The sequence below is a fragment of the Bacillus timonensis genome, assembly GCF_000285535.1.
Lineage (GTDB): Bacteria > Bacillota > Bacilli > Bacillales > Bacillaceae_L > Ferdinandcohnia > Ferdinandcohnia timonensis.
Genome location: NZ_HE610986.1, coordinates 137,204 through 194,874 on the forward strand (window position 1 = coordinate 137,204; position 57,671 = coordinate 194,874).

General features: G+C 37.3%; 57 protein-coding genes (1 of these 57 cut by a window edge). 20 read left to right on the forward strand and 37 right to left on the reverse strand.

Features of this window, described 5'->3' with window-relative positions:
* Window positions 1–308: 308 nt before the first annotated feature.
* Window positions 309–1,226, reverse strand: a complete 918-nt coding sequence (locus BTHG_RS09210; RefSeq protein WP_010676467.1) for a proline dehydrogenase family protein — start codon at window positions 1,224–1,226, stop codon at window positions 309–311.
* Between the two features lie 207 nt (window positions 1,227–1,433).
* On the opposite strand from BTHG_RS09210, the gene BTHG_RS09215 reads away from it, so the two are divergent.
* Both BTHG_RS09215 and BTHG_RS09220 read left to right on the forward strand, forming a co-directional pair.
* On the forward strand, window positions 1,434–1,757 hold the full coding sequence (locus BTHG_RS09215; protein ID WP_010676468.1) for a hypothetical protein: 324 nt from the start codon (window positions 1,434–1,436) through the stop codon (window positions 1,755–1,757).
* Between the two features lie 35 nt (window positions 1,758–1,792).
* Window positions 1,793–2,128, forward strand: a complete 336-nt coding sequence (locus BTHG_RS09220) for a spore coat protein (RefSeq protein WP_010676469.1) — start codon at window positions 1,793–1,795, stop codon at window positions 2,126–2,128.
* Window positions 2,129–2,167: 39 nt separating this feature from the next.
* Here the strand turns inward: BTHG_RS09220 and BTHG_RS09225 are convergent, their stop codons facing one another.
* Genes BTHG_RS09225 through BTHG_RS09245 form a run of 5 tightly spaced genes read right to left on the reverse strand, consistent with a single transcriptional unit; the run spans window position 2,168 to window position 6,093 of the window.
* Window positions 2,168–2,416, reverse strand: coding sequence for a YusU family protein (locus BTHG_RS09225; RefSeq protein ID WP_010676470.1), 249 nt, complete (start codon window positions 2,414–2,416; stop codon window positions 2,168–2,170).
* Window positions 2,413–3,192 (reverse strand): IucA/IucC family C-terminal-domain containing protein, encoded by a 780-nt coding sequence (locus tag BTHG_RS24590; RefSeq protein WP_010676471.1) that lies wholly within the window; start codon window positions 3,190–3,192, stop codon window positions 2,413–2,415. The genes BTHG_RS09225 and BTHG_RS24590 overlap by 4 nt, the downstream gene beginning before the upstream one ends.
* 2 nt (window positions 3,193–3,194) lie before the next feature.
* On the reverse strand, window positions 3,195–4,004 hold the full coding sequence (locus BTHG_RS09235; protein WP_010676472.1) for an ABC transporter ATP-binding protein: 810 nt from the start codon (window positions 4,002–4,004) through the stop codon (window positions 3,195–3,197).
* A 29-nt stretch (window positions 4,005–4,033) separates the two neighbouring features.
* Window positions 4,034–5,092, reverse strand: coding sequence for a FecCD family ABC transporter permease (locus tag BTHG_RS09240; RefSeq protein ID WP_010676473.1), 1,059 nt, complete (start codon window positions 5,090–5,092; stop codon window positions 4,034–4,036).
* Between the two features lie 2 nt (window positions 5,093–5,094).
* Window positions 5,095–6,093, reverse strand: a complete 999-nt coding sequence (locus BTHG_RS09245; protein ID WP_010676474.1) for a FecCD family ABC transporter permease — start codon at window positions 6,091–6,093, stop codon at window positions 5,095–5,097.
* Window positions 6,094–6,377: 284 nt separating this feature from the next.
* Here BTHG_RS09245 and BTHG_RS09250 point away from each other — a divergent pair, with 284 nt between their 5' ends.
* The gene (locus tag BTHG_RS09250) at window positions 6,378–7,358 is read left to right on the forward strand and encodes an ABC transporter substrate-binding protein (protein ID WP_010676475.1); all 981 of its coding nucleotides are present in this window, start codon (window positions 6,378–6,380) and stop codon (window positions 7,356–7,358) included.
* Between the two features lie 62 nt (window positions 7,359–7,420).
* Here the strand turns inward: BTHG_RS09250 and BTHG_RS09255 are convergent, their stop codons facing one another.
* From BTHG_RS09255 to BTHG_RS09275, 5 genes are all read right to left on the reverse strand, one after another.
* Window positions 7,421–8,371: a Gfo/Idh/MocA family protein gene (locus tag BTHG_RS09255; protein WP_010676476.1), complete on the reverse strand. Its 951-nt coding sequence runs from the start codon at window positions 8,369–8,371 to the stop codon at window positions 7,421–7,423.
* A 100-nt stretch (window positions 8,372–8,471) separates the two neighbouring features.
* The gene (locus tag BTHG_RS09260) at window positions 8,472–9,227 is read right to left on the reverse strand and encodes a (S)-benzoin forming benzil reductase (protein WP_010676477.1); all 756 of its coding nucleotides are present in this window, start codon (window positions 9,225–9,227) and stop codon (window positions 8,472–8,474) included.
* A gap of 118 nt (window positions 9,228–9,345) precedes the next feature.
* On the reverse strand, window positions 9,346–10,428 hold the full coding sequence (locus BTHG_RS09265; protein ID WP_010676478.1) for a Ger(x)C family spore germination protein: 1,083 nt from the start codon (window positions 10,426–10,428) through the stop codon (window positions 9,346–9,348).
* Window positions 10,425–11,513, reverse strand: a complete 1,089-nt coding sequence (locus BTHG_RS09270) for a GerAB/ArcD/ProY family transporter (RefSeq protein ID WP_010676479.1) — start codon at window positions 11,511–11,513, stop codon at window positions 10,425–10,427. The genes BTHG_RS09265 and BTHG_RS09270 overlap by 4 nt, the downstream gene beginning before the upstream one ends.
* A 17-nt stretch (window positions 11,514–11,530) precedes the next feature.
* Window positions 11,531–13,015, reverse strand: a complete 1,485-nt coding sequence (locus BTHG_RS09275) for a spore germination protein (RefSeq protein ID WP_010676480.1) — start codon at window positions 13,013–13,015, stop codon at window positions 11,531–11,533.
* Window positions 13,016–13,211: 196 nt separating this feature from the next.
* Here BTHG_RS09275 and BTHG_RS09280 point away from each other — a divergent pair, with 196 nt between their 5' ends.
* The 4 genes from BTHG_RS09280 to BTHG_RS09300 all read left to right on the forward strand — a co-directional run bounded on the left by BTHG_RS09280 (window position 13,212) and on the right by BTHG_RS09300 (window position 17,873).
* Complete coding sequence (locus tag BTHG_RS09280; protein WP_010676481.1) at window positions 13,212–14,582, forward strand: S8 family peptidase; 1,371 nt, start codon at window positions 13,212–13,214, stop codon at window positions 14,580–14,582.
* A gap of 114 nt (window positions 14,583–14,696) precedes the next feature.
* On the forward strand, window positions 14,697–16,391 hold the full coding sequence (locus BTHG_RS09290; RefSeq protein WP_010676482.1) for a DUF6044 family protein: 1,695 nt from the start codon (window positions 14,697–14,699) through the stop codon (window positions 16,389–16,391).
* A gap of 83 nt (window positions 16,392–16,474) precedes the next feature.
* Window positions 16,475–17,506 carry a glycosyltransferase family 2 protein gene (locus BTHG_RS09295; protein WP_010676483.1) on the forward strand — a complete coding sequence of 344 codons (1,032 nt, stop codon included), beginning with the start codon at window positions 16,475–16,477 and terminating at the stop codon, window positions 17,504–17,506.
* 31 nt (window positions 17,507–17,537) lie between these two features.
* A complete protein-coding gene (locus BTHG_RS09300; protein WP_232284445.1) occupies window positions 17,538–17,873 on the forward strand; it encodes a GtrA family protein in 336 nt (111 codons plus the stop codon).
* 380 nt (window positions 17,874–18,253) lie between these two features.
* Here the strand turns inward: BTHG_RS09300 and BTHG_RS25750 are convergent, their stop codons facing one another.
* The 3 genes from BTHG_RS25750 to BTHG_RS09315 form a co-directional block, all read right to left on the reverse strand.
* Window positions 18,254–18,481, reverse strand: a complete 228-nt coding sequence (locus BTHG_RS25750; RefSeq protein WP_010676485.1) for a hypothetical protein — start codon at window positions 18,479–18,481, stop codon at window positions 18,254–18,256.
* 2 nt (window positions 18,482–18,483) lie between these two features.
* Entirely contained in the window at window positions 18,484–19,428 is a 945-nt protein-coding gene (locus tag BTHG_RS24595) for a D-alanyl-D-alanine carboxypeptidase family protein (protein ID WP_148361189.1), read from the reverse strand.
* Window positions 19,429–19,621: 193 nt separating this feature from the next.
* Window positions 19,622–20,335 (reverse strand): ASCH domain-containing protein, encoded by a 714-nt coding sequence (locus BTHG_RS09315; protein WP_010676487.1) that lies wholly within the window; start codon window positions 20,333–20,335, stop codon window positions 19,622–19,624.
* A gap of 284 nt (window positions 20,336–20,619) precedes the next feature.
* Here BTHG_RS09315 and BTHG_RS25755 point away from each other — a divergent pair, with 284 nt between their 5' ends.
* The 3 genes from BTHG_RS25755 to BTHG_RS09330 all read left to right on the forward strand — a co-directional run bounded on the left by BTHG_RS25755 (window position 20,620) and on the right by BTHG_RS09330 (window position 22,356).
* Window positions 20,620–20,967, forward strand: coding sequence for a gamma-type small acid-soluble spore protein (locus tag BTHG_RS25755; protein ID WP_010676488.1), 348 nt, complete (start codon window positions 20,620–20,622; stop codon window positions 20,965–20,967).
* Between the two features lie 162 nt (window positions 20,968–21,129).
* Entirely contained in the window at window positions 21,130–21,279 is a 150-nt protein-coding gene (locus BTHG_RS27060) for a hypothetical protein (RefSeq protein WP_165439141.1), read from the forward strand.
* Between the two features lie 111 nt (window positions 21,280–21,390).
* Window positions 21,391–22,356 carry a ring-cleaving dioxygenase gene (locus BTHG_RS09330; protein ID WP_010676489.1) on the forward strand — a complete coding sequence of 322 codons (966 nt, stop codon included), beginning with the start codon at window positions 21,391–21,393 and terminating at the stop codon, window positions 22,354–22,356.
* Between the two features lie 202 nt (window positions 22,357–22,558).
* Here the strand turns inward: BTHG_RS09330 and BTHG_RS09335 are convergent, their stop codons facing one another.
* Window positions 22,559–23,167 carry an alpha/beta hydrolase gene (locus tag BTHG_RS09335; RefSeq protein ID WP_010676490.1) on the reverse strand — a complete coding sequence of 203 codons (609 nt, stop codon included), beginning with the start codon at window positions 23,165–23,167 and terminating at the stop codon, window positions 22,559–22,561.
* A 158-nt stretch (window positions 23,168–23,325) separates the two neighbouring features.
* Here BTHG_RS09335 and BTHG_RS09340 point away from each other — a divergent pair, with 158 nt between their 5' ends.
* Together BTHG_RS09340 and BTHG_RS09345 are read left to right on the forward strand one after the other, a co-directional pair.
* Entirely contained in the window at window positions 23,326–23,814 is a 489-nt protein-coding gene (locus tag BTHG_RS09340; RefSeq protein ID WP_010676491.1) for a hypothetical protein, read from the forward strand.
* A gap of 83 nt (window positions 23,815–23,897) precedes the next feature.
* Window positions 23,898–24,902: a DUF3231 family protein gene (locus BTHG_RS09345; protein WP_010676492.1), complete on the forward strand. Its 1,005-nt coding sequence runs from the start codon at window positions 23,898–23,900 to the stop codon at window positions 24,900–24,902.
* A 30-nt stretch (window positions 24,903–24,932) separates the two neighbouring features.
* Here BTHG_RS09345 and BTHG_RS09350 read toward each other — a convergent pair whose 3' ends face one another.
* The 4 genes from BTHG_RS09350 to BTHG_RS09365 form a co-directional block, all read right to left on the reverse strand.
* Entirely contained in the window at window positions 24,933–25,757 is an 825-nt protein-coding gene (locus tag BTHG_RS09350) for a MurR/RpiR family transcriptional regulator (RefSeq protein ID WP_232284446.1), read from the reverse strand.
* Window positions 25,758–25,785: 28 nt separating this feature from the next.
* Window positions 25,786–27,165, reverse strand: coding sequence for an aspartate aminotransferase family protein (locus BTHG_RS09355; RefSeq protein ID WP_042341788.1), 1,380 nt, complete (start codon window positions 27,163–27,165; stop codon window positions 25,786–25,788).
* Window positions 27,166–27,327: 162 nt separating this feature from the next.
* Window positions 27,328–29,334, reverse strand: a complete 2,007-nt coding sequence (locus tag BTHG_RS09360) for a TRAP transporter permease (protein ID WP_010676495.1) — start codon at window positions 29,332–29,334, stop codon at window positions 27,328–27,330.
* 164 nt (window positions 29,335–29,498) lie between these two features.
* Window positions 29,499–30,509 carry a TAXI family TRAP transporter solute-binding subunit gene (locus BTHG_RS09365; RefSeq protein WP_010676496.1) on the reverse strand — a complete coding sequence of 337 codons (1,011 nt, stop codon included), beginning with the start codon at window positions 30,507–30,509 and terminating at the stop codon, window positions 29,499–29,501.
* A gap of 376 nt (window positions 30,510–30,885) precedes the next feature.
* Between BTHG_RS09365 and BTHG_RS09370 the strand changes: the two genes are divergently transcribed.
* Window positions 30,886–31,314: a DUF4064 domain-containing protein gene (locus BTHG_RS09370; protein WP_010676497.1), complete on the forward strand. Its 429-nt coding sequence runs from the start codon at window positions 30,886–30,888 to the stop codon at window positions 31,312–31,314.
* Window positions 31,315–31,384: 70 nt separating this feature from the next.
* Here the strand turns inward: BTHG_RS09370 and def are convergent, their stop codons facing one another.
* A complete protein-coding gene (gene def, locus BTHG_RS09375) occupies window positions 31,385–31,966 on the reverse strand; it encodes a peptide deformylase (RefSeq protein ID WP_026021757.1) in 582 nt (193 codons plus the stop codon).
* Between the two features lie 140 nt (window positions 31,967–32,106).
* The gene (locus tag BTHG_RS09380) at window positions 32,107–32,784 is read right to left on the reverse strand and encodes an SGNH/GDSL hydrolase family protein (RefSeq protein ID WP_010676499.1); all 678 of its coding nucleotides are present in this window, start codon (window positions 32,782–32,784) and stop codon (window positions 32,107–32,109) included.
* Window positions 32,785–32,943: 159 nt separating this feature from the next.
* On the opposite strand from BTHG_RS09380, the gene BTHG_RS24605 reads away from it, so the two are divergent.
* The gene (locus BTHG_RS24605) at window positions 32,944–33,555 is read left to right on the forward strand and encodes a DUF1836 domain-containing protein (protein WP_010676500.1); all 612 of its coding nucleotides are present in this window, start codon (window positions 32,944–32,946) and stop codon (window positions 33,553–33,555) included.
* 590 nt (window positions 33,556–34,145) lie between these two features.
* On the opposite strand, the gene BTHG_RS27335 is transcribed toward BTHG_RS24605, so the two are convergent.
* The gene (locus BTHG_RS27335; RefSeq protein ID WP_010676501.1) at window positions 34,146–35,204 is read right to left on the reverse strand and encodes a peroxiredoxin family protein; all 1,059 of its coding nucleotides are present in this window, start codon (window positions 35,202–35,204) and stop codon (window positions 34,146–34,148) included.
* A 133-nt stretch (window positions 35,205–35,337) separates the two neighbouring features.
* Here BTHG_RS27335 and BTHG_RS09400 point away from each other — a divergent pair, with 133 nt between their 5' ends.
* Window positions 35,338–35,673: a thioredoxin family protein gene (locus tag BTHG_RS09400; RefSeq protein WP_010676502.1), complete on the forward strand. Its 336-nt coding sequence runs from the start codon at window positions 35,338–35,340 to the stop codon at window positions 35,671–35,673.
* A gap of 43 nt (window positions 35,674–35,716) precedes the next feature.
* Here BTHG_RS09400 and BTHG_RS09405 read toward each other — a convergent pair whose 3' ends face one another.
* Window positions 35,717–38,857 carry an MMPL family transporter gene (locus tag BTHG_RS09405; RefSeq protein WP_010676503.1) on the reverse strand — a complete coding sequence of 1,047 codons (3,141 nt, stop codon included), beginning with the start codon at window positions 38,855–38,857 and terminating at the stop codon, window positions 35,717–35,719.
* On the reverse strand, window positions 38,858–39,319 hold the full coding sequence (locus BTHG_RS09410) for a MarR family winged helix-turn-helix transcriptional regulator (RefSeq protein ID WP_010676504.1): 462 nt from the start codon (window positions 39,317–39,319) through the stop codon (window positions 38,858–38,860).
* A gap of 237 nt (window positions 39,320–39,556) precedes the next feature.
* On the opposite strand from BTHG_RS09410, the gene BTHG_RS09415 reads away from it, so the two are divergent.
* Window positions 39,557–40,573, forward strand: a complete 1,017-nt coding sequence (locus BTHG_RS09415) for a DUF1646 family protein (RefSeq protein ID WP_010676505.1) — start codon at window positions 39,557–39,559, stop codon at window positions 40,571–40,573.
* 79 nt (window positions 40,574–40,652) lie between these two features.
* Here the strand turns inward: BTHG_RS09415 and BTHG_RS09420 are convergent, their stop codons facing one another.
* Entirely contained in the window at window positions 40,653–41,069 is a 417-nt protein-coding gene (locus tag BTHG_RS09420) for a DUF1284 domain-containing protein (RefSeq protein ID WP_010676506.1), read from the reverse strand.
* A gap of 186 nt (window positions 41,070–41,255) precedes the next feature.
* On the opposite strand from BTHG_RS09420, the gene BTHG_RS09425 reads away from it, so the two are divergent.
* Window positions 41,256–42,278, forward strand: coding sequence for a serine hydrolase domain-containing protein (locus BTHG_RS09425; RefSeq protein ID WP_010676507.1), 1,023 nt, complete (start codon window positions 41,256–41,258; stop codon window positions 42,276–42,278).
* Between the two features lie 677 nt (window positions 42,279–42,955).
* On the opposite strand, the gene BTHG_RS09430 is transcribed toward BTHG_RS09425, so the two are convergent.
* From BTHG_RS09430 to BTHG_RS09450, 5 genes are all read right to left on the reverse strand, one after another.
* Entirely contained in the window at window positions 42,956–43,480 is a 525-nt protein-coding gene (locus tag BTHG_RS09430; protein WP_010676508.1) for a PepSY domain-containing protein, read from the reverse strand.
* Between the two features lie 108 nt (window positions 43,481–43,588).
* Window positions 43,589–44,311: a PepSY domain-containing protein gene (locus BTHG_RS25760; RefSeq protein WP_010676509.1), complete on the reverse strand. Its 723-nt coding sequence runs from the start codon at window positions 44,309–44,311 to the stop codon at window positions 43,589–43,591.
* A gap of 53 nt (window positions 44,312–44,364) precedes the next feature.
* The gene (locus BTHG_RS09440; protein ID WP_010676510.1) at window positions 44,365–45,723 is read right to left on the reverse strand and encodes a sensor histidine kinase; all 1,359 of its coding nucleotides are present in this window, start codon (window positions 45,721–45,723) and stop codon (window positions 44,365–44,367) included.
* On the reverse strand, window positions 45,720–46,424 hold the full coding sequence (locus tag BTHG_RS09445) for a response regulator transcription factor (protein WP_010676511.1): 705 nt from the start codon (window positions 46,422–46,424) through the stop codon (window positions 45,720–45,722). The genes BTHG_RS09440 and BTHG_RS09445 overlap by 4 nt, the downstream gene beginning before the upstream one ends.
* A 39-nt stretch (window positions 46,425–46,463) precedes the next feature.
* The gene (locus tag BTHG_RS09450; protein ID WP_010676512.1) at window positions 46,464–47,021 is read right to left on the reverse strand and encodes a TVP38/TMEM64 family protein; all 558 of its coding nucleotides are present in this window, start codon (window positions 47,019–47,021) and stop codon (window positions 46,464–46,466) included.
* Window positions 47,022–47,396: 375 nt separating this feature from the next.
* Between BTHG_RS09450 and BTHG_RS09460 the strand changes: the two genes are divergently transcribed.
* Window positions 47,397–47,609: a hypothetical protein gene (locus BTHG_RS09460; RefSeq protein ID WP_010676513.1), complete on the forward strand. Its 213-nt coding sequence runs from the start codon at window positions 47,397–47,399 to the stop codon at window positions 47,607–47,609.
* A 56-nt stretch (window positions 47,610–47,665) separates the two neighbouring features.
* Here BTHG_RS09460 and BTHG_RS09465 read toward each other — a convergent pair whose 3' ends face one another.
* The 7 genes from BTHG_RS09465 to BTHG_RS09495 form a co-directional block, all read right to left on the reverse strand.
* The gene (locus BTHG_RS09465; RefSeq protein WP_010676514.1) at window positions 47,666–48,892 is read right to left on the reverse strand and encodes a DUF438 domain-containing protein; all 1,227 of its coding nucleotides are present in this window, start codon (window positions 48,890–48,892) and stop codon (window positions 47,666–47,668) included.
* Between the two features lie 332 nt (window positions 48,893–49,224).
* The gene (locus BTHG_RS09470; protein WP_010676515.1) at window positions 49,225–49,521 is read right to left on the reverse strand and encodes a HesB/YadR/YfhF family protein; all 297 of its coding nucleotides are present in this window, start codon (window positions 49,519–49,521) and stop codon (window positions 49,225–49,227) included.
* A gap of 174 nt (window positions 49,522–49,695) precedes the next feature.
* The gene (locus tag BTHG_RS27065) at window positions 49,696–49,845 is read right to left on the reverse strand and encodes a hypothetical protein (protein WP_187370772.1); all 150 of its coding nucleotides are present in this window, start codon (window positions 49,843–49,845) and stop codon (window positions 49,696–49,698) included.
* Window positions 49,845–51,296: a carbon starvation CstA family protein gene (locus tag BTHG_RS09480; protein WP_010676516.1), complete on the reverse strand. Its 1,452-nt coding sequence runs from the start codon at window positions 51,294–51,296 to the stop codon at window positions 49,845–49,847. The genes BTHG_RS27065 and BTHG_RS09480 overlap by 1 nt, the downstream gene beginning before the upstream one ends.
* 161 nt (window positions 51,297–51,457) lie before the next feature.
* Window positions 51,458–52,189 (reverse strand): LytR/AlgR family response regulator transcription factor, encoded by a 732-nt coding sequence (locus BTHG_RS09485; RefSeq protein ID WP_010676517.1) that lies wholly within the window; start codon window positions 52,187–52,189, stop codon window positions 51,458–51,460.
* Between the two features lies 1 nt (window position 52,190).
* Window positions 52,191–53,927: a sensor histidine kinase gene (locus tag BTHG_RS09490; RefSeq protein ID WP_010676518.1), complete on the reverse strand. Its 1,737-nt coding sequence runs from the start codon at window positions 53,925–53,927 to the stop codon at window positions 52,191–52,193.
* Window positions 53,928–54,157: 230 nt separating this feature from the next.
* The gene (locus BTHG_RS09495) at window positions 54,158–56,449 is read right to left on the reverse strand and encodes a beta-glucosidase (protein WP_010676519.1); all 2,292 of its coding nucleotides are present in this window, start codon (window positions 56,447–56,449) and stop codon (window positions 54,158–54,160) included.
* Window positions 56,450–56,580: 131 nt separating this feature from the next.
* Between BTHG_RS09495 and BTHG_RS25765 the strand changes: the two genes are divergently transcribed.
* Window positions 56,581–57,303, forward strand: coding sequence for a hypothetical protein (locus BTHG_RS25765; RefSeq protein ID WP_148361191.1), 723 nt, complete (start codon window positions 56,581–56,583; stop codon window positions 57,301–57,303).
* 104 nt (window positions 57,304–57,407) lie between these two features.
* A protein-coding gene (locus BTHG_RS25770; protein ID WP_052307771.1) for a helix-turn-helix domain-containing protein crosses the window boundary here: on the forward strand, window positions 57,408–57,671 show its 5' portion. Its footprint extends 150 nt past the window's final position; the window shows 264 of its 414 coding nt (coding positions 1–264); it begins with the start codon at window positions 57,408–57,410; its stop codon lies off the right edge, out of view.

The window sequence follows — 57,671 nt, forward strand, 5'->3', positions numbered from 1 at the left end:
CTCATGAAAGGGACTTCGTCGATTTCATTCATGGCGAATCCCCTTCATAGCTCTCATGAAGGGGATTTTGTAACTTTCACTCGGGCGGAGTCCTCTTCATTACTACCATGAAGGACTTTCCGCAGCAAATTCTTGGCTGAAAGTGACTTCATAACCACTATGAAGGACTTTCACAGGCAATGTCTTGGCCGGAAGTGACTTCATCATCTAAAAGATGTTCCACTTTCAAATCAAAATAAAAAGCAGCGCGAGTAAAACATTTTGTTTTGCTCGCACTGCTTTACAACTTTTACACCTTTTCAAACAATCTACTTCCCAAATACCCCTTTTAGAACAAATGCAACATTTGCTGGGCGTTCAGCGAGACGTCTCATAAAATAACCATACCAGTCGGTTCCGTATGGCACATACACTCGCATCGTATAGCCTTCTTTTACAAGTTCCTCCTGGCGCTCTGTCCGAATCCCGTATAGCATTTGGAACTCAAATTGATTGTGGCTGATATTATGCTCTTTCACTAATTCTTTCGTATATTGAATGATTGCCTCATCATGTGAAGCAACTGCTGTATAGTTACCATTTAACATATGCATCTTTATGATTTTCTTAAAGTTCTCATCCACATCTTTTTTCTCGGGGAATGCCACTTCTGGCGATTCCTTATAGGCACCTTTTACTAGGCGAAGATTTGGATGATATTCATCTAAGTCCTCTATATCCTTTACAGTCCGATAGAGATAGGCCTGAATAACCGTTCCTACATTATCAAATTCTTTTCGCAGTTCTTTAAAAATCTCAATGGTCTTCCCACATCTTGAGTAGTCCTCCATGTCAATTGTAACGAAGACATTGTTTTCTTTTGCAACATCAAGAATTCTGCGCATATTATTCATAACAACCTCATCTGAGATATCCAACCCCATTGAAGTCATTTTTAAAGAAAGCTGTGCATTTAATTTTTCTCTACCAATTGCTTTAATTGCATCGATTGACCCATCTGCCATAAGATTTGCTTCTTCTATACTATCGACGAATTCCCCTAAATAATCGATGGTGACAGCAAGGCCTTTCGCATTAAGCTCTTTAATTTTTTTTACAGCTAAATTTATTGTTTCACCCGCGACAAATCTGGCTGCGCCAAAGCGTAAACCATATTTCCGCGCTAGTTTTGTAAACGCTTTATTTTTCGATAAAAATAAAAAGAAGTTACGTAAAATTTGTTCCATGTCGTGTTCCCCCTCGTAACGCACTCTTTCTAGAATTTCTTTTAATCTACTAAATTCTATCACGTTTAAAACGCTTTGAATATATCCCAAGAAATTTTTGTCGAACGCTTACATGTGGAATCCTGCCATGTTTTATTCTATGCACTGCATACAAAAACGTTTTCTTGGAAACCTAATATCGAATAGATAGGATAAGGAGGCTTTTATATGCAACAACAGCAATCACAACAGCAGCAACAGCAACCTTTTTATACACCAAAGGGGGAACAGCTGTCAGAAGCACCTGCAGTTATTACATCAAAGGACTTGTTATATTTAACCGATATGATGTCCTGGAACCTTTTAGCAGTGAAGAAAGCACATTTCTTTGCAAGTCAATGTCAAATGCCTGAAATCTCCCAAGCGCTTGAGAAAGCGTGTCAAATGCATCAGCGCCATTATCAACAAATTTTAGACCACATGCAAAAGCATACAGGTCAACAACCACAGCAGCCAAGTCAAGGCCAAATACAAGGCCAGCAAATGCAATAAAAGGGGGCTACATAATGAATCAAATGAATCAGCAAATGAATCAAAATCAAGTAAAAAATCCAAAAACGAGTGTTCCAAAAACACCACAAATGAATGATCGTGATTTCATAAATGACATGTTGGCAACTGAAAAGTATATGACAGCTGCCTACAGTACAGCCTTAAATGAAATGAGTCATGATGCATTATATCAAGATATTCGCTCCATCTTCAATGAAACACAGGATTGTCAAAGAGAGCTCTATAATCTTATGTTTAAAAATGGTTGGTATAAACTTGAGGAAGAGGAAACCCAAAAGGTTCAACAAAAGTTACAACAGTTTTATAACTATACAACCACACAGTTTCCAAACCATAACACCATGCAATAAAATAAAAGAGATGAAGCACTCTTCATTGTGCCTCATCTCTTACTTGTTGTTTGACCGATGCTCTTCATTTAATTTCTTAATCTCTGCAATAACCTCTTTGATGCCTTCCTTTGCATCAGGGTATGTTTCGTTCCAATGCTTAGCAAGTGGTGGCATTGATTTTGAAATATGCATGTAAAGGGACCAAAGCTTTACTTTTTCTTTTAATTCTGGTGAACTTTCACCAAGTAAAAGCTCTGTGTACTTTTCTAGCAATCCATCAACTTGTTCCTCAATTTTTTTATTCATTTTTTATCTCCTAGTTTACAATTTAGCGGACATGTTTTGCAGCGTTCTTTCGTACTCGTCGTTTTATAATAAAGACAACATGTTTTCCTAGTTCGGATGTTTTGGTCATATTCTGGACGGTATACCTTTACACCAAAATAACGAGCTAAAGGATTCCATGTAATCGGACCAAATAGTTCCCCTTCCGCTTTCTTTATCAGGTATTCAAAGTCATCCAGTATCCTCTCTCGTTGTCCATCAAACTTTGGTTTTGCCAATACTGATTCATAAAGCCAATACACATAAATCGAGATGTTTTCCCACAGAACTTTTTTTGATAGGCCAGAGTTTGTAGAAAGAGTTTGTAAAACTTCATTGATATTCTCACGAAAAATAGTCCGTACTGTATCATCACGCCATTTTTCTCGAAACTGTGATGGAGCAGGCACCGTTTGAAGGTCTGCAAAATAGAATTTCGGATTCCAATACCACAGTTCTTCTGAATCATTCGTTTCTAATGAGATATTTGACAATGAAACATTTAATCTTTTATTTAGTATCGTCATCGCATACAAATTGAGAACCGCGAAAAATCCATAACGTTTCATGAACATCGACGCCGCTACTCGTTTATCAGGTGCTGAAATTTTCTGCTGAATTTTTTCCAAATACAGGTTTATATTTTCATCCTTAAAAAGCGTAGAAATAGGACTTGATAAACTTGAACGAAATTGCCTGTCACTCAGACGAAATTCCTTTAATTGCTCGATTTCCGTATTCAAAAGAAGGTTTGACATTTTTATACTCCTACCTTGTTTAGTATACGTCTTCCCTTGCCGTGAGGAATGCATAATGGTGTACCAAACAGTGGATCGACGGTTACTTCACAATCCATGCCAAACACATCTTTTACTAAACTACAATTGACAACAGATTCCGGTTTACCCTGGCCATATATTTGTTTGTTTTTAATCGCAACAATATGATGTGCGTAGCGACAAGCTAAATTTAAGTCATGTAAAACCATGATGATTGTACGTTTTTCTGTTTCGTTCAATTCAAATAAAAGGTCTAAAATTTCGATTTGGTGTGTCATATCAAGATAGGTTGTTGGTTCATCAAGTAAAATAATGTCGGTTTGCTGGGCAAGTGTCATTGCAATCCAAGCACGTTGGCGCTGACCACCTGAAAGGGAATCAACAGTCCGTTCAGCGAAGTCTGTCATATTGGTAGCCTCTAATGCATGGATTACCATTTTCTCATCCTCTTCTGACCATTGCTTTAGCCAGTTTTGGTAAGGGTAACGGCCTTGTTTGACTAACTGGAGAACAGTTAAACCTTCTGGAGCAGTTGGTCCTTGAGGAAGAATGGCAAGCTTTCTCGCAACTTCTTTAGTCGGAAGCTTTGCAATTTTTTCCCCTTCAAGAAGGATTGAACCTTGTTTTGGTTTAAGTAGTCTTGCTAATGAACGCAACAAAGTTGATTTTCCACATCCGTTTCCTCCAATGAAAACAGTGATTTCACCCTTTGGTATTTCAAGTTGGAGGTCTTCTATAATAATGGAGTCCCCGTACGATAATGTTAAACCTTCTGTTTCCAATGCATTCATTCAAGTACTCCCCCTTATATTACACGGTCTTAGCTATTTCTACTCTTATAAAGCAAGTAGATAAAATAAGGCGCTCCAATTGCAGCGGTGAATACGCCAGCTGGAACCTCGGTTGGTGAGAAGACAATTCTACCTATTAAATCTGCTACCATTACAAGGATACCTCCTAGTAACGCAGCTGTTGGTAGCAGCGCTCCAAATGCGGAACCCACTAATCTCCGTGCCATATGTGGCGCCATTAAGCCAACAAATCCAATTCCACCAGCAAAAGCAACTGCACTACCAGTTAATGCTGTACTTATTAATAGTAATAAAAATCTTTGTTTCTGTACGGAACTTCCGACCCCAGTTGCTAACTCTTCTCCAAGTTCTTGAATGTTTAAGTTTCTTGCGAGCATAAAGCAAAGGATTAATAAGATGATGACAACAGGACTGAGTATTTGTACATTTGCCCAAGTTGACCCATTTACCGTTCCAGTTATCCAAATATTTGCCTGGCTTGCTTGATAAATTGGTCCCATTACCATAAATGTTGTTGTCAACGCTTGTGTGAGGGCAGAAACACCAATTCCTATTAACACAAGCCGAATTGGTGAAACTCCATTTTTCCAAGCTAAAATATATACTAAAAACGCAACAACCGTAGCGCCGATAAATGCAGCAACAGGTAGCCATTTTATACTAACAGTCAAAGCATTACTAGAATTCGAAAAAGTGGCTAAAAATGCAACAACTGCAACAGACGCACCACCTGTAATTCCTAGAATATCTGGAGATGCAAGAGGATTACGAATAATTCCTTGTAAGATACTACCCGCAGCAGCCAATGCCATGCCTACTAAAAAGGCTATAAGTATTCTTGGTAAACGAAAAGATGTGACAACCAATTGCTCCATCCGTGAACCATAGCCAAACAATGTTTTTACAACCGTAACAGGGTCTATTTTCATTTCTCCCAACCCTGTACTTACTAAAAACAAAACTATAGCTACTGCTACTAGAGTAAAAAACGTAACAAGTGCTTTTTTATCAATTAAAAAGGATATAGTTCCCTTTTTCCCCATTCGAAATGCTCGATATTTATTCATGCTTAACGAAACCCCTTTCTCGCCACATAAATAAAGAAAGGTGTTCCGATTAATGCTGTCATTACACCTACTGGTACCTCTTCTGGCATGACAATATATCTTGCTGCAATATCGGCAACTAGAAGTAACACGCCACCAAGAATCCCACTAAACGGAAGAATCCAACGATGATCAATTCCAACCAATGCCCTAGCAAGGTGAGGAATTACGATTCCGATAAACCCAATTGGCCCAGCAACTGCAACTGCACTACCCGCTAACAGTATAATTGTAATAGCGGTTATAAGTTTAACTGTCCCCGTTCTCTGTCCTAGCCCTTTTGCAACATCTTCTCCCATAGTTAGAATATTAATTTTATTAGCTAAGAGAAGGGATGCTACCCAGGCAACGACTAAATATGGAAGAACACTTGTTAGCATCTCAAGCTTTCTTCCTTGGATTGATCCTGCAAGCCAGAATAGTACTTGGTCTAATGCCATTTCATCAATGACAAGTAATCCTTGTGTGAAGGAGGAGAACATTGCAGCAATTGCCGCTCCTGCCAATGTCAATTTCATCGGTGTGAGGCCTTCGCGCCCAAGTGATCCAATAAAATATACAATACATGCAGCAATAGCTGCACCTGCAAAGGCAACCCAGGTAAAGGCTTGTAACGAATTAATCGAGAAAATGGAGACAGCAGCCACAATAAAAAAACCCGCTCCAGCGTTGACACCAAAGATTCCAGGTGATGCTAATGGATTTTTCGTTAAAGCTTGCATGAGTGCTCCCGCAATTCCTAAACTCGCTCCAACAGCTGTAGCAATTAAAGAGCGCGGCAAGCGAATTGTTTCAATAATGATATGTTCGTTAGAACCATTAAAAGCAGTGAATGTTTGATAAGCCATTTTCCAGGATGTATCTGTGTATCCATAAACAATGCTTGCACACATTGAAAACAGTAACAATAAAATCCCGATAATTAGTCCGGTAAATTTAGCTTGAGTTGATTTCAAAACCATTATAATAGAGCCCCTCGGTAATAAGAAAGAAATGTATGACTTTGGATAAACATGTTTATGTTAATATTAGGTGTTTTTTGTTATGTTATACATTTTCCCAGTCTCCCTATTTCATTGTAGAAAGACAAAGAAAATTAGTATTTTATTTCTCTTTTAGTCTATTTGAAATGAGAATGATTGTCAATGAAATGAAAATCATTCTCAATTTAGTATTGACTAAAGATTTAAATCACTTTATCATTTTAAATAAATGAAAATCATTATCAATTAGAGGAGGATACAAGATGAACTTTAAAAAGAAAGTATATCTCGGATTTCTGACGCTGGCTATATGTTCATTACTATTAGCTGCTTGTGGAGCTGCAGATAATACCGACAAAGGCAACAATGCAGCAAAAACTGAAGGAGAAAATACATACACGGTTGATCATGCAATGGGTTCAACCAAAATCAGTAAAAATCCAGAAAGAATTGTCGTTTTAACAAATGAGGGAACGGAAGCCTTATTAGCAATGGGAGTTACCCCAGTAGGTGCAGTTCGTTCTTGGATTGGCGATCCATGGTATGAACATATTGAGAAACAAATGGAAGGTGTAGAAGTTGTTGGTGAAGAAAGCAATGTTAATATTGAAGCAATAGCTGCGCTTGAACCTGATTTAATTATCGGAAATAAAATGCGACAAGAAAAAATTTATGAGCAATTAAAAGCGATTGCTCCAACTGTTTTTGCCGAGGATTTACGAGGAGATTGGCAAAAGAACTTTACTCTTTATTCAAAAGCAATCAACAAAGAAGAAGAAGGAAAAAAAGTTCTTGATGAATTTAAAGACCATTTAAATAAAGTAAAAGAGAATATCAATACTGATACAGAAGTGTCCGTTGTCCGTTTTATGGAAGGACGCACTCGGATTTATTATACTGATTCCTTTTCAGGGGTTATTTTCGAACAATTGGGCTTGAAGCGTCCACAGCAGCAGGTTGATTTATTTGCACAGGATCAAAATGATCAATTTACTCGAGAAGTTGACCAAGAAAAGATTCCATTAATGGATGGAGACGTTATTTTCTACTTCACCTATGAAACAGGAAATGGTGAAGCAACTAAAGTTGAAAAAGAATGGATAAATAATCCGTTATGGAAAGGGTTAAATGCGGTTAATGCAGGAAATGCTTACAAAGTAAGTGATCCAATTTGGAACACCGCGGGTGGCGTTCTAGCAGCTAACCTCATGCTAGATGATATTGAAGAATACTTAGCAAAGTAAGTCGAAATGCTAAAAACTTAACATTAAATTAGCTCCCACATTTTTTCGTGGGAGCTTTTTGTTTATTTTGCTCGTAGCTTTTCTAAAATGACCTGTGCCTCATACCCATCTTTAAATGTATATAACTGACTTTCTTTTCCTGCTATGGCTGCAACAAGATTATCAATAAGGGTAACTGATTCTTCCGTTTCAACTTCAATCGGCTTAATTTCCTCACCTAATTTGCCACCTTCAAGTCTTCCCCAATCGACAAGGGATAGTGTCCCTTCTGTTCCATAAGCCGTATAAGTGATTCGTTCCGCACCAGCAATTTGGCTGATTCCATTTAGTAAAAATGGTGTACCATCCTCTAACTCTAATGAAGCAATAACCCCCGTTTCGCATTTAGACTGATCCTCAGGAAGTTCCAACTGGCTATGTTGATATGTGATGGATCCAAAAATCCGTTGTGTTAATTGAATAAAATGGACCCCAACTTCCAACACAAAGCCACCTTGTTCTCGACCAGCAACCCATTCATTCTGTTGCCATAAACGTGGCCAGTTTGGGAAATTCAATGAAAGTTCTAGTTTACGTAGCTTTCCTATGTATCCTTCTTTCATCAACCGCTCAAAGGTATTGGCTGGGCTACTGTAGTTAAGCGGAAAATTCATAGCATGAATGATAGCTTTGTTTTCTACTTTTTCATACATTTCCTTAGCCTCTTCAAGTGAGTTTGCTAGAGGTTTTTCGCATAAAACATGGATTCCTTTTTCAATAACATCCATTGTAACAACATGGTGATATTTTGGTGGAACCGCTACATAAACAAGGTCCAACTTTTCTTCTGCAAGCATATCCTTGTGGTTATCATACCAATTGATTCCCCCAAGCTTTTCCGCCATATTTGTAGCACGCTCTATATTCGTATCAACGACTGCTGTAACTTTAGTATGGCTATTTGCGTTAAAACCTTGGATTAACCTCTCCCCAATTGCCCCAAGACCAATTACTCCTACCTTTATATATTCCATATTCATCTCTCCTCCCCATTCCCCCATTATAATTCCAGCTCTTAAAATCGTCTATCAATAAAAAAATACCCCTCCTACTATGATTAGGGAGGGGATTGTCCTACAAAAATGATTTTATATCATATACATGACCATTGATTAATTCTTTGTTAAAGATAAGGTCGAGGATGACACCTGCAACGAAGTCAGGCGATCTAAGCATTCCTTTGTCATTGAATTCAATGAATTGCTCAACTTCTGTGAAATCTTCTTTCTTTGTTTTTCTGATTACCTCTTGCATTTCCGTGTCCATTACACCAGGAGAAAATGAAATTATAGTTACTGGATGTTCAGCTGTTTCCTGCTCAAATCCCACTGATTTTGTAAACATATCGATTCCTGCTTTAGACGTAGAGTATGCTGTCCATCCGTATCTGGCACGGTTTGCAGCACCTGATGAAATGTTCACAATTACTTTTTTCGTTGCAAACGATGCCGTATGGCGAATGAAATAGGAACTTAACAGCATTGGAGCTAAGAGATTAACATGGATACTCTCCGTTAGTTCTCTTGGACTTGCCTTTCCAATCGGCTTAATCGGATCAATTAATCCAGCATTGTTCACTAAATAAATTCCTTCTGCATTTGAAAAGTCGATGGAGGAAAAAATGCGTTCCATTACTTTTTCAATTTCCTCTGTCTTTTGGAGATCACAAGAAAAATAATAAAGATTAATTCCCTTTTCAAACGCAATTTCTTTTAACTCATTATTCTGCTTTCTTGATATACAAAATAAAGTATGATTTTTGTCCATAATTTGTTTTACGATGGACTCTCCTAATCCCCTAGATGTTCCAGTAATAATAAAATATTTCAAATAAGACACTCCTATTATGCTTTTATCTTTTCCACCATTTTCAATAAGTATATCATACCCTATTGAACACTGATTGATAGGATAAAAGCAAGCAAATTGTCCTTTTTTATTGTAAATATTATTCGATAATTCCTGTCTCGGTCAGCTCCACCTTTGCATGAACCGCTATTTCGATATTAGGATACTCAAGCTTCCATTTTTCAAAATCTAAACCACGAGTTGAATGTCTGGCCATGTATCCAATTCCAACCGGATCAATATTTTTTTCTTGAAAATCTTTTAACATTTCTTCGGATTTTTCCTCAATAGCGCTCTCGAGTTCGTTGATGATCTTTTGAACAACTTTTGGAGTTGTTTTTTGTCCAGTAAACTCACTTAATATCCCTTGAAACTTAATTGTAATGTTTACCTTCGGCTTCCCATTTACTTGCTCGACTTTTATTTTCCTATTCGTTTTGATACGCATAATCGACGCAAACTCATCGGAACCTTTTAATGGTATTGTGTAGGCACCTTCACCATAATTTTGCACCATTGCTTTAAAGAAGAATAAATCTTTTTCATCAATTTTATACACTAATTTCCCTTCTTGAAAAACCCCAAGCCCTGTAATTTCCATTTTATCAGAAAGCAATTTTAACATAGGCAAATAGGGATCCATCCCCTCCATATAAAATCTATACATAAATGTATGAAGGTCGGACTTTGGCATGTCACGATGTTTAATATTATGTTGTAGCATGATTGACAAGTACTCCCCAGTACCCCTGTTGCCTAACGTTTTTTCTAATACGTCTCTTGTTTTTCCTTCAATAACAGCTAAATTTATTTTAGATCCTATACTTGCATCACGTTGAAGTGCATCAATATAGCGAATAATTCCATCTTTCGCTAACTCATCCTCGTACAGAACAACGCGAACAGCACCTGTCACTAACGGGTCTGCTGATTTTTTTTGTAAAACGGTAATAATCTCCTTAGCTAATAAAGATTCGCCAGTGAAGCTTGCATTGTCAATACTTTTATCCGCATGAAAAACGGGGATGACGGCTGTTCCTTTAATCTTTTGACCCTCTGCTTTGTCGATTCCAATTGCAGCCACCATATTAATTTCATCGATAATCTCTTCTGATATCCTTCCATAAATAATGGTTACTATAATAATGACACAAAGCGCTATTACGATTAGAAACTTTTTCATTTTTTCTCCCTCAGTTTTCGAATGACTAATGTGATTACAAAGAGGATAGGAATAAAAACAAAAATATAATAAAATCCAAATTTTGATAAGTAGTTACTAACCATATCTATATTTTGACGTGTTTTTATAAAAACGCTTGCTATCAAAACCATTGGTAAAATAAATAGTAACGCTTTTCGTTGTTGAATTGAAAACATTCTTTTCATTCCTCTACTGGCTCCCCAGAGTGCAATACAAATATTAGGAAGAATCACAAGGAACCATGATGCGATTCCAACATATTCAAAGCGTTCTACAAATGGCATGTTGATACTTTTAAACATTGTTAAAGTTGCCCAAATGATCTTATCCATTTGATCCGCACTAAAATACATAATCGCAGTAACTGCGGCAACTAGATATAAACCAGTAGTTGCTAAGACTCCTAGGTGGGCCCATTTTTGAGACTTTTCTGGATTCTTAATAAATGGATAAAAGAGCAAAAGTGTCTCAAATCCCATAATACTTAAGGTCATGTCCTTTGTGCCTTGTGCAATCTCAGTTAGTGAATGATTCATGATTGGTACCAGATTTCGCACATGTGCATAATCCAATGGAAAAAATACCAAAAGAATAATATATCCAGGTAGGACAATGCTAAAAAAACTAATGCCTGTTACTGCTCGAAAACCACCTGAAATAATATAATAAGTTAGTATCATTGTATAAAAACCAAAAACCCAACCATTAAATTCGGGAAACATCCAAACCTGAACAACCTCAATATAGGTCCGCAAAACGGTTACCGCTAAAGCCATAAGATAAACAATAAATAAGAGGCTAAAAAAACCCCCTATCCACTTTCCAAAAACCTCTTTATGAACTTCAATAATGTCCCCTTTTGAATGATTAAGTATTTTATACATCATCCACACAATGATATGGACTGCTATTCCAGATAAAATCACGGAAATCCAACTGTCATACCCCGCTGATTTTGCAATGATTCGCTGGAATCCTAGCATTCCCACCCCCACTTGCATGGAATGTATTAAAAAAAATACAAAAAAAGGAGAAACTAAAAATGATTCCTTGATCCTTTCCATAGCTGCAACTCCTCGGATTACTCGTCAATATCTTTTTTCGCCTCCGCTTTTTTGCGATTAAAACGGTTTGTGTCTTCAGGACGAACATATACCGGACGCTTTGCTAGTTGAGAATATGGTAATCGAACAAAAGCATCCCTTAAATCTCTTACACGGATTGGATAAATCGGTTCTAGAAATGGCCGACCTAAGGATGTTAAGCGAATTAAATGGGTCATTAAAAAACAAAAACATAAAACAATTCCTAATAATCCCCATAGCTGCGCAAAAAGTAGAAAAGGAAACCGAATGATACGGATTGTGTTACCCATTGTATAAACAGGTGTTGTAAATGATGCGAGTGCAGCAAGTGCAATCATAATCAATAAAACATTACTCGTTAGTCCTGCTTCAACGGATGCCGTTCCAATTACGATACCACCCACGATACCGATTGTTTGTCCAACCTTGGCAGGCAATCTTGCCCCAGCCTCCCGTAGTAACTCAATGGTTATTTCCAAAAACAAAGCCTCTAAAATCGGGGGTAATGGAACCTCACGTCTTGAGATTACTAAGGTTGCCAATAAATCCCGCGGAATTAATTCATGATGATAGGTAAGAACCGCTACATAGATTGGTGTAATCAATATCGAAAAGATAACTGAAAAAAGTCGAAGCATCCGAACAAATGAAGCAATGTACCAATTCATGAAATAGTCTTCAAACGATGAGAAAAATTCAACAAGGGTTGTTGGTGATATAACAGCTTGTGGTGAACCCTCAGATAGAATGGCAATTTTCCCCTCTACTAATACAGATGCAACACGGTCAGGTCTTTCCGTTTCTAGCATTTGTGGAAACGGTGAGTACGTATTATCAATAATCATTTGTGAAATAAAGGAGCTATCACTAATTGAATCAAATTCAACATCACTAATCCTTTGTAAAACCGTTTGTACATTTTCCTTTTCAACAATATCTTCTATATAAAGTACTGCTACTTTTGTCTTTGAAAGCTTACCTACAGTTAGTTCCTTCACACGTAATTCAGGAACTGGCAATCGTTTTCGAATGAGGTTTAAATTCGTATCAAGGGACTCAACGAATGCCTCTTTTGGACCATTCACACTGAATTCCACTTCAGGCGAGTTGACAGATCTTTTTTCAAATTTCACAGCGTCTATTAAGGCACATTCACTATCATTTTTATGAAATTGAATCATGATACTACCTTGTAATAGCTTATTCTCGATTTCTCCCGTCTTTTTCGTAATGATTATCTCTTTATTTGGGATAATTCCTTGAAGTTCTCGAATGGAATAGATTTTAGCATAGAGCAAATAAGGCAAAATTTGTTCATTAAGGGTTTTGGTATCAATGATATTGCGCTGATAACAAATCCAGTATGGGCGAATCGCTTGGCTATTGAATTGACAAATAAAGTCTTCTGATTTTCGAAAGGTTTGATAGGTTTCTTCAGTTAATCGAGGTTTTTTATGTTCTTTTTTAAACCAATTCGCCATTTTTATCTCCTTTTTCCTTACTTGTGGATATTCAAAAGGCCATTTTTTCCACTTCTTCCTCTTGTTAGTTATTCCTTGAAATGTATGGAATTTATGCATGCAATTTCTATTTAAATGCAAAATTGGAATAAAGGTGAGGCATGAAATGAAGTGTAAGGCAAGATACTAAAAGAAAAGTGTGATTGAGGTGATATTAATGTGGAATAAAAAGAGGATTGCGATTGTCGCATTAGCCATTACAATTGGACTAACCCTATTTGTTTCTTTTTCACTATTCGATAATGGGGCTCAAGATAAATCAAAAATGTCTTCTACTCCTAATGCTCCCATCCAATTAGGAAACGAAACGATTGATACCTCTCCCCAAATTATGAATGTGGACTCGATTCACTTATATAATAAAGTCCAAAAGCAATTAGATACTCATGAAGAAATCGACGTTATTGACCATAATGGAAAGGACAAAAGCCATTACCATCACCATCAGGTCATCGTTGATTTTAAAAAACATTTAACACAAGCGGAAATAAACCAAATTGAAAAAGATATAGATGGAAAACTTTTACGTAAGCTTGATTCAACTTACATTTTTGAATCAGATAACATGAAGACACCTGAGATGATTTCGTATTTCGATAAAAGGAAGGATGTTGAGTTTGCAGAACCAAATTACATTTTAATGCAAAATCAACAACACCCGAATGACCTTCTATACAATGACTTTCAGTGGAATTTACGTATGATTGACTCAGAAAATGGCTGGGGAATAACTCAAGGTTCTGATAAGGTAAAAATTGCGATTGTTGATACTGGAGTAGACCTTGATCATCCTGACCTTGTTAATCGAATTTCAGGTGGATATAACATTCTAAAGGATAATAATGTCCCGGATGATGACAACGGACATGGTACACATGTGGCAGGGATTATTGCTTCGCAAACGAACAATCATCAAGGGACTGCAGGACTCACATGGTTTAATCCCATTATGCCAGTTAAAGTAATGGGTGCTGATGGTTATGGGTCAACCTTTGACATTGCTCGAGGCATCATTTGGGCAACTGATCATGGTGCCGATGTCATAAACCTAAGTCTTGGCAACTACCAAGGCTCAAAATTATTAAAACAAGCCGTTGATTATGCATACAGACATGACGTTGTTATGGTCGCTGCATCTGGCAATGACAATTCAAGCCAACCAAGTTACCCGTCGGCATATCCACAAGTATTAAGTGTTGCCGCCGTTGACTTAAATGGAGAAAAAGCTGATTTTTCGAATTATGGCGACTATATCGACATAGCGGCACCTGGTGTGACGATACCAAGTACCTATATTGATGAGCAATATGCAGCATTATCAGGGACTTCAATGGCAGCACCACATGTTGCCGCTCTTGCAGCCTTAATGCGTTCCATCAACCCAAACCTTTCAAATAAAGAAATTATGGATATTATCAAAGGAACAAGCCTTGACCTTGGAAAGGCTGGTAAAGATATTTATTTTGGAGAAGGGTTAATTGATATTGTTCAAGCCCTCCAACAAGCAAAACAAGGGAAGGCTTCTTGATTAAAAAGTGGGGATTCTCCCACTTTTTTCTTTTTCCATTCATATTACATACGTTAATGGATACGATAAAAAATGGAATTCCAAAAATGGAAGTTTGTTATTGGAGGGAGGACATTGTCTCAAACTAGAACTCTACATCGAAGCGAGTATCGTCTTATCGTAGCAGCCCTCCTACTCATTATCATTTTTGTATCTCCCTACTTTATTCTAGGAGAAGATGCTCATATACGAGTTCATGACAACTTGGATTCAAATCTCGCATGGTATCGGGTTCTTGCACAAAGTAATCAAATGCTTGGTTCAGTCGATGCAACCATCCCCCAAATTATGAATGGCAATCTCCAAAGAGGTGCGTTTGGTACAGAATTTAGTCTGATTGTATGGTTACATGTCTTTTTTCCACCGATGATTGCCTATGGTATAAGCCAATTTCTTACAAGAATCTTTGCATTCCTTGGCATGTTTTTATTGTTAAAAAAGCATTTACTTACACGAAATGAATGGGCTTGGATTCGTGTCGGAGTTTCGTTGGCATTTGCACTTACACCATTCTGGCCATCGGGAATGCTAAGTACGCTTGGAATGCCATTAGCACTTTGGGCACTTCTCAACATTCGTGCTGGTGAAAGGTCATGGTGGAATTGGATTACACTGACCTTACTCCCACTCTATGCTAGCATTGTCCTTGGTTTTTTCTTTTTTATCAGTGCAATGGGTATTGTATGGATCATTGATTGTCTACGTGGCAAGGGGTGGAACCTTCGCTTTTTATGGGCACTCATCTATTTCACATTTATTTTTATGGCCGTTGAATACAGACTTGTTTACTCCTTTCTCTTCATGGATGAACCGAATAGTCGTGATGAATATTTTCATGCACGATTATCTTTTCTACGTGCACTGCGACTATCCTTAAAAAATTATGTTCTCGGCCATACCCATGTAATGAGTGTACATGGCTTAATTATTTTGCCTGTCAGCCTACTAGCCCTGAACATTGTAATTTTCCACAAACAATGGAGACAAGAAAAGGTCTTTCTTTTTTTACATTTATTAAATGCTGGTTTATCGATTTGGTATGCATTTTGGTTTTATAAGGGATGGGCACCTTTAACCGAGCGGTTCCACTTTCTAAATACCTTTAATTTTGCAAGATACCACTTTCTTAGGCCGATGGTCATTTACGCATTATTTGCTCTATCCTTAAAAATCCTATGGGAATACAAACCTGGTTGGAAGCGGGCAAGCTTAATTTTCCTGGTAGCACAATTAGTCATGGTCGCCTCCTTTAATGAGGAAATTGTGTATAAAAAGAAACCCTCTTTCCAACAGTTTTTTGCAGAAAAACAATTCGCGGAAATCAAAACGTACATTGGTTTGCCCCAAGAGGATTATCGTGTTGCTAGTATTGGCCTACATCCGGCTATTGCTCAGTTTAATGGGTTCTATACACTCGATACGTATAATAATTTTTATCCACTTTCCTATAAACATCAGTTTCGTGAAATTATCACCAAGGAATTGAAAAAGGATAAAAAACTCAGAGAATATTTTGATGAATGGGGCGGCAGATGCTACATCTTTTTAGATGAACTTGGAAAGCATTATATGTTTAAAAAGACCTCGAAAAAAGAAATTAAGAATATGGAACTAAATATGCAGGCATTTTACGAAATGGGAGGAAGATATATTATTTCATCTGTGCCTATTAAAAATGCCGCAAAGAATGACCTTGTACTAGAAGACACTTTTGATTCACCGGAATCCGCATGGAGGATTTATCTTTATCGGGTATCTTTTGAGCATTAAAAATGTGAGCAAGCTATAAACTGTTACATTACTCATTCGAGTTTCCTTACTTTCATTAAAAAATCTTTCTAGGGGGATTCATCATGAATGCACCATTACTTACCATAGTTGTCCCTTGCTACAATGAAGAAGAAGTTCTTCCTGAAACGATGAAGCAATTAAGTATTCTTCTGGATGAACTTGTCTCGAACAATCTCATTTCTGAAAAAAGTAAACTCTTATTTGTCGATGATGGAAGCAAGGACCAAACATGGTCGATTATTTATAAACAAAGCCTTAAAGACAGTAAAATCAAAGGGCTTAAACTCGCCAGAAATGTAGGTCACCAAAATGCCTTGCTTGCTGGTTTGTTTACAGCAAAAGATCAATCAGACTGTCTCGTCTCGATTGATGCCGATTTACAGGACGATATTGAAGTAATCCGTGAATTTTTAATCCGTTATTCTGAAGGTTATGAAGTTGTATATGGAGTACGAAGAGAAAGAAAGACCGATACTTTTTTTAAGAAGCATACTGCACAAGCATTTTACAGGTTAATGAAAATCATGGGGGTAAACCTTGTTTATAATCATGCTGATTTCCGCTTAATGAGTAGACGTGCCGTTGAAGCTCTTGAGCAATTTGATGAAAGCAATTTGTTTTTAAGAGGGGTTGTTCCTCTTGTTGGGTTTCACTCAACATCCGTTTTTTATGACAGAAAGGAACGGATGGCAGGAGTCACGAAATACCCATTACGGAAAATGCTTTCGTTTGCCCTTGACGGGATTACATCCTTTAGTGTCACACCGATTCGCCTAATCTCGTTGATGGGCTTTCTCTCCTTTTTTGTCAGTCTTCTGTTTGGTGGGTACTTTTTTTATTTGAAGTTTAGTGGACAAACCCAGACAGGCTGGACGTCTATGATTACATCGATTTGGTTAATCGGTGGCCTTCAGTTGATTGCTTTAGGATTTATCGGTGAATACATTGGGAAAATTTATAAGGAAACAAAACGGCGACCAAAGTTCGTAGTGGATGTGGATACCTATAATCTGGGGGTACCAAAAGAAGAGCCTGTTACACCGGAAGAAGGTGGAATATTGATTGATTACAACCCATTATCTGAAACCAACTAATGCGTTTTTTCGTTTTTTGCTGGTGGGTCTCATGAACACGTTTGTCGGGCTTCTGAGCATTTTTTTGTTGCTACACGTAGTTGGCCTCTCCTATTGGCTTTCAACGTTTCTTGGAAATTCCATTGGCGCAACCGTAAGCTACGTCCTAAACAGACGTTTTACCTTTGGTAGCAAAACCTCGTTTGCGAGAAGTATCCCTTTGTTTATAGCGGTCATTTTCTCTTGCTACTTTCTATCTTTTTCAATAAGTAAGTTGGCGGCGGAATTCCTTTTCACCACACACACAAATGAGGTCGCTGTTTTGCTAGGAACAGGGCTCTACACGATTACAAATTATCTAGGTCAAAAACATATTGTGTTTTCATAGAAAAGCTTAGGTTAAGAAACCGAGCCGATAAATAAACGGCTAAATTCCTCTTAATTTGTAATTATCACTAAATAGTCTTAAATAAGCGGATAGATTCCGCCTATTGACTCGAAAAATTCAAAAGCGGGGGATTTTGAATTATGTAGTCGGAAAGCCTCCGCTTATTTCTCCCCCAAAAAAGCTTCTTTCTGCTTTTAACCAAAAAATTTCCGCTTAACTTACTTAGTTGTTTTGCATCATGACATTAGATGATAAAAACGCAGAGGTTGAAAAACCTCTGCGTTTGTCTGTGTCATTTTATTGTCTATACGTATGTGATTTAGCTTGATATTGACCATGAATTCCGTAATTCTATTTCACAACCGAACTACTTATATTGTCTAAGTGCTTCTTTTCATGTTTTTTATTGTTTTTCGAAGGTAGATAAGACCTACACTAAAAAAAGCAACAATAAGAATTGCAGGTAATGGATTCTTTTTTTCTAAATCAGCGGGATTGATTTCAGATCGGGTACCCATTGCTTCCTTTGGAATGTCCATCTTGAGTTGCTTCGATGCAAGTTGTCGCCCGTCATCCCCTACTACCTGTAGGACACCGCCATCATTCAACGCTATTTGAACATCTTCGTTTTCTTTTTTGTGTACTTAAGTGGCTTATTCAGATGGTAGCTTTCGTTTTGCTCATTAATAAAAGCTTTTTCTGCTGCTACTTCTTTTACCTCAAAATTATCAAAGCCGTAATCTAATAGTTCAACTGTATCCTCATACGCAACTTCATTTTGATCTGCTTTTAAGACAATTGCAATTAAAGACATTTCGCCTTGTTTGGCAGAAGTTGAAAGCGTGTAACGGGATTCCTGGACAAAACCTGTTTTTCCACCAGTGATTCCTTCATATGGGATTTCACCTCTTAGCAATAAATGATGGCTATAAAGGGTTGTATCCCAAGTCTCACCATCCCAGGCTAACTCTTTCGTTCCAAAAATTTCACAGAAAACGGGATTCTTTAACGCATATTTTGTAATTAAAGCGAGGTCATATGCTGTTGTATAATGGTTTTCATCAAAAAGACCATGAGGATTTGAAAAACGGGTTTGTTCTACGCCAATTTCTTTTTTTAAATACGTATTAATTGAATCAGAAAAAGCTTCTATACTCCCATCTAGATGTTCCGCGATAGCAACACCAGCATCGTTCCCAGAATTGATGAGTAAACCTTGAATTAAGTGTTTTAAGGTAACTTTTTCTCCTTCTTCCAGGTAAACGCGAGTTCCTTCGGTTTCATAGGCATGCGCACTAACTGTCACTATATCGTCTAGATTTCCTTTTTCTATCGCATAAATGGCCGTTGCCATTTTCGTTAAACTTGCTGGATACATTTGTGTATGACTATTTTTTTCGTATAAAATTGAACCTGTATTTGCGTCTAGTAATATGACAGCATCACTCTTTATCACAGGTGCCTCGTTTGACTGAGAGTTTTCAGCAAAAGCTTGAAAAGGTGAAAGTGTTGTCATCAGAAATACTAGAATTAGAACGAAATAAACCTGTTTCATTACACTTCTCCCTTTTGGGACTTGAGAAACAATCCCTTGCGTCCCGGCTGTTTTCTCGATTACGCGGAATATGGATCCTGTACCCACGTCTCCCGATTTTACAATTACAGGTATTCGAATGTCAAATCGATTTTCTGACGGGACAAGAAAAAAGACGCTTGCAAGTTTATTTTTTGCAAAACGTCTAAAAGTTCTATTTATGGTATGTGTAAATGCTACTCCATTCATGAATCAGATTTGTTGCCAATAAATTTTCCTTGGCATACTTTTCCGCTTTTAAAATCAAGAGTTTTTCGTCAATCTGGCCTTCAAAAACAGGATTCACTTTATAATACATATAGGTGCCTAAACCATTTTGGCGAAAACGGACAAATGCCACAAATTCCTTTTCTTTATATACGGAGTAAAAGTAATCTGTCGCCTCTCCAAATAATTCAAAATCCGTCCAATTGGCTACCTTATATCGTTCAGATTCTGACATTGGGACAAGGTGTAAATCTATTTTAACATCCGTAAAGATGTCCGTAATTTTAAAATGTTCGACTATAATAAGAGTATCTTCGTTAAGTTCATAACCATCTATTTTTAACGGTTTTTCCCAGCTAAAGATATGGTCCTCTATAAACTCATCCAAAGTAGAATTTTCGCCTTTTGCGATTCTATTTCCAACTTCACCTTGAATTTCACCAAATCGAATTTCGTAAAAATCGGTAATTTGGATATTTGCTTTATGTTCATTCCGCTTTGTAAAAACTTGTATGATATCGCCTATTTCTGCCTTTTCCTCGTCTGGCAATTGATCATACCAAACCTTTGGAGTACAGGTGACCGTTTTCACACCTCTTAAAACTTCTTCAAGTAGTCTTTCGTCATACTCGTCTCGACCCCAAAAATCGATTCGTTTCATTCAAATCACCTCTCCCCACTATTTGAATTATATAATGGGGAGGTTGAAATGAACAACAAAAAAAGCGCAAACACCTTTTTTAAAGAGCATCAACAAAAATCCCTCAGTCTCGTGCAATTTCTTTGTTCGCACAAATGCGCAATTCCGAGTCATTGTAAAAAATCACATCTATTGCATTTTTTTCAACTCATAGGAGCTCGCATTTTTACACAAATTAAGAAAGGATTTTTAAAGGAGAGTCATCCATTTAAAGATCCAAAAAAATTCGTCTGGGAGGGTTCCGAATGCAAAACAACAACAATCAGCAAATTCCAGCACAGGCTCAAGCTGCATTAAACCAAATAAGACAAACTGCCAAGCAGTTGGCACAAACTGAGCAAATGAATGCTCAGCAATTCCAACAAAGCTCATCACAAGTGCAGCAGTCTTCCCCTGGATTTGCAGGACGTGAATTGAATGCTGCTCAGCAGTTAAATCAGATAGAGCAGACCGCACAGCAAGTCCAACAATCTGTTGGGCAACAACAATTCACTTCAACCGGTTCCTCTTTCAGTACTGAATTTGCTAGCGAAACGGATGTTGCTGAGGTTCGTAAACAGAACCAACAATCCCAAGCTAACAAAAATCGCTAGTTTTCTTCTACCTCAAAATACCCCCATACAATTGGGGGGTATTTTTTGGCTAATTTTCCTACTCCACTCTTTACATGAAAAGAAATCAAACTACTCATACTACAAAATGAAAGTTTAAGCCTCTGGCTGACGCCACGATTTTCTCAAAGGGAGATGAACGTATTGGGCAGAACAAAACGTGGGAATGCAAATGCACAGCGAAACAATAATGTAAAAAAAGGGAACAGAATCAGCGAAGAACTCGTTGAATTTGCTTCCTATACAGAAGTAGAAGCAGAAAAGCAAAACGTCCAAAAGAAGAAAAAGAAATAATAATCGGGTCAAGGTTTTACCTTGACCTTTTCGATATCATATTTTTTGTGTTATAATTATCTTGAATTCAAGATAATTGAAAGTAGTGTATTTTCAAAGGGGGAAACTATCATGCAATTAATAGGTTTACATCATGTTTCGCTTTTAACAGGGAAAGCTGAGCGGAATTTTGAGTTTTATACAAAAATTTTAGGGTTGCGCCTTATCAAGAAAACTGTTAACCAAGATAATACCCAATCCTACCATTTATTTTATGGGGATGCGAAAGGAAATCCGGGAACGGAAATCACCTTTTTTGATATACCTGGGTTAGGAAGAACCCATCCAGGAGTATCAAGTATTTCATCTACTTCATTAAGGGTAAAGACTACTGATTCCTTACATTTTTGGAAGCAGCGATTGGCCGATTTTGGGATATCTTCAGAAGAAATTACAAAACGAGCTGGGCGTGATACTCTAGCCTTTCAAGATTTTGAAGGTACAAGGCTTATTCTTGTTGGGGATAACGGAGAGGCTGGTATTGCTGCTAATGAGCCATGGGTGATTGAAGGCATTCCAACAGAACACGCCATACTTGGGCTTGGACCTGTTACATTAACCGTTTCAACTGCAGATCCAACCATAAAAATAATAACCGATGTAATGGGCTTTCGAAAAGTTGGCTCCTATCCATCACTTACGGGCGACTTTCCTGATGTGTTAGTGTTTGCAACCGGTGAAGGTGGAACCGGCGCTGAGCTTCACATTGAAACACGTCCAGATCTACCAAAGGAACGTTTAGGACGAGGTGGCGTGCACCATGTTGCATTTCGTATCCCAAATGAAGATGAATATGAGCAATGGTTTACTAAAATTAAACAAACTCGGCTACCAAACTCTGGTAAGGTGGATCGCTATTATTTCAAAGCATTGTACTTTAGGGAACCAAACGGCATATTATTTGAGCTTTCAACTGACACCCCAGGTTTTGATGTCGATGAACCATTGGAAACATTAGGTGAAAGACTTGCACTTCCACCATTTTTAGAGCCAAAGCGTAGCGAAATTGAAGCAAACTTGAGACCGTTGGAAATTTAGTAGAGAAAGCCCTTAGAATACTAATTATAGGGGCTTTTTTACAAGCAAACATACACCAAAACGTCTTCTGATAAACCCAAATTTATAGTGTTACAAAATCGCGATTGATATATTTAACTAAATCTACTCCTCAAAAAGGTATTTTTCTTGTTGCACGAAAAAAGACAGTTCCTATAATATGAACTGTCTTTTGGATATATCTTTATGAAAAATTTTTTTGATACCATTGGGCTGCGGCTGCGACCTCTGTACCGGTTAGCATATGTCCATTATTCTCCCAGTGGACCTCGACATTCGCATTTGCATGTTGTAAAAGGCCTTGGAGATCAATTGTTTCCTGGGCAGGACAAATTGGGTCATTTTTACCTGCAGTAATAAATACAGGTGTATCCGTTAACTCTGGTAGTTCAATTCCTCGTCTAGGTACCATTGGATGGTGAAGAATAGCCCCTTTTAAAGCATCCTTGTAATGGAACAATAAACTGGCGGCTATATTAGCACCATTTGAATATCCAATCGCTACGATATTCTTTCGTTCAAATGAGTAGGTTGCTGCAGCCTCATCGAGAAACTCATTTAATTCTTTCGTACGAAAAATAAGATCCTCTATATCAAAAACACCTTCAGCTAAGCGGCGGAAAAAGCGTGGCATCCCATTTTCAGATACATTCCCACGTACACTTAATACCGAAGCATTTTCATCAATATGTGGTGCTAGTGGCAATAAATCTGATTCTGTTCCTCCTGTCCCATGCAATAACAAAAGTGTAGGTTTTGTTTTATCTTTACCTTCGTGGAAAATGTGCTTCATTATGATTTCCTCCAATATTGCTTTTTTCCAGATTAAAAATAGTCTAAAATAAAATATCTTAAGTTCAAGATAATATAAGAGACCCTCTTTGTCAAACGTAAGTCATATCACTTGGACAAGTTTCATATCCTTTACTATACGTAATTAGGGGGTCCAGTATGAGTCGGAAAATCATTTTATCTCTATTTTTTATAGCATTTTTAGCAGGTTGCACCTCGCCTTCTAATACTGCATCAGATCTTTATCATACACTTGATCAAAATCTTTCACAGAAAGATCAGGCATTATTAGAAAGTTTACAAAGTCATGTACAAAAATTTATCAAACTGAATGAAGAACTTGGTATGGTTTTGGAGGAAATGAAAAAAGATGATGAATTAGAGGCTGCTATTGAAACGATGCAAATCGCAAACGAAGAGGCAATGTACATTTATAACTTAATTGAGCTTGATGACCAACCAAGTAGTGAAAGTTTGCAAGAACTAAGGAGTTATGTACAAGCATCCATTGAAAAATACATGGAAGCCATGAACACACAGCTCGAGGGGATTACCACAGGAGATCCAAACAAAACGGATAAAGGCTTTGAGGAAATCAATACGATTAATGAAGAATTTAATGATTTGCTATCTTCCATGAAAGGATAAAGTTTCTTACCCTCTTTGATAAAGAATAGAAAATGGAATTTAATTCATACTACCTTTATATGATGTTTTGAGGAGGGGGCTTCGTGGAACAAAAAAATATCCGTCTATCTAGCGCTGAAATTAGTGGATTATGGACGACATTTATTCAAGATAGTATGACAGTTTGTTTGATCAAATACTTTCTTCACCATTTAAAGGATGAGGAGATTAAACCGATATTGAACAAATCTTTTCATATATATAGTGGGCAAATGAAAGAGATTAAGCGGATTTTCTCTGAAGAGAGAATTCCAATACCAGATGAGTTTTCAGATAAGGATATTGATTTATCAGCACCTCCTTTGTTTTACGATCCATTTTCCTTGACATTTGTTTATTCAATGAGTCGAATGAACATGATCAATTTTAGTTTTATTACGTCAAATATTGCTAGGGAAGATGTGCGGTCATTTTTTTCAAAATGCCTATCAGACGCACTGGATCAATATAATGAGTCCACCCAGTTAATGCTTGAAAAGGGGATTTACGACCGCCCACCGTTAGTCGTTTATCCTACTGAAAATCACTATGTAGAGAAAACGTCATATTTAACGAAATTAATCGGTGAAAAAAGACCATTGAATGTCATTGAAATCACGGAGCTATTTTTTAATATAGAACGTAATTACTTTGCGATTGTTCTTTGCATAGGGTTCCTGCAGGTCGTAAAAGATAAGGAAATTTCCGAATTTATCAAAGAAGGGAAAAAAATTTCTGAAAAACAAATTACCTTCATTAATGATTTATTAAAAGAAGAAAACCTGATGGGTAATATTTCTATTCCGATGGAGGTAACAGGGTCCACCGTTTCGCCTTTTTCAGATAAACTTATACTCTTCCTATTCCATGCTCTCAACGGCATCGACATTACTCTAATTGGACACGCCCAGTCCTTATCAATGAGGACTGATTTAGTTGCTTTTTACACAAAAACGATTGGTGAAATTTTTATATATGCTGCAAAAGGGTTTAATTTACTCGTCGATCGAGGGTGGATGCAAGAACCGCCACACACGCTTGATAGGATTAAATTACAGAAGCACACATAAATAAACGATGCGCAACTTGAGCACATCGTTTTATTTATGAAAAATTTGAAACCTCTCCCACACTTCCTCTAAATCCGTAAGATGCTTTTCGACTTCTTTCCGCTTTTCACGACCAACTGCTGTTAATAATGCATTTACTAAACTTAACGGTGCAACAAATGAATCAATATATGATGGCATCTCACTTGGTGAACAAAGAACAATATTCGCATAAGGAATCAAGGGAGAAAGCCTCGTATCTGTAATCGCAATGACTGTTGCACCTCTATCTTTGGCAAATGACACCGCTTCAATGGTGTTTCTCGTATATCTTGCAAAACTTAGTCCAATTACAATATCCTCTTCATTGATTCGAAATAATTTTTCGGAAATTCCATTCGGATTCCTTATTAACTCCGTATTTTCGAATAATAAATCTAAATAAAACTCAAAAAATGAACCGAGTGAAGTAGCACTACGATTTGCAACTATGAAGATTCTTTTTGCTCCGATAATTGCTTGAACAGCTTGACAAAATGCCGACATATCAAATTGGTCTGCCATCTTTTGAATACGATTAATTTCTGCCTGAAACATTTCATAAACTGCTTTATCCTCTGACTCATACATATCCTCTGAAATTTTTAGTCGTTCAACTGTGGTAAGCTGTCTTTTAACAGAATCCTGCATGGCTTTTTGCCACTCCGGATACCCAGTATACCCAAGAAATGTAGCAAAACGAACAACGGTGGCCTCACTAACACCAGCCATCTTAGCTAGCTGTCCCACTGTAAAAAATGGTACAGATTCCGTGTTTTCTATTACATACTTTGCAATTTTACGTTGTGATTTACTCATTTCTGATAATTTATTCATTATATTTTGGTATACCTCTTGCATTCTCTTATTGTATTCCTTTCACAATCCGAATCGCCTTTTCATGCATTCTAACTGTTTCTTTACAATCTTCCTCTGTATGCACAATAGACATGGAATACCGATTTAGTGGCTTTGTATAGATTCCTAGTTTTAAAAGTACATCATCTATTTTTCTGCGTAGAGTCATATCTGCTTTTAACAAATCACGGTAATTTCTAATCCTATGATTAGTATGGACAATATTAAAAATACTTCCCCTTCCTACAGTCTGCATAGGTATATCATACGAATCATACAGTTTTTCAAGGTTTAATCGGAGTGCTTGCGTTTTTTGTAATAATTCAGGGTACACATTTTCTCCCTCTAAAACTCGAATCGTCGCTAATCCTGCTGCTAAAACAATTGGATGTCCGTTATAAGTTCCACTATGAAATAGAACATCTTCTTTCTTTGGAGCATTTCCACCTGCAGATAAAATATCTCCGCCTTTTGAAGGGTCCATTGTCTCCATTAAATCTCGAAGTCCACCTATCGCTCCAATCGGAAAACCTCCTCCCAGCACCTTTCCGAGTGCTGTTAAATCTGGCTCGATTCCATAAATAGATTGAGCTCCACCAAGTGTCAGGCGAAATCCTGTTTTTACCTCGTCAAAAATCAAAATAATGCCCAGTTCTTTGGTTACCTTCCGAAGTCCATCCATAAACTCCTTTTCAGCTGGTATAAATCCACCTTGAACAGGTTCAATAATAACCGCTGCAATGTCGTCTTTGTGTTGCCGTAGTATTTCTCCTGTTGACTCTATGTCGTTAAAAGGTAGAATAATTGTATTTTCAACGTGATACGGCGATATCCCTTTCGATTCTGGTATAGGATTTGGTTTCTTTTCGTTACCTGCTTCATTTATATCAGGGTTTACACTTAACAAAACCTCATTATAGCCTCCATGATAATGCCCCTCAAATTTAGCAATTGTTGTTTTCCCTGTATAGGCTTGCGCTATCCGAATCGCTAGTAAAGTAGCTTCTAATCCCGAATTCGTAAAACGTACCATCTCAATACCAGGAAAATACAAAATAAGTTTATTTGCCATCTCGATTTCTAATCGATGTGGAGAGCCGAATACATGTGTTCCTGCTAATGAAAATTGATTATTAACAGCAGAGGCAATGTCAGGGTGACCGTGACCTAGAAGTAGTGCTCCGTAGCATAATAAATAATCGATATATTCATTCCCATCTACATCAATTAAGCGACTTCCTTTTCCTTTCTCCATAAAAATGGGATGAGGTGAAAAATACTTAATGTTCGCGGAAACTCCTCCAGGTATAACAGATTTAGCCTTCGAAAATAAATTCGCAGATCCAATCATTTTATCAGATACAAGCTCATGGTTTGATTGAAACATTGTCAATCGGAAGCACTCCTTTGAAATTTAAATTTCAAAATCATGAACGGTGAAAGATTTACTTCATTATAGAAGAGGACAAGTTTGAGAGTAAATAGGCAATTTCCTAAAAAATATCGTTCTGAAAAATAAAAACCACCCTTTTAAAAAGGGTGGTAAAAATTAGTTGAGTGACATCGTAGGTGCCTGGATATGTTCTTTTGGGCGGCGTGATTGGATATATAGTATAGCCAATAACGCAATGACTCCTGCAGCTCCGAAGTAAATGCTCGGAGAAACTAGGCTTAAGCCTGCTGCAAATAGAATGATTCTCTCCCAGATAAATGTTTTGCGAATGAAAAAACCAACCATTGCAGTACTGATGCCAATCATCCCAATAATCGCAGTTACCACTGAGATGACCAAGAATGGAATCTCATAATCTATTAAAAGCATTTGTGGATTGATTACAAAGATGAATGGAATAATGTATGCAGCTGTTGCAAGCTTTGTTGCAGTAACACCTGTCATAAATGGATTGGCCCTTGCTAGACCCGCTCCCGCATACGCGGCTAAACAAACCGGAGGCGTAATGTCTGCTACAATACCGAAGTAGAATACAAACATATGAGCGGCAAGAACTGGAACATCTAATCCCAGGATTAACGCAGGAGCAGCCATTGTAGCCGTAACAACATAGTTTGCTGTTGTTGGTAACCCCATCCCGAGGATTAAACAAGCAATCATTGTGAAGAACAACGTTAGAATTAAGCTTCCAGAACCTAGTGCAATGATGCCATCAGCAATACGACCACCAAGTCCAGTTTGAACAACAACGCCAACAATGATCCCTGCAGACGCACAGGCTGCAATTACTGGTAATGCAACCCTTGCACCTTCCTCAAGTGTTTGAATAATACTTTTCAAGGACATCCTTGTATCTTTTCGAACGAGACTTACCAAGAATGAAACAAGAATTGCAACCAATGCAGCACGCATTGGCGTCTTTCCGGTTAGTAATGTATAAAAAATAACGATCAGAGGTAACAATAGGTATCCGCGTTCAAGCATTAACTTCTTCGCTTGTGGCAGAGTCTCCTTTGGTGCTCCTACAATCCCGATTTTTTTCGATTCAAAATGAACCCCCAAAAAAACACCAAGAAAATATAAGACGGCTGGAATAATCGCGATTAACATAATTTGGCTATATGGGATATTCGTATAAGAAGCCATAATAAATGCGGCTGCCCCCATGATTGGTGGCATGATTTGACCACCCGTCGATGCCGATGCTTCTGCCGCTGCCGCGAACTCTGGCTTATAGCCAGCCTTTTTCATCATTGGAATCGTAAAAGAACCAGAACCGACGGTATTTGCTACAGAACTTCCTGATACCATCCCTTGTAATGCACTAGCAACAACAGCCGCCTTCGCTTGACCACCCGTAAACCTCCCAGTAATGGCGAAAGCAATGTCATTAAAAAATTGCCCGACACCTGTACGAATTAACATAACACCAAATAATAAGAATAGAAAAATGAAGGTCGAGGAAACTTGAATTGGCGTACTATAAATTCCTTTCGTTGTTAAATACAAATCCGTAACTAAGGTATTCCATGAAAAGCCACGGTGGGCAAATAGTTTCGTAGGAATCAAGTTACCATACAATGCATAAAGAATTGCCACACTCGATACAATAACAATCGGAAGTCCAACACATCGTCTAGCTGCTTCTAGTACTAATAAAACCCCTAAAGTTGCCACAATAAAATCTGGGGTTGTATAACCAAAGACAATCCGCTCTGTTACAAGTTCCTCATAGAATAGTACATTATAATACCCGACACCTAATGAAATGATTGCTAAGAGTACATCATACCAAGGTATTCCCTTTTGTTTACGATGCAGCCCTTTTTTTACTGGATACAATAGGAAAATTAAGCCTAATGCCGTCCCTAAATGAATTGGACCTTGGATGCGAGCTTCGAAGGCACCACGATAACCAGTAAATAGATGGAATATCGTTAGGCCAACAGCCAAAATGAGTATAACCCACTTCCACTTTCCTAGATTCCTTCGGTACGTACTTTCTCGATCGTATTTTTCTAGAATCTCTTCTGTCGACACATTTTCATTAAGTTGAGTAGGCTCGTTTGAATCCCTCATCTCCTTCTTCTTCCACCATTTCATTCTTCTCACCACCTGTGAATTCTGTTTTATCTACACTCAATCATGAAAGAAAAAAATCTGAGTCGGTCCTTTAACCGGTTCAGATTAGCTAATCACATAAAATCCTTTTGGAAAAAAGGGCTAGAACACATTGTGTCAAGCCCTTCATCTACCCTTTGAAGCTATTAATCTAGTATTCCGACTTCTTTATAATACTTCTCTGCACCTGGATGGATTGGTAAATCACCTAACCCACTAAGTGCATTTTCCTTGGTCATGTGAGCAGCTTGTGCATGTGTATTTTCACTTGCTTTTTCTAGCATTACTTTTGCAAGCTGGTAAGCGAGATCATCATTAACTGTATCTGTATTCGCAACTAGAACAGCAAATGCCGATACAACATTCGCATCCTCTTTTAACCATTCGTAAGATCCTGCTTTAATTGTATAACCAGTGTAGCCACTTGTTTCTTCTACCGTCTTTAATTCATCACCTGTTACTTCTAAAAACTTTACATCTCCAACTGAAGCTTGAAGCTCATCAATACCTGCATCAGGTAAGCCTAAAAGTCCAAATGATGCATCAATTGTACCATCCTGTAGCTTTGATTTTGCATCACCAAATCCTTCTTGGTATGCCTCATAATCACCATCATTAATACCATAAGCGGCTAAAACAGCTTTCGTTGCAGTTTGCGTTCCGCTTCCTGGAGGCCCAATTGCGATTCTCTTTCCTTTTAGGTCGGCAATTGTTTCAACGCCCGTACTTTCACGTGTAATAATTTGAAGAACTTCTGGATAAATATGTCCAATAAACGCAAAGTTCTCTACCTTCTTACCTTCAAAGTCCCCTTTTCCATTAAGAGCATCATAAGCAGGTAGATTAACAGTCATTCCAAGGTCAAATTCACCATTTGAAATTTTCGCAAGGTTTTCAACAGAAGCTCCTGATTCTGTTGATGTTACGTTAACGCTTTCAATATTCTTGTTCCAAACATTCGCCATTTCTGCACCAAGTGGAAAATAGGTCCCTCCTTGACTTCCAGTACCCATGAGAAGATCGACTGTATCGGAATTACCGCTACTACCCTCTCCTCCTTCGCCCTTGTCGTTACCATTCGTGTTATCACTACTACATGCAGCAATGACTAAAACCAATGCTAATAGCAAAGTTAAAAAAGAGTACTTCTTTAGCATTTGCATTCCCCCTACTTTATTTATTTTTTATGTAGACCCTCAAAATAGAGGTTTACTACCAAACTATTATATGGTTTATTTTGGTATATTTGCCAATTAAGAACCTATAATTATAGGTTAACATAATTCGTTTGCGGTTTGCAAAATTTTTTTAATATTCTCTTAACATACTTGAAATAATTCTTTTAAAATCTTATGAGATGATCTTGAAATATATTGATTATTTTTTACCATCTTTTTTGAAACCTTTTTCCGACTCTTTCCGTAAATACAGTAATTCCAAATTTGGAGAGGATTAGGCAAAAAATCGGATTGCATACTATATACTGTATAGTACAATCAAAAAGAAACATTTTTTACGAGGGGGAAATATTTTATGAAACGTACTGGCGAAATTGTCTTAACGATTATTGGAGCATGCTTTTTTGCTTTAATTAGTGTATTTGGTTTTATGTTTTTAGGACTTAGTGAGGATAGTGCTTTTACACAGGAAATGGAGAATATTGCAGCTGAAGATCCATCACTTGAAGGAGTGGAAATGGGGTTCCTTACTGATATGGTAGCAGCTGGTGGCTGGTATTTCATTATCGTGGGGATTCTTGCTATTATTCTTGGAATTGTATCGCTCGTCCTTTTAAAAGGTGATAAGCATCCAAAGGCTGCCGGTATCCTGTTAATTGTTATTGCTGTATTAAGTACACTTGCTACATTCCTAATCTCCATTATTGCAAGTATTCTTTACTTAATTGCAGGAATCCTTTGCCTGGTTCGAAAGCAAAAAGAATCTTTTAATCCGGAATATTAACTACAAAAAGCTTGAAGGTTCTAATCACCTTCAAGCTTTTCTTTTATCACGCCAACCCCTCCATTGATTGTTAGTAAAGACTTTTAATCTCAACATTTTCGGGAAGCTTAAATGGATTCTCCTTGTTAATATGGTCATAAAACATGATTCCATTTAGGTGATCGATTTCATGTTGGAACACGATAGAAGCATAACCTTTTAAACGTAACGTAATTTCTTGCCCATTGATATCGAATGCTTTTATTTTAATTTTTTCATATCTTGGCACATAGCCCTCAACCGGACGATCAACAGACAGACAACCTTCTCCTTCCGGTAAATACGTCATGGATATAGAATGGCTGATAATTTTCGGATTCACAAGATGATATTCATATAATTTGTCATCGAAATCTGTGAAAAATGCGACAAACATCCTCTTATTGAGACCCACCTGGTTTGCGGATAGACCCACTCCAGGCCGTAAACCATACTTTTTCGCAAGCGCAGGATCCTGACTGTTTTTTAAATAATTCATCATGCTAATGAGTGATTCCTTATCCCCTTCAGAAAGGGGCACAGGAACCTCTTCCGTTCTTTGAGCTAAAATTGGATGCCCCTCACGAACAATATCCTTCATCGTAATGATGTAATCTGATTGATAGTAATTCATTCTTTTCATCTACCCTTTTCTCTTTTTCATGTAATTATCTTATCCTTCTCTATATGTTATGTCCATTGATATACAGTTTTTCGCATTACTTCCGTTGTATTCATAATAAAAGAAAAAATGCCACCAAAAATGGAGGCACATCAAACCAATGCATATTTTTCAAATGAAGAAAAGATTTCACTGCTCATTGTTTTATAGCCCTTGCCTGTCAAATGAATACCATCATCACTAATGAAGTCTTGTAAGTCACCTGAATGTTTCATGGCAGTACGGACATCGATTTTTTGGACATTTAATTGTTCCGCTAAGCTGTTTAAACTGCGGTTATAAAGGCCATGCCAATGTTCAATACCACCTTGAAGGCTAATCCAATGACTAATTGAACTACCATACGTTTTAGCGAGCATCTTGTAATATCGAACCGGGTCAAGTGGTGGTAATGTCATTAAAACAGGGATACTATTGGATTCTTTAATTCGTTCAATTAATTGTTTTAGATTTTCAATATATCGGTCAATCGGTACAATTGGTTGATGCTCTTTTTCAGGGTTTTTCGCCACTTCATCCCATTTAAAGTTACAATCATTGCCACCAATATTAATGATGACGTAATCAGGATGCTCGGAAATTACATCCTTGTCAACACGAGACAATAGTAAATCGGAATTATCATTAAAAACACCTTTATTTACGACTGTAAAATGATCTGAAACAAATTCCTGCAAAAATGCTGGATAATTCTCTTTTAATATACGCATGCGGCCTTTAACAAAAGAAACACCTCTAGTTAAGCTATCTCCAAAACAAACAATTTTCATATTTATCACCGCTTATTTTTATTTGCATTACTATAACATGTAGTTTTTAATACTACTTATAATAATATACATATTACATCATCTAGTCAAGATTTACTTATTGGTAGTTATAGAGTAAACTAGGTAACAAATAATATCGAAAAAAATGAGGTTAATACTGTGAACATAGACATTGATAACAATATTTTTATAGAGGATATTCCTCAAATTGATTTATATATGGACCAGGTAATTCAATTGTTTGAAAATACGTTTACGTCTGCTAAAAGAAATGAAGATGAAAAAGTCCTAACGAAAACAATGATCAACAATTACGCAAAAGGGAAACTACTATTCCCGATAAAAAATAAAAAGTATTCAAAAGAGCATTTGATTTTATTAAGCTTGATTTACCAACTTAAGAGTGGGCTATCAATCAATGATATTAAGGCGACACTTGATGGTATAAATCAACGGATTATGAATAATGAAGAATTCAACCTAGAGGCATTTTATAAGAACTATCTAGATTTATATAAAAAAAATGCCGCCGAATTCAAACAGGATATTGAGACGAAAGTAAAGGATGTCGAGGAGGAATTGGGCTCCGACAATGATAAACAACTGAAAAAGGTGCTCTTAATATTATCCTTTATTACAGCTAGTCAATTCTATCGTCGTGCAGCGGAAGCATTGGTAGATGAATTAATTGATGAGCAGAGTGAAAAAAAGAAAAGTGATTGGTTCTTAGTAGTTCGGTTCAGAGGTAGGGAAAAAAAATACAGTGTCTAAGCAAGCGAATTAGCCTATATATTTGCTTGCTTTTTTGTTAAATTTCACTATCAAAAATGCAATGTATTTAGCATAGGATTTAATTCATGGCCAACAGCTAAATATGTGTTAAAAGCATGTCAAAAACGATGAAATTGTGTAATAAATAATAATTTTCTTGTCCTGATTCCCGTGTCTGATTCAAGAAGGTTGATTGAGGGATTAGGTTGAGCACTCGAGCAGATAAATTGACGGATAAATTCCTCTTATTTGTAATAATTAATAAAAAAGCACTTAAATAAACGGAGAGATTACGCCTATTGATTCGAAAAATTTAAAAATGGGGGACTTTTCATTGCATAATCGGAAAACTTCCACTTATTTTCCCCAAAAAGAGCTTCAGTCTGCATTTAACCGAAAAACCTCCGCTTAACTTACTATTGCTGACTTTCCTCATAAACTAGAGAAGCAGAGATGCAAAACCAACCTCTACATTTTTATGTGACATTATATTGGCTAACCATATGCGATTTAGCTTGATATTGACCTTATGAATTCGGTTTTTCGACTACACAATCGCAAACTTAGATTGGTTTACTTTTCTTTTTTTACTACTCCACACTATTTAGTAAATCATTCATCATTTCCTTATCCATTGGCCCTACGACTTTTTTCCGGACAATACCCTTAGAGTCAATCATATAGCTTGTTGGAATAGCGTAAGCTTGATAAATTTGGCCAATTTCCCCGTGCTCATCAAGCATCACAGGGAACGTTAGCTCATATTCGTCTACAAACCTTGCAACATCTGAACTCTTCTTCTCTGCTGTTGTTAGATTAACGGACAGAAGTTCAAAATTATTTTCTTTATTTTCCATATAAAACTCCTGCATATGTGGCATTTCGGCTTTACAAGGTGGGCACCAACTTGCCCAAAAATTTAAGATGACCTTTTTTCCTCTAAAGGCAGAAAGCTTCATTTCTTCACCATTTATTGTTTTTAACGTAAAATCGGGTGCCAGTTGGCCTTCAGAAATTCCTACTTTACGTTCATCTGTTTTTGCTTCTTCTGCTGGGTTGGCAGATGAGAGATTACTATTGATTGTCCATACAATTAGTCCAACTAAACCTACAATTAATGCTACCTTTTTAATCACATGTAACACTTCCTTTTTTTGTTGTCCTTTACTATAGAATGTCAACAATAAAAGAAAGAATGCACTCATTGATGTAATAAAGTGAAAGACTATGTGTGCCTTTAGCCAAAATAAGGAGAGTAAATTACCGAGCATAATGGTTACGAAACTTGTGATTAGTATTGCGCGGATGAAAAGTGATGACGCAACCGTCCTCTTTTTAATGTGATAGAGAAGATAAAAGAGCGTAAGGTAAGCTGCAATCATTAATCCTTTCGTTCCACCGGTAAAATACAATAATGACATTGGACTTTTTATGACAAGTTTTGGTTCTAGGAGTAACAAACTCCCTTTCCACGCCAAAAAGCCAATGAAAACTCCATTCGTAAGGAGATTGATTATATTTTTGGTCATTTCTTTTGATTGTGTTTTAGCTAACCAGACTCGTACGAGGAAAAGTCCTGCAGTTATGCCTATTGCTAGGATGACCCACTTCACCATGATAGTTAAAGAGCCAATTTGGATGAAATCCATACTGTACCTCCACTGTTTGTGAATTTCATGTAAATTACTAACATTTTACCATAGAGTCGATGCATAAATTTAATGTTAGGATTAATCTTAACAGTGATACTACTTTTGTAATTTATGATAGTAGGTGGACAAGATGAGAGATTTTGAAGAATTAACATCACTTGATGCAGTGAAGGCTTTTATAGAGCAACATTCTCTTTCTTTTATTTACATTTCAAGAACGAATTGCAGTGTCTGTCATGCTTTGTTGCCACAGGTTAAAGAGGTAATGATTGATTTTCCAGAAATTCAGCTCGGTTTTGTGAATGCAGATGATGTTGAGGAGATTGCCGGTTATCTTTCTATTTTTACAGTTCCTGTATTGATTTTGTTTGTAGAAGGAAAGGAATATGTTAGAGATGCCCGATTTGTTCCGATGGAGTCTTTTAAAGAAAAGATTGAGAAGATTTATCAGAATTACATTGGATGATGTTTTTAAAAAGAGGCTCCCTTTGCAAAAGGAGCCTCTTTTTTTATTCATTTGTTGGTCGTTTGAACGGCCACCAGTTAGCAATACCAAAGTTTTTAACCATCACTGGGATAAATAATGGCAGAATCACAAACGCGTACAGCATGAGGCCGACGAGTGTGATTGATGCAATCTGGAGCAATGATAACATTCCAGATGGCATCATGGCAGCAAATGTTCCTCCAAGAATAATGGCTGCTGAAATAATAACAGTTCCCATCTTCTTCATAGAAAGAAGCATTGCTTCTGCCACTGGGATATCACGAAATTCGTTAAAGCGGTCCATTAAGAAGATACTGTAATCGACTCCAAGTGCGACGAGAATTACAAATCCAAAGAACGGTACCGCCCAGCTAATACCGGTATATCCTAGAATATTAACAAATATCACTTCATTAATTGCCATTGAAGTGTAATACGTTAATATCAATGAACCGATGAGATAAATTGGCATGATCAATGAACGGAACAAGAAAATTAAAATAAGCGCAATCCCGATAAACATGAGTACAATCGTTCGAGAATAATCCTGCTCAGACATTTTACTTAAATCAGTATTCGTGCTTGTGATACCACCTAATGCAACATCTGCATTCTCAAGCTTTGTATCTTTCGTTGCTCTCGCAACAGCGTCTTCGATTTCATTGATTTGCCCCATCGCCTCGTTGGAATATGGGTTCGCTTCAAAAATGACATCGAATGTCATGACTTTGCGATCTTCTGACATGTACACATCCAGTACTTGTGCAAAGTCATCACTTTCAAGTACTTCTTCAGGCATGTAAAAAGCATTCAATTGTTCTGATTTAGATAGATTTGATAAGTAATCTTGAGCAGAACCTAATCCATCAGAAACTTGTTCGAGACCATCTGCACTTTGTGTAAGTCCATCTGTTAATTGGGTGATTTGGCCACCTAAGCTTCCAAAACCATCCAATAACTGCTTTTGTCCATCGTTTATTCCCGTTAAGCCGTTTGTCACTTGTGGCATTCCTTTAACGATTTGACCCTGGCCATTGGCTGCTTGGACAAGCCCTCCCTTAAGCTCTTGGAGACCAGCGATTAATTGTTCAAGACCTGCCGGTAATGCCGCCTGTTCAGCAAGTAATTTTTCAAATCCTGCGTTAGCTTGGATCATTCCAGAATTAACAGCTGAAAGGTGACCGTTTAATTCTTGTATTCCTGCTGATAGCTGTGGAATTCCTTGTAAGGATTTCTTCATTCCTTGGTATACTTCATCTTCAGCAATACTTTCTTCCGTTTCAATATTTTTATAGTAGCCTTCTAAATAGGCAAATCCACCATTGTTTAACTGATTTACACCTTCAGACATTGCGTTTAGCGCATCTGCGATTCCTTGATAACCAGTTTGTAAACCAGCAATTCCAGTTTGGGCATCTTTATACCCAACTAATAGATTCGTATTATAGTATTTCAATAGTTCTTCCGCACCGACTTTTGCTTCTTCAACCTTAGCAATCATCGTATCAATTCCAGCTGTTCCACTGCGAATGCCAGATTCAATTTTTGAAAGGTTGGTTTGGATTTCAGTAAGGCCAGATTTCACCTGATTTGTACCAGTAATTAGTTCACCAATACCGTCGGTTGCACTTTTTAGATCTGGCTCAGATTTCGCAAGCTCACTGCCTGCTTCTTGTAGACCATCCTTAATTTGAGTGAGTCCATCTTTTCCTTCTCCGAGACCTTCCTCAAGTGTTTTTGCTTGGTTAGCAACAAATAAATCCTCGATTGGTTCACCGGTTGGCCTTGTAACTGAGCGCACTGTATCAACTAGGTCCACTTTTTCTACTTCATGGCTGATTCTTTCTGCCAGTTCAATATATTCGGTGGAGTCCATGGCTTCGTCGTTTTTCACAACGATTTGGGTTGGCATGGATTCACCAGGTCCAAAGCTTCCTGCAATGGCATTGAAAGCCTTGATTGAATTCACATCTCCATTTAGTTCCTCTAATGAGTTATAAGATAGCTCACCATCATATACAAATAGAAACGGAGCAACAATTGCCGCCACAACTAATAGAGATAAGAGTGGACGACGCAATGAAAATCGTCCCGCAATTTCCCAAATCTTACTGTCCCCATGATCCAAATTCTTCTTAGATGGCCAGAATAATTTTTTCCCTAAGACTGCCATAAAGAATGGAACAACTGTGAATAATGCCCCTAATAAAAGTGCAACACCTACAGCTACTGCAACTGCAGATTGGTATAAAATAAATTGTGAAAACCCGATTGCAGCAAAACCAATCATAACAGCAATACCACTAAAAAGGACAGTTCGCCCTGCATTTTTATAGGTTTCAATAATCGCCTCTGTTAAACTCTCTCGTTGTGCAAGCTCCTCTTTAAAACGACTTAGTAGCAGAATACAGTAGTCCGTTCCAATTCCAAACAAGACGGCTACTAAGAAAATCTGTGAATAAGTTGATATCGGAAAGTCAAACTTGTCAACCAGCATCGCAACAATGGATTGTGACGCAAGATAAGCAAATCCTACTGTTACAAGTGGAATAATAGGTGCTATTAGTGATCGAAACACAAGTAAAAGAACGACAAGAATAAAGACAACAGTAATACCTTCTGTCTTTTTTAAGCCTTCTTGAGAACTTGTTACAAGGTCTTCACTTATTAGCCATTCACTAGTGTAATAATGATCGACCTTCACATCTTCAATTGCTTGATATAAAGCATCGCTTACTTCTTTTGGTTCACGATCATTCCAACTTACGGTTACAGAAGCAAGGATTGATTTTCCGTCTTCTGAAACAAGCTGTTCCTCTAATGTCTCCTCATTAAAATGAGTAAGGATATCGGTAATTCCGATTTCGTCTTTCTTTTCTTCTAGGATCCGGATTGCTCTTTCAGCTTCCTTAACTTCGTCAGCCGTTAGTTTCTTATCTTCATGAAACACAAGGGCAACCTGCGTTTCATTCCCACCACCCTCTTGGGACTGGACATCGTTTAATATTTTTCCTGCAATGGAGGATGAGTATTCATCTGGAACCGTAATCTGGCCTTTTTCACGAACTAGGTCCGCCATATTCGGAGCTGCCATAAACAATCCAGCTACGACAACAATCCAGGCGATTAGCACAAACCATTTCCGTTTAATAATAAAATTCATTTATTCCACCACCTTGTTATTCTTTAGTTGTTTTAAGATTCCATTCAGTTTTTCATAGGTTGTTAAGAATTGAACAATCTCTACTTCTGAAAATTCACCAATAATTGATTCGACAAGCTTACATACTCGTTCTTCTGTTTTTGAAAATAGTGCTTTACCTTCGTCCGATAATGTTAAATAAACAAGTCTACGGTCGTTTTCATCACGCGTTCTTTGAATAAAGCCTCTTTCAAAAAGGCGATTAATAATCGCAGTAATCGCACTCTTTTTCACTTCGAATACTTCTGCAAGTTCTGTTGATGTACATGAACCTACCTTATTTATGTAGCGAAGTGTATAATGTTGTTCATTTGTAAGGTCACTTCCAATTTGTTCCTTTACAAGCGATTCCGCAATTGTATTCACTGAAAAAGAAACATCTAGGTATTGATCAACCAATTCCTTTATATTCGTTTTTTCCAATTACTACTCACCTCACAAAATAAAAATTCACACATCCAATAGTTAAACTGTTTAACTATTAACATAGTTAACTATATTAATTACGTTGGTAATTGTCAATGAAATTATATGTATCCTACATAATTCCCATTTTCACTTGATATTTCGAATGAAAAAAGGTTGGAAAGTTTGTCCGATTAGCGCATATGAATATAGTACTTGCATCTGGGACTATATAATAAAGTTGAGGTAATGTGAATGATTATCGGATTGTTAGTGATTCTCGTCCTTGTTCTGTTTTTGCCATTTTCGGTAAAGCTTGTTGAGAAGAATTTAGAAGTGTTTTTGTTTTTCATGGGGCTACTTGCCGCAGTAGTAAGTGGTGTGTTCAACAGTCAACTATTTGTGAGAGCATCTGTGGATCCAATTAAAATTACACTGGCTGTTTTTGTGGCTGGGCTTTTATTTAAGTGGTTCCATTCTCCACTACAAAAATCTATCGTTGGGCTAAGTAGAAAAATTCCATTTCGATTGTTTATTGGATGGGTCGTTATTTTTCTCGGGCTCATTTCCAGTATTATTACAGCAATCATAGCGGCACTTGTCCTTGTGTTAATCGTGACATCACTAAGACTTGAGCGTGGTTCTGCGATTCGTTTTGTTGTGATTGCCTGTTTTTCAATTGGATTAGGTGCTGCGTTAACACCAATTGGAGAACCGTTATCGACAATTGCAATCAGTAAACTAAATGAAACGTTTTTCTTTTTAACTGGGTTAATTGGCCCTCAGATTTTTGCTTCCTTTCTTATTTTTGGTATATTGGCTGCCCTAGTTGTAGAACCACCAAAACGGAATAAAGGGCTAGTAGAAAAAGAATCAAATATAGAAGCATATGAGGAAATTTTCGTACGAGCTTTAAAGATTTACTTCTTTGTGATGGGATTAACCTTATTAGGCGCAGGCTTTGAGCCAATGATTAATCGTTATTTCATCGGTCTTGATCCGCTCCTTCTCTATTGGTTAAATATGATTTCTGCAATTCTTGATAATGCCACTTTAGCTGCTGCTGAAATCAGTCCAGCGATGGACCATTTTACAATCCAATCCATTTTACTAGGCTTATTGATTAGTGGCGGTATGCTAATTCCCGGGAATATTCCGAATATCATTGCCGCGGGAAAATTAGATATTACCAGTAAAGAATGGGCAAAGTTTGGGGTCCCACTAGGACTATGCATCATGCTCGGTTACTTTTTCATTATCTATTTCGCATAAAAAAAAATGCCTGACTGAACAGCACCAAAAATTTGTTAGACACAAGATAACAATTTTGGTGCCGTTTATTAGGCATTTTCTAATTGACTTCTCGTAATCCTTTTCCATCAAGGATTTCTTGTATCCCTTCTTCGCAAACACCATAGGAGCGCCACGAACAAGATTCGCAGACTGTTTGAATATCAGATGGAATGACATACTTTTTGATTCTTAATTCAATGTCTTCCCATCTTAAAATATTCCCTATTCGGATGCCGACTTTTTCTAGAATGAGAGTATCCCTTTCAAAGATGGAGCCGTCTTCACAATGGTATTTGCCATTGTTTGGGTACTTTTCGCATAAGTGATCGGGTCCTTTTACAATTTGAACAAGTGTCTTCGGATTCTTTCTAAGGGTTTGATGGACAATCGTCATATTTTCCACATATTCCTGAGAATAGCCCATTCCTCGGTAACCCAAAAGGCAAAATAAATGATGACCTCGCAGTTTGTACATACTAATCCCCCTGTATTTTTTGTCAACTTAATTTCATATGAAGTTTACATATATTTTATCTTATCATTTATTAAAAACAAAACTATCGACCTACCGGAAAAATATGGTATTCTCTTGTAGAGTCCCTGAATATAATAGATGTTTGTTTCTAACGCCAATTGGAATATGGAATAAGGAGTTAAATCAATGATGCTAAATGTTAAAATACATGATCGAATAGATGAATTTTGTAAAGAAAGTAATTTCTCTGGAGTGGTACTTGCAAAACAAAAAAATGACAAATTAATAGAATTCGCTTATGGGTATTCAAATAGAGCGGAAGAAGTAACTAATAAAATTGATACCCGGTTTGGAATTGCATCAGGTTGCAAACTTTTTACCGCTATCGCAATATGCCAGTTGGTTGAAAAGGGTTTAGTAACAGTAGATACAAAACTAAAAGATTGCTTGGAAATTGAGCTCCCCAACTTTGATGAAAGGATTACCGTCCAACACTTGTTAACTCATACTTCAGGTGTCCCTGATTACTTTGATGAAGAGGTTATGGATGATTTCGAGGAGCTTTGGAAAGAAAACCCGATGTACCTAATTAGAGGCCTGAAGGATTTCCTCCCTTTATTCCAGGATCAAAAAATGATGTTTCAGCCTGGTGAAAAGTTTCATTATAACAATGCCGGTTACATTTTATTAGGACTAATCATTGAGGAAAAAACCGGAAAAACTTTTACTAATTATGTGATGGAGAATATTTTCAAGCCTTGTGAAATGGAGGATTCTGGATATTTTTCCCTCGATAGTCTTCCTAAAAATACAGCACTTGGGTATATTGATAACGAAGAAGATGGTACATGGCGAACAAATATGTATTCAATTCCCGTTAAAGGTGGGTCTGATGGAGGAGCATTTGTCACTGCAACTGATATGTTGAAGCTATGGGACGGACTCCTAGATGGTAAATTACTAAGCAAGGAAATGACTAAACTACTAGTAACGCCTCACGCACAAGCTGAAGATGATGAATATTACGGATTCGGCATTTGGATTAGTAAAAGAGAATCCGAGATTTATAAATATCATGTTATGGGGTACGACCCGGGGGTAAGTTTTGCTTCATCCTATTACCCTGATACCGGCATTACCCTTGTCATTCCATCAAATCAATCATATGGGCCACATGATGTAACGGATATTTTTGAGGAAAATAAGTAAAAAAAAAGAGGCCAGGATTTCGTTAAACTGCTCCGATTTGAGGTGCAATTCCCAAAACCACCTAGTTTAGTACCAAAATCACAGAAGCCTTAACAACAGCGTCTATTTCTGAATTTATCACAGCGTCTTTTAAATCTTCGATATTTAGGTTAACTGAAATTGAGTCATAATTAATTCCTCCACTTTGTTTTCGTCGCCTGTTAACATTGAAGGGATTAATGTGACTCTTTTTTTTACACAATTATATGGACTTTATCCAATCGAATAATTAGTAAAAGTATTATATGCGGAGATTTTCCGGTTAAAATCATAATTGAACTCGTTTCGGGGTATATAAGGGGAGGTTTTCCGGTTATGGAAAACAAAATCCTCCATTTCCACGCTTTTCAAGTCAATAGGCGAAATCTCTCCGTCTATTTAAGCATTTTTTAATAAAAATCACTTAATAAACGAAATTTTTCCGTCTATTTATAAGCCCAGGTGCTTAACCTAACCTATTCCCCTACCGATGTTGTCAATTACTATGTCAAAGTTGATAAAATTTCGTAGAACCTTTGATAAATAAAGAAAAAGACGTATGCCAATCCATACGTCAATTTTTGTGCTATTTATTAAGAATGCATCCGAAAACGGAACCTTTTAGGATTTCGTCCTGGTCTCATTTATTTTTTTACCTATTAGATTTGGTCATCGTTGTAATCATCATCGTCATCGATTTCCTTTTTCAAAATCGTTCCGTCTACTACAGAGATCTTCATTTCGACTTCTTTACCCTCATGCTTCATTTCAATTTCATAGTAGCCGTCATCATCTAACTCGATTTCTGTAATTTTACCTGGGGTATCCTTTGTTGCAATTGAAATGGCTTGCTCTTTTGAAATTTTCACCGTAGCTCCAGATGCTTGAGAAGTAATTCGCTCATCATCACGGTCATCATCCACTTTTACAACTTTTCCAGTAGTTGCATTTATGACTACTTCTGCATCATCATGTGCACCTGTAAGTTCAACTTCATAAACAAGTTCTCCATTCTCACGATCAAGTTCCAGTTCCTCAACTTGTGCTCCATTAACCTCTTGAGTCGCGATTTCTTTTGCTTTTGTAAAAGGTACTTGCGCTTCCTTTGCAATCGCACTGACACCGACTGCCCCTCCTAATACAACCGTCCCTACAATTCCTAGTATTACAAGTTTTTTCTTCATTTTTGTTTCCTCCTTTGTTTGAACTATCTTTATCATAGACAATGAAAATGAGGAAGCTCAGATAATAAAATGAGAAATTGATGAGAAACATATGAGTGTTTCTAAGAATTAGTCCTCCAAAACAATCGAGATGACTTCACCTGATATTGCGTGAACCTGCACGATTTTTTCTTCTCCTTGGTCTGTTTCCACCTCTACAAAATAAGAGTACTGCCCCTCTTCTTCTTCAAGCTCAACCTCATCAACAACACCTTTTACATGTTGTAATGCTAGCTCAATAGCCTGTTGCTCTGAAATTTGTTGTACTGGGGGCTCAGGTGTGCTAGGCACTTGTTCGGATGCGTTCTGTGGCTCCTTCCCATTTTGAACAACATCCACAATCTCACCTGTTATTGCTTGTAATTTATAAGTTGATCCTGTTTCACCCTCTACCACTGTTGCATAATAATATACTTCATCTTGCTCGATTTTCTTATCGATTGTTTTAATTTCTCCCGCTTGCTCTTTTGCTAAAATTTCCCGAATTTCAGCCTCTGTTTTTTCCTGAGACTTCTCGGAAATCTTTGTTAAATTTATAATATCACCTGTCTTCCGATGAACGTCTATTTCATAATTGCCCTGTTTATTTTCAAATGTAATTTTATAAACGTCCCCTTCCAGACTCACTTCTGGATTTTTCCCGCTATACATTTTTTCTACAATATCGATGGCATCACTTTCTGACAAAGGTTCTGCAGACGTATAAGTCTTGGTTAGTTGCCAAATGACAAAGGCTGCAATCAAGATGCCTGTTATTGCCAACAAACTATTCCGAAGGGTTTTGTTTCTCATTGCGTTCACTCCATCATCCTTTTGTATCCACTATATACAATTTTTATGAGAAATTAATGAGAATCGTCATGCGAAAGCACAATATTAGCTGTAGTTCCTTTTCCTTCTATACTCTCTAAAAGGATTTTTACACCAATCACATCTGCTAATTCTTTTGCAAGTGAAAGTCCTAGGCCATATCCCCCAGTCTTCCTTGCTCTTGCCTTATCCACACGGTAAAAACGGTCAAACACCTTTTCTACATCATGTGCAGGAATTCCAACTCCCTGATCAATGATCTTAATACTTGGCCTTTTCCGTTCTCGTCCAATAACAACTATCACAGGTTTTTCACTATATTTCAGGGCATTTTCCATTAAAATATAAAAAATTTGTTTAAGCTTTTGTTTGTCCGTTTTTACATTGCATTCCTCTTCAACAATAATAGAAATCTCTCGTTTGTAGCCCTTTCGGAAGGAATTCACAGACTCATCCACAAGCTGAGAAAGTCGTATAGTTTCGATGTGAAGCTTCCATTGTTCATCATGTTTTGCTAGTAGTAAAAGTTGTTGAGTTAATTCCCGCATATGGATGGCTTCAGACTGAATTGCATCGACCGCTTCATGAAAAAGCTTCGGGTCCGATTGTCCTCTCCGTTCTAATAGGCTTGCATATGAATCAATAACAGTTAATGGTGTTTTTAACTCGTGTGATGCGTTAGAGACGAAATTCTCCTGCTTCTCATAGTTCACTTCAAGTAAATCCATCATTTCATTAAATGTTTGACCCATTTCATACAGTTCATCTTTTGATTCCTTTGATAATTCAATTCGTTTGTATTCTCCGCTTTTTCGAATTTCTCGCATCGTCTGAATCATTGTCGTAATTGGCTGAGTGATGACATTACTAAGCAGCCTTGTTGACACTAGAACTGGAATGGTTGCAATCAAAGTCACTACTAGTAAAACCAGGCTTAATGTTTGTAAGTTATTTGCTGTAGCCGAGAGATTTTCAATCACTTGAAGCTCGGCTACTTCCCCATCTACCCAAATAATAGGAAATGACACGAAGGCATGTGGAGCTCCGTTATATTTAATAATTTGTCGTTGTTTCGTTTTATAGTATGCAGTTGAAACTTTCTCTAACTCCTGTTGTTCAGGAACAAGTGCTCTTGCAGCAATACTCCCATCTGGTCGCACTACCTGCAGCATTCCATCAATAGGAAGATATGTACGCAGTAAAGCTTGTGCTGAAACAGAATGACCTGTTTGAGATATACCATTTATCGCACGTTCTGCCTCAGCCTCCGTTCGATCCAATTCGCTTTTTAGCATGATGTGGCTAAAGGTAAAATAAGAAGTAATATTGATTATAATAAGCAAAATGATAAAAACTACAGCAGTGAACAAATTAATCTTTTTTCGCAGTTTCATTTCGATTCCTTCATCACATAGCCGACTCCACGCACTGTATGAATCAATGGCTCGCCATATGGTTTATCCATCTTATTTCGTAAATAGCGGATATACACATCGACTATATTTGTATCTCCGTAGTAGTCATAACCCCATACAGCATTTAATAGTTGCTCCCTATTTAAAACCTGACGTGGGTGTTTCATTAAATAGGCAAGTAAGTCAAATTCACGAGGGGTTAGCTCAATTGGATTATTCTTACGAATCACTTCATGTGTACTTTCACTCAGTTTTAAATCCCCAATAACAATCCAGTCATCTGTATGATCTTCTTTAGATGTTTCCTGGTTACGATTATTGCGTAGTGCCACTCGAATACGTGCAAGTAGTTCTTCAATTTTGAACGGCTTTGTCACATAATCATTTGCTCCCAAATCGAGGCCAGACACTTTGTCCTCAACAGAGTCTTTTGCAGTCAATAGGATAACGGGTGTGGCAGAGTTTGCAGCGCGGATCCGCCTAAGCACCTCGATTCCGCTGATGCCAGGTAACATGACATCAAGAAGGAGTAAATCCCAATTTTCCTCTTGGAACATCTGCAGACCTGTATTGCCATCAAAGGCTTTTCCGGTTTCATAGCCTTCATATGTTAATTCAAGCTCCAATACGCGCGCGATCTTCTCTTCATCTTCTACAATTAAAATTCGTTGTTTCTCCATCTCCAATCCACCCTCATTTCTATGTAACTATAACTATTTCTATGTGTGTTCCTTTTTTACTAGTTTAGCCAAAATATAAAGGATTCCAACAATCGAAACGATTGTTAGTACGATTTTCCCTTCCATCGTTCCTGATGTGACATGGTGCACCGAGTAAACCTCGATTAGTAAGGAAGGAATCTTTCCAAGTGAGCTTGCTATTAGAAAGACGATGAAACTCACTTCACCAATTGCAGCTGTAAAGGTAACTACCCCTGAAGGAATAAAAGGGAACAATCGTAATAGCAGAATAATCATGAACGCATCCTTTCCCTTAGCGGAAAGCAGTTTTCGAATAAGCAAAGATTTGTGTTTCCTCTTATCAATGAACCTCTTAAACCCTTTACGGTATAACCAAAATGACAAAATCGCTCCTAAAGCTTCTCCGCTAAAGGAGATGAGTGTCCCTTTCCAAATACCAAAAACGAGAAGATTTGCAGCTGTAATAAAGACGCTAGGAAGTACACCAAAAATGCTAACAACAATATTTAGTAACAAGCTTATGATAACTGCATATGCCTCGTTATGTATAAGAATTTCTACTATTCTCTCCTGCATGGATATCCTCCGTAATGTACTTGTTCTTATTATGCCATATTATTCGTTCTAAAAAAGACCGCATGGATGAAAAGAATCCATGCGAACTTAAACACTACTTATTCTTCTTCAATTTCTTCCTCTTCGGACCTTGGTCTTCTACCCCAAAAGAATTCCCATGCATCAACTGGTCGGAACTCCTGCTCTTCACGGTTTGCGTTTTCTTTCTTATCAGCCAAAACCAACACCTCCCCAATTCAGTTGTCGTATTATCCTATTCAGGAGGGTGCGTAATGTTTTTCAAATCTGCCTATTTTAAATGGAATTTCTAGATGGACGGAAGGTGGAGGAACTTGTATACTGTAAATGTAAATATTTTGAAGAGGTGATTTACAGATGGCAAAATCAAACGCTCGTAAAAAACGAGAGAAGCTTGTTCGCGAAGGAAAGCGAAATCCAGAGAACGGGAGAAGCCCATTTGCACTGTTTGACATGCAATCAAGGCTAACAAAAACGAAAAAAGATCACTTATACCGCACTAAACATAAGAACCAATCATTCACAGATGGAAATGATGGTTCTTTTTTATTTGTTTTTTTGAGACAGTGACTATAAAAGTACCATAAAAAATGCTGACAACCAAAATGTCAGCATCTTTGTATCCCCTATGATAAAATCCTTTTTTCTCCCTCAAGTTCCTTAATTGGTGCGATGTTTTGGGTAAACTCTAAAGTCCCTACATATTCTCCAGCCTCATCACGGACAGCAAAGTATCTGATATACACATATTTACCTTTCGCTTTAATCCAAAAATCCTCGACATCTTTTTTACCTAATTTGAAGTCTTCCAGTAATTCTTCAACTACGTGAACGCTTCTTGGCGGATGACAGTTTTGAACAGTTCTACCAATTACAGCTTTTGTCCTTGCAAAAATGCGTTCTCTTCCTTTAGAAAAGTACCGAACAACATCATCCTTATCAATAAATGTAATATCAACGGGTAAATGGTTTAATAGTAATTCAAGTTGTTTTAAGGATAAGATGCCTGTTTCCATTTTAATATAGCCTTTCGTTGCAATCTCTTCCGTATTGATCACGCTTCGCTCTGGTTTCCAATCTTCAGGCGAAATTAAACAAAATCCAATTTCATCACTTTCATGGGCAATTTTAAGCCATTCATCTTCGGTTAAATGAGTTAATGACATAGGGAAAAGGATATTTTCCTCTCGATAAATCATTTCATCTACTTGATTACTGAAAAAGTTCACAACTTCAACGACCGACTGTTTATCTCCATCGTAATGGGAGAGCATCGTTTTCGCATCTTTTATTGCATCACGAATAAAATCATCAATTTTCCACATCATATTCGTTGGTCCATAAATTCCGTACTTTTCTAAGTATGGAAAGAGAAGCTGTTCTTTTCGTTCATAATGCTTTCCGATATCCAATAAAAGATTACAATCCTCAAGTAAATTCAATCGAGTTTCTAGGTGATCATCGAGTTCAAATAGCTCCAAATGTGGCTTAATTCTTTCGTTTACTAGCTTTTCTAATTCTCTATTTTCTAGCTTAAATGTATGCACCGGATGTCCAGGTTGCTCTTCAAGACGAGACACCCTATTTTCTTCAATTACATCTTTAAAAATTTCCCGATGCTTTGAACAAATTTCCGTTGCCTCATGTGCCTGCATATTCTCTTCTTCCATTAACACATGTTGCAATTTGGTAACTTCCTCAATTGTAATCGTTCCTACTTTATCTGCTAATTTGGATTTTACCTCTTCTACCGATTTTCCTTGATGCAAATCTAAAAAGCTTTGTTTTATAATGGCCTCTCTCTCTAAATGACTGATTTTATGTTGTTCTCGATTATTAATAAGCTCACTCACACAAATTTCTCCTTTCAAACTATACTTGTTATGTTTGAAAATAGCATAGTTCCAGGTAAAAATTTGTGATACCAATCACATCGACAATAGAAAAGGCTCACATCTGTGAGCCTACAGAGTGTAGACAAAGTCAGTGCTGACTTTGTCTACACGAATTATTAAGGATATCTAACTATTAATTCTATTCCCAGACTGTCTTGCGAACGCTTGTCAGACAAGGCGCGCAGCTGAGCGAAGACGCGAATAGAAGTTGCCGAATGAGCGCAACGAGCGAGGCAAGCAACGCAGTATGCGAGCGTTTGTCAACAGTCTAAAGGCTCACATCTGTGAGCCTATGGTTTTGGATATTGGTACTCCAATTCATCTTTATCTGGATTATAATCAACGATGAGGTTATGACCATTGAAAAACCAGATATCATCTTCTTCTACATAAAATTCAATATTATCAACTTTTTGACTGGCATGAATTTGGATGGGTTCGTCGTGTGTTGAAAAGGCAAGTGAATATTTTTCTTGTACCGGGCTACTTCCGTAAAACATCGGATAGAAACGTACTGTATCCCCTTCTTTCACGCCTATATCTTCCTTAAACCATTTTAAAGCAGCTTCACTTATTGTCATTTCCATATGTATGAACCTCCTTGATGTCCCTTTGCGATATTTTACGCAGAATTACGGACTTTATTAACTTTATAGTACTAAAGTTTTCATAGATAGGAAAACAACGAATTTGTGAAATCTTTCTCAAACAAAAAAATAGTGCACGCAATCCCTTACGATTACGTGCACATTTTACTAATTCTATAAGAGAATAAACGCGATTGTAGCACTAACAATAATAGCTACGCTCACAATTTTTCCCCAAATGGGAAATGTTTCTTTCGGATTTTGATTTACCTTTTTCTCTTGATCCTCGACTACCTTCCGATATTCAGGACCGCAGCATCCCATTAGGATACCTTCTTGTAGTGAGAAATATCGATTTCTAATGGAATATTTGCAGCACGGGCTTTATTGGCTTGACGGAAGAATAACACCAACAACAATGCAGTGCCTGCAAATCCACCGTACCATGAAATATCCATTGGTAAACGGAACCCGATTTGAGCATTCAAGATATAAGTGATAACCATACAAAGCATGAATGTACCTGGTATTAATGAGATCCAGTAGTTCTTTTTCGCAATGTATAAATACATAGCACCTACGAAAAGAGCAATTACTGCTGTAGCTTGGTTCGCCCAGCTAAAATATCTCCATAGGATGTTGAAATCGATTTGAGTAAGAACAACAGAAATTGCGAATAATGGAACAGCAATCCATAGACGGCTTGACATTTTCTTTTGAGCCATATTTAGATATTCAGCAATAATCATACGCGCACTACGGAATGCAGTATCCCCAGAAGTAATTGGTAAGACGATAACCCCTAATACGGCTAGTGTTCCACCAATTGCTCCTAACATTAATGTTGAAACTTCACTTACAATTGCTCCTGGTCCACCAGCTGCAAGAAGTTCTTGTAATCCACCGTAACCATCAAATAAGCTCATTGCTGCTGCTGCCCAGATCATTGCAATGATACCTTCAGCAATCATCATACCGTAGAAAATTTTACGTCCTTGACTTTCCTTCTGTGTAGTACGTGAAATAATTGGTGTTTGTGTAGCATGGAATCCAGATAAAGCACCACAAGTGATTGTAAAGAACAATAATGGGAAGATTGGTGCATTATCAGGATGGAAATTTGATAATGAAATTTCTGGAATTGGTGCACCTTTCACTATTAATCCAACTCCAATACCTACAGCACTGATTAGAAGGATTGCACCGAAATATGGATACAGACGACCGATAATTTTATCAACTGGCAATAAAGTAGCCAAAATATAATATAGGAAAATAACAGCGATAAGAATTCCTAATGCAACTTTTCCGTCCAACAATAAGTTTAAAAGAGCTGCTGGTGTTGAAACGAATACAGTACCAACTAATAATAGTAGTAAAACAGCAAAAGCGTTAACGACGTGTTTCATTGCCTTACCTAAAAACTTAGTGGCAAGCTCTGGTAAGTGAGCCCCTTTATTACGAATGGATATCATTCCTGTTAAATAATCATGGACCGCACCAGCAAAAATACATCCCACAACGATCCAAATGAATGCGACTGGTCCGTAAAGCGCTCCCATAATTGGGCCGAATACAGGTCCAGTACCCGCAATATTTAGTAGCTGAATCAATGAGTTTTTCTTTGTGCTCATTGGAATGTAATCTACTCCATCAGCATCTACATAAGCTGGAGTCGCTCGTTCTTCCTTAACCCCAAATACTTTTTCCACGTATTTACCATACGTAAAGTATCCAATGATTAACAAAACAATACTCGCTAAAAATGTAATCATTTTATTTCCCCCTTATTCCCTTTATTGAAAAGTATGAATGCGTTTACATTTATTATAGTATTTTAATAGGATTATAGGAGGGTTTATGATTAAAAGGTAGAAATTCGACAATAACGTGTCAAAATTGTGAACTAAAATGCAAAATTTCTACCTCTTCATTTTTAGATTTCTAATTTCGCTCGTAATGCTTTTACATAATTTCGACTAACTGAAAGCTGTTCTTTTCTTCCTTCAATTTCTAATTGATAAGCACCATTAAACCAAGGTGTGAGGCGTGTGACATATTTTAAATTAACTAGGAAGCTTTTATGAATGCGAAAGAATCCGAATGAATCGAGTCTGCTTTCAAATTCTTTAAGCTGTGTTTTCGATTCATATTCATCCAGCTTTGTAATAAGCTTTGTTACTTTTTCATCTCTCACAATATATAAAATATCCTTAGGGTCAAGGTAGATAATCTCCCCGCTTGTATCAATCGCTAACTTCCCATTTTGTTTTGCATTTTCTTTTTCCTCAGAAGTGTGGAACTGCTTTTCAATTCGTTTCACCGTTTCTTCTAGCTGTTCCTCATCAAATGGTTTTAACAAATAGTCAATGGCATTATAACGAAACGCCTCAACAGCGAATTCCGGATAAGCAGTGGCAAACACGATAAGTGGCGCCTTTTTCAACTCTAAAAGGGCCTTTGCTGCGTCCATGCCATTTACCTTTGGCATTTCAACATCTAAAAAAACAACATCTGGTTGAAGCTGAATGGCTTTCAATATCGCAGCCTCTCCTGAATCTGCTTCTCCAACTATTTGAATGGATGGATAGGCCTCTAATAAATGAGACAGTTCATCACGGCTATATAATTCATCATCAACAATTAATGTTTTAATTTTTGTTTCCATATTAAATAGCCTCCGTTAGTGGTATTGAAAAAGCAATTTCCGTTCCTTTATTCACTTCGCTTTTAATGACTAATGCTGATTTTTCACCAAATAGCATTGTGAGTCTACGGTTAACATTATATAAAGCAACACCACTACCTTTTTCTGACTTTATTGGGGCAATCGAAATTTGTTTTGCACGGTTTTCACTCATCCCCACTCCATTGTCCTCAACCTTAACGTAAACACAGTCAGTTCCTTTATGAATCGATATACCTACATAGAAATCCCCATCTTGATTCTTCATTCCATGCTTGATTGCATTTTCCACAATTGGTTGTAGCGTTAAAGGGGGTATTTGTTGAGCAAGAGCCCCTGCCTCAATCTTGTAATCTACTTTTAACTTATCAACAAACCTTGTTTCCTCGATTTCTAAATACGCTTTCACCTGGCGAAGTTCCTGTTCTAGCGTTGTCACATTTTGTGTTGTTACAGATAGGTTTTGTCGTAAAAAATGTGACAGAGAAACGAGTAATTTCCTCGCCTTTGTTGGATCTCTTCTTACTAGTGAGAGTATCGTATTAAGGGTATTAAAAAGAAAATGCGGACTAATTTGAGCTTGAAGTACTTTGATTTCTGCTTCCTTTGCAAGCTGGATTGCCTTATCTGCTTCCGCAATTTCAAGCTGATTACTTAAAAGAGAACTCAAACCTGAAATAAGCTCTGTCACAACAGGTGTAATTTCTTTTTCAGAACGAAAATAGAATTTTAACGTTCCAATCGTTTCATCTCTTCTTTTTAGTGGAGCAATCACAACCGCTCCAAGTGGACAATCCTTATCTCGGCATTGAATCATTTTTTTGTTAGCGATTACAACCTTTCCATTATGAAGAACATCCATTGTAATTTGCGTTTGGATTGGCGACTGAGAACGATGATGGTCATGCCCAAGACCTACATGCGCCAGTATTTCGTGTGTGTTTGTCATTGCTACAGCTGTTGCTTGAATCTCATCTTGAATAATATGGCAAACAGCCTGTGCTGTTTCACGATTTAACCCGTTCCGTAAATACGCAAGTGTCTTGTCTGCAATACGAAGTGTTTTTTGAGCTTGAACAGCACCTACTCGTTCTCCTTCATTGATCACACTTTTAATGATCATAAGGAACACTGCACACCCTAATCCATTTGCGACAATCATCGGTATCCCAATAATTTCAACTAACGCCCACGCCTTTTCAAATGGACGAGAAATAAGAAGAATGACTAGCATTTGAAGTGCTTCTGCCGAGGCAGCAATGATAAATGCTGTACTTAGTTTCACATGCTTGTTCTTCTTATAAAAGTATCCCGAGATTAACCCTGCAATAATAGATGCAAAGCCACAGGAAAACGCAGTAAATCCGCCAAGGGTAAATCGATGTATGCCAGCAATTAGACCCGCTCCTAAACCAACCTTGTAACCACCAAGTAGACCTGCAAGGACAACACCAATTACCCTTGAGTTCGCTAAAGCTTCATCTGTGGTTAATCCAGAAACCCACCGGTCAAATTGTAGACTCTCGGTATTGAGACTTAAGCCGGTATACGTACCAATGATTCCAAAGAAACCAAAGAAGACAATTGCCACTAACTTCTGCCACCGATTCAACTCTTCCTGATACATCATCCCTCTGAAAAATTTTAATCTCGTTAAAATAAAAGCGATTGCAACAATGATTCCTAACCGCTCTAACATCGTCATTAAAAGTACGAACATAGACATGCTCCTTTTTTTGGGACAGGTTCCCTGCCCAATCATAGGGGTGTGGGACGCTGAACCTGTCCCTCTATCCCTATTGTATCAAGTTTTTTGGGGTTCGGGATAGTTTTTTGAGGGGGGGTGATTGAAAGTTTAATATGGTCTGATTATAAACAAAGAAAAAGACTACATCTATAGATTTTTTATCTTTAGACATAGTCCTGATCTTTATTTATTCATTAGCGTTATTATTGAAAAACGCCTTGTCCATTTACCCGAGCCAAGAACCCTGCAAGGTGTTCCTCTGTAAAACTACCACCGCTAAATGAAACCAATGCCCGAAGCGGCATGAATTTCATCATGGCTGCCATCATTTCTGCCCCCTCAGCATCTTCATCTACTGAGCTAAATAGAGGGCTTGATTCCTTTATCTTTGTAAAAAATTCATTTACTAATGGAGCCACTGAAGAGTCGCTCATTAAGTCTCCAATCGTTGAATTTCTATGATATGTTTTTTTAACAAAAACAGTTTGCTCCACTGTAATAGTCTGTTTTAATTCAATTCCAACAGAAGACTTTCCAACTAGAATATCAAATTCCCCACCTTCTACATGCCAATCTTTCATATCAACATTATAGTAAGCAAATGCTCTCTTATCTAATTCAAAAGATACTCTTTTTTCTTCACCTGGTTGAAGCTCTATCTTTTCAAATCCTTTTAGTTCTTTTTCAGGACGAATCATTGTGCTTTTAACGTCACGTACGTATAATTGAACAATTTCTTTACCGGCAACTTTTCCAATATTTTTTACAGTTACAGTAACTTTTACAGTTTCAGTATCTTTAAGAGTTGTTTTATCAACTTGGATATTTGTATATTCAAACTTCGTATAGCTTAAGCCAAATCCAAATGGGAAAAGCGGAGCTAGGTTTTTCTTATCGTAATAACGGTATCCAACAAATAAGCCTTCTTTGTATTCTACCTTATCACCCTCACCAGGGAAATTCAGATAAGAGGGGTTGTGCTCTAATGCAACTGGGAAGGTCTCAGCTAACTTACCGCTCGGGTTTGCTTCGCCAAATAATAAATCTGCAATTGCTCCACCTATTGCTTGACCAGCTAGGTAACCTTCAATAACCCCTTTAACCTTGCCTAACCATGGCATTTCAATTGGGGCCCCGTTACTTAATACAACAACAATATTGTCTTGAACTTCAGCCAAAGCGTCAATTATATGCTGTTGGTTCAAAGGTATACGTAAATGTGCTCTATCATATCCTTCAGATTCATAACGATCAGGTAATCCGATAAATAAAACAGTTACATCCGAATTCTGAGCAATAGCTCTTGCTTCTGTTACAAGAGTTTCATCGATGTCATCATTTGCAAGATTATAGCCATTAGCAAACTGAATTTGTGCAGACTCTCCTGCGACATTTTTAATTTCTTCTAAAATATTATCTAATTTAGTTGGTTTAATATGTGAGCTTCCACCACCTTGGTATCTTGGTGTTTGCGCAAAAGCACCGATAACTGAAATTTTAGCATCCTTCGAAAGCGGTAAAATATTAGTCTCATTTTTTAAGAGAACCATACTCTCAGTTGCAACTTCTCTTGCAAACTGATGGTGAGCTTCAATATCGTAAGATGCATTTTCTTTCTTATTATCAACAGCCATGAAAATGATCCGTAATAATCTTTCAACCGCTGCGTCTACTCTCTCTTCGCTTAATTTGCCACTCTTAACAGCTGCAACGATTTTTGCATCACCAATACCATTACTTGAAGGCATTTCAAGCTCAAGCCCTGCATTTAGGCCATCAGCACGTTCGTTAACAGCACCCCAGTCAGATACTACAAAACCTTCGTGGCCCCATTCTTCTTTTAAAATATCTGTTAATAGATATGGATCTTCCGATGCATAAGGACCATTTACTCGATTATACGAACACATGACTGTCCATGGTTGTGCTTTTTTTACCGCACCTTCGAAACTAGCAAGATAAATTTCGCGTAGGGTTCTTTCGTCAACAATTGCATCGACAGACATTCTTCTGTCCTCTTGGTTATTTACAGCAAAGTGTTTTAATGATGTTCCTACACCTTGGCTTTGTACCCCGTTAATATGACTAGCCGCCATTTCAGAAGATAAATAAGGGTCTTCAGAGAAATACTCAAAGTTTCTTCCGCAAAGTGGAGAACGTTTAATATTTGCACCCGGTCCTAGAATAACTGCTACATCTTCAGCTTGACATTCTTCTCCTAGGGCAACTCCAACTTTCGTGACTAAATCGCGGTTCCATGAACTTGCTAAACCGGCAGCTGATGGGAAACAAGTTGCTGGAACACTATCAAAAAGACCTAAATGATCTGCACCTTGTTTTTGTTTTCGTAAACCATGTGGCCCATCAGTTACCATAATTGAAGGGATTCCCAATCTTTCTACTCCCTTCAAATGCCAAAAGTCTAACCCTGAGCACATGCCTGCTTTTTCTTCTAAAGTCATTTGTGAAATTAAAGCTTTTATATCTCTACTCAAAGAAATTCTCCTTTCTACTATTCGTAATCTTTTTCATTATAATCGTATTTTTAAACTAATTTTGGTATTATATTTAGTAATTTATAATTATTTTTAGTTGTTGATTAATTTTACTAAAAGGCAGTGAGATGATGGAACGTAACATAAATTATTCAGAGTTAGAATACATTTGCAGCCTTATGTATGAAACATATCGTATACCTATTCAAATTATTGATGAGAACAGTGGTGTTCTGTTTAATCTTCCTTCTGCTATGGTTCAAAATCCCATTTTCAATAACCATCTAGAAGTCTACAACCTACTTAATAAATCCATACAAGTACCTAATTTTCCAATTTTCACATCTACTAATTTTCTTGAGAATTACTTTAGTATTCAACTTGTGGCAGAAGCTAGTAAGAAATACATCATCATTGTCGGCCCATCCCTGCAATCAATTGTTACAGAAGATACTATTCAGAGTATTAAACAAGATTTAAATCTATTTATAAATAGCAGCAAGCTTTTGTCTTATTATAAATCTTTACCTGTTGTCCCTAAAAAAAGATTAATACATGCTAGTATTCACTTTATCTACGTATTAACGTACGAAAAATTGGATGAAGACGAGATAGTCGAAAAAAATCATTCATTTGTTTCTACACCGATTTCAATAAAAAGTGAACAAATTACTTTACTTGAACGTCGCAAAAATATCTTATTTCATCATAATCTTTCCTATGAGAAAAGGTTATTCCAAGCAGTAAAAGATGGGAGAAAGGATGAGGTCGTAAAAATATTGAACCTTCCCCCTGCAGAGGGAGAATATGGGGTATTATCTAAAAAAGTATCATTCGAAACCAAAAAAACTTAACCATTGCTGGGATTACTCTCGCTACTAGAGCATCTATAGAAGGCGGATTAGATTCAGAGATTGCCTTCACCCTTAGTGATCTTTTCATTCAAACTCTTGAAGAATTGACAGATGTAACAGAGATACTGCAACTTTTCCAAAATGCGATAGCAACGTTTGCAGAACGAGTTAGCCAGGTAAGGGTCCAATATTACTCCAAAACAGTTGCGTCATGTCATCATTATATTTTAAAGCATCTATATCAAGAGTTAACATTATCTCATCTTGCAAAAGAAGTGAACATCAATCCTAGTTATTTATCCTTCCTATTTAAAAAGGAGGTTGGTATTCCGGTAAGCACTTTTATTCAACAAGAAAAAATTGAAGAA

Excerpts from the sequence above, each read along its gene's own strand:
- BTHG_RS09210 (WP_010676467.1), bottom strand. The coding sequence starts at position 1,226 with ATGGAACAAATTTTACGTAACTTCTTTTTATTTTTATCGAAAAATAAA.
- BTHG_RS09215 (WP_010676468.1), top strand. The coding sequence starts at position 1,434 with ATGCAACAACAGCAATCACAACAGCAGCAACAGCAACCTTTTTATACA.
- BTHG_RS09220 (WP_010676469.1), top strand. The coding sequence starts at position 1,793 with ATGAATCAAAATCAAGTAAAAAATCCAAAAACGAGTGTTCCAAAAACA.
- BTHG_RS09225 (WP_010676470.1), bottom strand. The coding sequence starts at position 2,416 with ATGAATAAAAAAATTGAGGAACAAGTTGATGGATTGCTAGAAAAGTAC.
- BTHG_RS24590 (WP_010676471.1), bottom strand. The coding sequence starts at position 3,192 with ATGTCAAACCTTCTTTTGAATACGGAAATCGAGCAATTAAAGGAATTT.
- BTHG_RS09235 (WP_010676472.1), bottom strand. The coding sequence starts at position 4,004 with ATGAATGCATTGGAAACAGAAGGTTTAACATTATCGTACGGGGACTCC.
- BTHG_RS09240 (WP_010676473.1), bottom strand. The coding sequence starts at position 5,092 with ATGAATAAATATCGAGCATTTCGAATGGGGAAAAAGGGAACTATATCC.
- BTHG_RS09245 (WP_010676474.1), bottom strand. The coding sequence starts at position 6,093 with ATGGTTTTGAAATCAACTCAAGCTAAATTTACCGGACTAATTATCGGG.
- BTHG_RS09250 (WP_010676475.1), top strand. The coding sequence starts at position 6,378 with ATGAACTTTAAAAAGAAAGTATATCTCGGATTTCTGACGCTGGCTATA.
- BTHG_RS09255 (WP_010676476.1), bottom strand. The coding sequence starts at position 8,371 with ATGGAATATATAAAGGTAGGAGTAATTGGTCTTGGGGCAATTGGGGAG.
- BTHG_RS09265 (WP_010676478.1), bottom strand. The coding sequence starts at position 10,428 with ATGAAAAAGTTTCTAATCGTAATAGCGCTTTGTGTCATTATTATAGTA.
- BTHG_RS09270 (WP_010676479.1), bottom strand. The coding sequence starts at position 11,513 with ATGGAAAGGATCAAGGAATCATTTTTAGTTTCTCCTTTTTTTGTATTT.
- BTHG_RS09275 (WP_010676480.1), bottom strand. The coding sequence starts at position 13,015 with ATGGCGAATTGGTTTAAAAAAGAACATAAAAAACCTCGATTAACTGAA.
- BTHG_RS09280 (WP_010676481.1), top strand. The coding sequence starts at position 13,212 with ATGTGGAATAAAAAGAGGATTGCGATTGTCGCATTAGCCATTACAATT.
- BTHG_RS09295 (WP_010676483.1), top strand. The coding sequence starts at position 16,475 with ATGAATGCACCATTACTTACCATAGTTGTCCCTTGCTACAATGAAGAA.
- BTHG_RS09300 (WP_232284445.1), top strand. The coding sequence starts at position 17,538 with ATGAACACGTTTGTCGGGCTTCTGAGCATTTTTTTGTTGCTACACGTA.
- BTHG_RS24595 (WP_148361189.1), bottom strand. The coding sequence starts at position 19,428 with ATGAAACAGGTTTATTTCGTTCTAATTCTAGTATTTCTGATGACAACA.
- BTHG_RS09315 (WP_010676487.1), bottom strand. The coding sequence starts at position 20,335 with ATGAAACGAATCGATTTTTGGGGTCGAGACGAGTATGACGAAAGACTA.
- BTHG_RS25755 (WP_010676488.1), top strand. The coding sequence starts at position 20,620 with ATGCAAAACAACAACAATCAGCAAATTCCAGCACAGGCTCAAGCTGCA.
- BTHG_RS09330 (WP_010676489.1), top strand. The coding sequence starts at position 21,391 with ATGCAATTAATAGGTTTACATCATGTTTCGCTTTTAACAGGGAAAGCT.
- BTHG_RS09335 (WP_010676490.1), bottom strand. The coding sequence starts at position 23,167 with ATGAAGCACATTTTCCACGAAGGTAAAGATAAAACAAAACCTACACTT.
- BTHG_RS09340 (WP_010676491.1), top strand. The coding sequence starts at position 23,326 with ATGAGTCGGAAAATCATTTTATCTCTATTTTTTATAGCATTTTTAGCA.
- BTHG_RS09350 (WP_232284446.1), bottom strand. The coding sequence starts at position 25,757 with ATGAATAAATTATCAGAAATGAGTAAATCACAACGTAAAATTGCAAAG.
- BTHG_RS09355 (WP_042341788.1), bottom strand. The coding sequence starts at position 27,165 with ATGTTTCAATCAAACCATGAGCTTGTATCTGATAAAATGATTGGATCT.
- BTHG_RS09360 (WP_010676495.1), bottom strand. The coding sequence starts at position 29,334 with ATGAAATGGTGGAAGAAGAAGGAGATGAGGGATTCAAACGAGCCTACT.
- BTHG_RS09365 (WP_010676496.1), bottom strand. The coding sequence starts at position 30,509 with ATGCTAAAGAAGTACTCTTTTTTAACTTTGCTATTAGCATTGGTTTTA.
- BTHG_RS09370 (WP_010676497.1), top strand. The coding sequence starts at position 30,886 with ATGAAACGTACTGGCGAAATTGTCTTAACGATTATTGGAGCATGCTTT.
- def (WP_026021757.1), bottom strand. The coding sequence starts at position 31,966 with ATGAATTACTATCAATCAGATTACATCATTACGATGAAGGATATTGTT.
- BTHG_RS09380 (WP_010676499.1), bottom strand. The coding sequence starts at position 32,784 with ATGAAAATTGTTTGTTTTGGAGATAGCTTAACTAGAGGTGTTTCTTTT.
- BTHG_RS27335 (WP_010676501.1), bottom strand. The coding sequence starts at position 35,204 with ATGGATTTCATCCAAATTGGCTCTTTAACTATCATGGTGAAGTGGGTC.
- BTHG_RS09400 (WP_010676502.1), top strand. The coding sequence starts at position 35,338 with ATGAGAGATTTTGAAGAATTAACATCACTTGATGCAGTGAAGGCTTTT.
- BTHG_RS09405 (WP_010676503.1), bottom strand. The coding sequence starts at position 38,857 with ATGAATTTTATTATTAAACGGAAATGGTTTGTGCTAATCGCCTGGATT.
- BTHG_RS09415 (WP_010676505.1), top strand. The coding sequence starts at position 39,557 with ATGATTATCGGATTGTTAGTGATTCTCGTCCTTGTTCTGTTTTTGCCA.
- BTHG_RS09420 (WP_010676506.1), bottom strand. The coding sequence starts at position 41,069 with ATGTACAAACTGCGAGGTCATCATTTATTTTGCCTTTTGGGTTACCGA.
- BTHG_RS09425 (WP_010676507.1), top strand. The coding sequence starts at position 41,256 with ATGATGCTAAATGTTAAAATACATGATCGAATAGATGAATTTTGTAAA.
- BTHG_RS09430 (WP_010676508.1), bottom strand. The coding sequence starts at position 43,480 with ATGAAGAAAAAACTTGTAATACTAGGAATTGTAGGGACGGTTGTATTA.
- BTHG_RS25760 (WP_010676509.1), bottom strand. The coding sequence starts at position 44,311 with ATGAGAAACAAAACCCTTCGGAATAGTTTGTTGGCAATAACAGGCATC.
- BTHG_RS09440 (WP_010676510.1), bottom strand. The coding sequence starts at position 45,723 with ATGAAACTGCGAAAAAAGATTAATTTGTTCACTGCTGTAGTTTTTATC.
- BTHG_RS09445 (WP_010676511.1), bottom strand. The coding sequence starts at position 46,424 with ATGGAGAAACAACGAATTTTAATTGTAGAAGATGAAGAGAAGATCGCG.
- BTHG_RS09450 (WP_010676512.1), bottom strand. The coding sequence starts at position 47,021 with ATGCAGGAGAGAATAGTAGAAATTCTTATACATAACGAGGCATATGCA.
- BTHG_RS09460 (WP_010676513.1), top strand. The coding sequence starts at position 47,397 with ATGGCAAAATCAAACGCTCGTAAAAAACGAGAGAAGCTTGTTCGCGAA.
- BTHG_RS09470 (WP_010676515.1), bottom strand. The coding sequence starts at position 49,521 with ATGGAAATGACAATAAGTGAAGCTGCTTTAAAATGGTTTAAGGAAGAT.
- BTHG_RS27065 (WP_187370772.1), bottom strand. The coding sequence starts at position 49,845 with ATGGGATGCTGCGGTCCTGAATATCGGAAGGTAGTCGAGGATCAAGAG.
- BTHG_RS09480 (WP_010676516.1), bottom strand. The coding sequence starts at position 51,296 with ATGATTACATTTTTAGCGAGTATTGTTTTGTTAATCATTGGATACTTT.
- BTHG_RS09485 (WP_010676517.1), bottom strand. The coding sequence starts at position 52,189 with ATGGAAACAAAAATTAAAACATTAATTGTTGATGATGAATTATATAGC.
- BTHG_RS09490 (WP_010676518.1), bottom strand. The coding sequence starts at position 53,927 with ATGTTCGTACTTTTAATGACGATGTTAGAGCGGTTAGGAATCATTGTT.
- BTHG_RS25765 (WP_148361191.1), top strand. The coding sequence starts at position 56,581 with ATGGAACGTAACATAAATTATTCAGAGTTAGAATACATTTGCAGCCTT.